Source organism: Bacteroides sp. AF25-38AC (assembly GCF_003602995.1).
Taxonomy (GTDB): Bacteria; Bacteroidota; Bacteroidia; order Bacteroidales; family Bacteroidaceae; genus Bacteroides; species Bacteroides uniformis.
The window spans coordinates 1-57,671 of record NZ_QTMD01000013.1; the positions used below are offsets into that span (position 1 = coordinate 1).

At 46.9% G+C, this 57,671-nt stretch carries 54 protein-coding genes and 1 tRNA gene (1 of these 55 running past the window's edge); 12 read left to right on the forward strand and 43 right to left on the reverse strand.

Going from position 1 to position 57,671, the window contains the following annotated elements; genetic code table 11:
• Positions 1–232: 232 nt before the first annotated feature.
• The 20 genes from DWY55_RS10325 to DWY55_RS10420 form a co-directional block, all read right to left on the reverse strand.
• Entirely contained in the window at positions 233–628 is a 396-nt protein-coding gene (locus tag DWY55_RS10325) for a HEPN domain-containing protein (RefSeq protein ID WP_034529826.1), read from the reverse strand.
• Positions 628–951 carry a nucleotidyltransferase domain-containing protein gene (locus DWY55_RS10330; RefSeq protein ID WP_371413541.1) on the reverse strand — a complete coding sequence of 108 codons (324 nt, stop codon included), beginning with the start codon at positions 949–951 and terminating at the stop codon, positions 628–630. The genes DWY55_RS10325 and DWY55_RS10330 overlap by 1 nt, the downstream gene beginning before the upstream one ends.
• A gap of 79 nt (positions 952–1,030) precedes the next feature.
• A complete protein-coding gene (pseI, locus tag DWY55_RS10335; RefSeq protein WP_117878161.1) occupies positions 1,031–2,044 on the reverse strand; it encodes a pseudaminic acid synthase in 1,014 nt (337 codons plus the stop codon).
• Positions 2,045–2,052: 8 nt separating this feature from the next.
• Positions 2,053–2,277, reverse strand: a complete 225-nt coding sequence (locus DWY55_RS10340; protein ID WP_008663354.1) for an acyl carrier protein — start codon at positions 2,275–2,277, stop codon at positions 2,053–2,055.
• Between the two features lie 4 nt (positions 2,278–2,281).
• Positions 2,282–3,862, reverse strand: coding sequence for an HAD-IIIC family phosphatase (locus DWY55_RS10345; RefSeq protein WP_008663352.1), 1,581 nt, complete (start codon positions 3,860–3,862; stop codon positions 2,282–2,284).
• On the reverse strand, positions 3,859–4,263 hold the full coding sequence (locus tag DWY55_RS10350; protein ID WP_009038594.1) for a VOC family protein: 405 nt from the start codon (positions 4,261–4,263) through the stop codon (positions 3,859–3,861). The genes DWY55_RS10345 and DWY55_RS10350 overlap by 4 nt, the downstream gene beginning before the upstream one ends.
• Before the next feature lie 6 nt (positions 4,264–4,269).
• On the reverse strand, positions 4,270–4,872 hold the full coding sequence (pseH, locus tag DWY55_RS10355; RefSeq protein WP_008663350.1) for a UDP-4-amino-4,6-dideoxy-N-acetyl-beta-L-altrosamine N-acetyltransferase: 603 nt from the start codon (positions 4,870–4,872) through the stop codon (positions 4,270–4,272).
• Between the two features lie 87 nt (positions 4,873–4,959).
• Complete coding sequence (gene pseG, locus DWY55_RS10360; RefSeq protein WP_008663348.1) at positions 4,960–5,952, reverse strand: UDP-2,4-diacetamido-2,4,6-trideoxy-beta-L-altropyranose hydrolase; 993 nt, start codon at positions 5,950–5,952, stop codon at positions 4,960–4,962.
• Positions 5,933–6,616, reverse strand: coding sequence for a pseudaminic acid cytidylyltransferase (gene pseF, locus DWY55_RS10365; RefSeq protein WP_008663346.1), 684 nt, complete (start codon positions 6,614–6,616; stop codon positions 5,933–5,935). Before pseF ends, pseG begins: the two co-directional genes overlap by 20 nt.
• Entirely contained in the window at positions 6,613–7,239 is a 627-nt protein-coding gene (locus DWY55_RS10370) for a transferase (RefSeq protein WP_120178075.1), read from the reverse strand. Before DWY55_RS10370 ends, pseF begins: the two co-directional genes overlap by 4 nt.
• Positions 7,236–8,399 (reverse strand): UDP-4-amino-4,6-dideoxy-N-acetyl-beta-L-altrosamine transaminase, encoded by a 1,164-nt coding sequence (pseC, locus tag DWY55_RS10375; protein ID WP_117878163.1) that lies wholly within the window; start codon positions 8,397–8,399, stop codon positions 7,236–7,238. Before pseC ends, DWY55_RS10370 begins: the two co-directional genes overlap by 4 nt.
• The gene (gene pseB, locus DWY55_RS10380) at positions 8,396–9,418 is read right to left on the reverse strand and encodes a UDP-N-acetylglucosamine 4,6-dehydratase (inverting) (RefSeq protein WP_022400702.1); all 1,023 of its coding nucleotides are present in this window, start codon (positions 9,416–9,418) and stop codon (positions 8,396–8,398) included. The genes pseC and pseB overlap by 4 nt, the downstream gene beginning before the upstream one ends.
• Positions 9,419–9,432: 14 nt before the next feature.
• Positions 9,433–9,921 (reverse strand): UpxZ family transcription anti-terminator antagonist, encoded by a 489-nt coding sequence (locus tag DWY55_RS10385; protein ID WP_009038601.1) that lies wholly within the window; start codon positions 9,919–9,921, stop codon positions 9,433–9,435.
• 35 nt (positions 9,922–9,956) lie between these two features.
• On the reverse strand, positions 9,957–10,493 hold the full coding sequence (locus DWY55_RS10390; protein WP_117878165.1) for a UpxY family transcription antiterminator: 537 nt from the start codon (positions 10,491–10,493) through the stop codon (positions 9,957–9,959).
• Between the two features lie 545 nt (positions 10,494–11,038).
• On the reverse strand, positions 11,039–12,148 hold the full coding sequence (locus DWY55_RS10395) for a PspC domain-containing protein (protein ID WP_117878167.1): 1,110 nt from the start codon (positions 12,146–12,148) through the stop codon (positions 11,039–11,041).
• 82 nt (positions 12,149–12,230) lie between these two features.
• On the reverse strand, positions 12,231–12,557 hold the full coding sequence (locus tag DWY55_RS10400; protein WP_057255984.1) for a PadR family transcriptional regulator: 327 nt from the start codon (positions 12,555–12,557) through the stop codon (positions 12,231–12,233).
• A gap of 222 nt (positions 12,558–12,779) precedes the next feature.
• Positions 12,780–13,970 carry a [FeFe] hydrogenase H-cluster maturation GTPase HydF gene (hydF, locus tag DWY55_RS10405; RefSeq protein WP_117878169.1) on the reverse strand — a complete coding sequence of 397 codons (1,191 nt, stop codon included), beginning with the start codon at positions 13,968–13,970 and terminating at the stop codon, positions 12,780–12,782.
• A gap of 11 nt (positions 13,971–13,981) precedes the next feature.
• Positions 13,982–15,400 (reverse strand): [FeFe] hydrogenase H-cluster radical SAM maturase HydG, encoded by a 1,419-nt coding sequence (gene hydG, locus DWY55_RS10410; protein WP_117878218.1) that lies wholly within the window; start codon positions 15,398–15,400, stop codon positions 13,982–13,984.
• 52 nt (positions 15,401–15,452) lie between these two features.
• Positions 15,453–16,511, reverse strand: a complete 1,059-nt coding sequence (gene hydE / locus DWY55_RS10415; RefSeq protein ID WP_120178076.1) for a [FeFe] hydrogenase H-cluster radical SAM maturase HydE — start codon at positions 16,509–16,511, stop codon at positions 15,453–15,455.
• Positions 16,512–16,527: 16 nt separating this feature from the next.
• Positions 16,528–17,988, reverse strand: coding sequence for a monomeric [FeFe] hydrogenase (locus DWY55_RS10420; RefSeq protein WP_117878173.1), 1,461 nt, complete (start codon positions 17,986–17,988; stop codon positions 16,528–16,530).
• 107 nt (positions 17,989–18,095) lie between these two features.
• On the opposite strand from DWY55_RS10420, the gene DWY55_RS10425 reads away from it, so the two are divergent.
• Positions 18,096–18,593 carry a GNAT family N-acetyltransferase gene (locus DWY55_RS10425; protein WP_117878175.1) on the forward strand — a complete coding sequence of 166 codons (498 nt, stop codon included), beginning with the start codon at positions 18,096–18,098 and terminating at the stop codon, positions 18,591–18,593.
• Between the two features lie 89 nt (positions 18,594–18,682).
• On the opposite strand, the gene DWY55_RS10430 is transcribed toward DWY55_RS10425, so the two are convergent.
• The 3 genes from DWY55_RS10430 to uvrA all read right to left on the reverse strand — a co-directional run bounded on the left by DWY55_RS10430 (position 18,683) and on the right by uvrA (position 23,659).
• On the reverse strand, positions 18,683–20,203 hold the full coding sequence (locus DWY55_RS10430) for a peptide MFS transporter (protein ID WP_057252567.1): 1,521 nt from the start codon (positions 20,201–20,203) through the stop codon (positions 18,683–18,685).
• A 117-nt stretch (positions 20,204–20,320) separates the two neighbouring features.
• A complete protein-coding gene (ybaK, locus tag DWY55_RS10435) occupies positions 20,321–20,800 on the reverse strand; it encodes a Cys-tRNA(Pro) deacylase (RefSeq protein WP_117878220.1) in 480 nt (159 codons plus the stop codon).
• Between the two features lie 24 nt (positions 20,801–20,824).
• On the reverse strand, positions 20,825–23,659 hold the full coding sequence (gene uvrA / locus DWY55_RS10440) for an excinuclease ABC subunit UvrA (protein ID WP_057255991.1): 2,835 nt from the start codon (positions 23,657–23,659) through the stop codon (positions 20,825–20,827).
• A gap of 189 nt (positions 23,660–23,848) precedes the next feature.
• Here uvrA and DWY55_RS10450 point away from each other — a divergent pair, with 189 nt between their 5' ends.
• Together DWY55_RS10450 and DWY55_RS10455 are read left to right on the forward strand one after the other, a co-directional pair.
• Positions 23,849–25,642: a LysM peptidoglycan-binding domain-containing protein gene (locus DWY55_RS10450; protein ID WP_120178077.1), complete on the forward strand. Its 1,794-nt coding sequence runs from the start codon at positions 23,849–23,851 to the stop codon at positions 25,640–25,642.
• Between the two features lie 80 nt (positions 25,643–25,722).
• Complete coding sequence (locus DWY55_RS10455; RefSeq protein WP_008663316.1) at positions 25,723–26,424, forward strand: porin family protein; 702 nt, start codon at positions 25,723–25,725, stop codon at positions 26,422–26,424.
• Between the two features lie 169 nt (positions 26,425–26,593).
• Here DWY55_RS10455 and DWY55_RS10460 read toward each other — a convergent pair whose 3' ends face one another.
• From DWY55_RS10460 to DWY55_RS10480, 5 genes are all read right to left on the reverse strand, one after another.
• The gene (locus DWY55_RS10460; protein WP_005825355.1) at positions 26,594–27,055 is read right to left on the reverse strand and encodes a DUF4293 domain-containing protein; all 462 of its coding nucleotides are present in this window, start codon (positions 27,053–27,055) and stop codon (positions 26,594–26,596) included.
• On the reverse strand, positions 27,055–27,390 hold the full coding sequence (locus DWY55_RS10465) for a DNA-directed RNA polymerase subunit omega (protein WP_005825356.1): 336 nt from the start codon (positions 27,388–27,390) through the stop codon (positions 27,055–27,057). The genes DWY55_RS10460 and DWY55_RS10465 overlap by 1 nt, the downstream gene beginning before the upstream one ends.
• 41 nt (positions 27,391–27,431) lie before the next feature.
• Positions 27,432–28,253 (reverse strand): outer membrane protein assembly factor BamD, encoded by an 822-nt coding sequence (locus DWY55_RS10470; protein WP_005836575.1) that lies wholly within the window; start codon positions 28,251–28,253, stop codon positions 27,432–27,434.
• Positions 28,254–28,450: 197 nt separating this feature from the next.
• Entirely contained in the window at positions 28,451–28,876 is a 426-nt protein-coding gene (locus DWY55_RS10475; RefSeq protein ID WP_005825359.1) for an amino acid-binding protein, read from the reverse strand.
• Between the two features lie 59 nt (positions 28,877–28,935).
• Positions 28,936–30,234: a phenylacetate--CoA ligase family protein gene (locus DWY55_RS10480; RefSeq protein ID WP_117958652.1), complete on the reverse strand. Its 1,299-nt coding sequence runs from the start codon at positions 30,232–30,234 to the stop codon at positions 28,936–28,938.
• Positions 30,235–30,350: 116 nt separating this feature from the next.
• Here DWY55_RS10480 and uvrB point away from each other — a divergent pair, with 116 nt between their 5' ends.
• The 4 genes from uvrB (at position 30,351) to DWY55_RS10505 (ending at position 39,921) form a co-directional block, all read left to right on the forward strand.
• Positions 30,351–32,411 (forward strand): excinuclease ABC subunit UvrB, encoded by a 2,061-nt coding sequence (uvrB, locus tag DWY55_RS10490; protein ID WP_022400712.1) that lies wholly within the window; start codon positions 30,351–30,353, stop codon positions 32,409–32,411.
• 87 nt (positions 32,412–32,498) lie between these two features.
• Complete coding sequence (locus DWY55_RS10495) at positions 32,499–33,554, forward strand: linear amide C-N hydrolase (protein WP_120178078.1); 1,056 nt, start codon at positions 32,499–32,501, stop codon at positions 33,552–33,554.
• Positions 33,555–33,686: 132 nt separating this feature from the next.
• Complete coding sequence (locus DWY55_RS10500) at positions 33,687–36,986, forward strand: UvrD-helicase domain-containing protein (RefSeq protein WP_117958654.1); 3,300 nt, start codon at positions 33,687–33,689, stop codon at positions 36,984–36,986.
• Between the two features lie 43 nt (positions 36,987–37,029).
• The gene (locus DWY55_RS10505) at positions 37,030–39,921 is read left to right on the forward strand and encodes a PD-(D/E)XK nuclease family protein (RefSeq protein ID WP_057087778.1); all 2,892 of its coding nucleotides are present in this window, start codon (positions 37,030–37,032) and stop codon (positions 39,919–39,921) included.
• A 121-nt stretch (positions 39,922–40,042) separates the two neighbouring features.
• On the opposite strand, the gene DWY55_RS10510 is transcribed toward DWY55_RS10505, so the two are convergent.
• The 5 genes from DWY55_RS10510 to DWY55_RS10530 all read right to left on the reverse strand — a co-directional run bounded on the left by DWY55_RS10510 (position 40,043) and on the right by DWY55_RS10530 (position 44,530).
• Positions 40,043–41,170 carry a response regulator gene (locus DWY55_RS10510; protein WP_005836562.1) on the reverse strand — a complete coding sequence of 376 codons (1,128 nt, stop codon included), beginning with the start codon at positions 41,168–41,170 and terminating at the stop codon, positions 40,043–40,045.
• Positions 41,171–41,211: 41 nt separating this feature from the next.
• A complete protein-coding gene (locus tag DWY55_RS10515; protein ID WP_005825375.1) occupies positions 41,212–42,147 on the reverse strand; it encodes a UDP-glucuronic acid decarboxylase family protein in 936 nt (311 codons plus the stop codon).
• Positions 42,148–42,312: 165 nt separating this feature from the next.
• Positions 42,313–42,846 (reverse strand): IbrB-like domain-containing protein, encoded by a 534-nt coding sequence (locus tag DWY55_RS10520; RefSeq protein WP_005825377.1) that lies wholly within the window; start codon positions 42,844–42,846, stop codon positions 42,313–42,315.
• Positions 42,843–44,132 carry a DUF3440 domain-containing protein gene (locus DWY55_RS10525; protein ID WP_005836560.1) on the reverse strand — a complete coding sequence of 430 codons (1,290 nt, stop codon included), beginning with the start codon at positions 44,130–44,132 and terminating at the stop codon, positions 42,843–42,845. The genes DWY55_RS10520 and DWY55_RS10525 overlap by 4 nt, the downstream gene beginning before the upstream one ends.
• Positions 44,133–44,134: 2 nt before the next feature.
• Positions 44,135–44,530: a hypothetical protein gene (locus DWY55_RS10530; RefSeq protein ID WP_005825381.1), complete on the reverse strand. Its 396-nt coding sequence runs from the start codon at positions 44,528–44,530 to the stop codon at positions 44,135–44,137.
• A 196-nt stretch (positions 44,531–44,726) separates the two neighbouring features.
• On the opposite strand from DWY55_RS10530, the gene DWY55_RS10535 reads away from it, so the two are divergent.
• Positions 44,727–45,278, forward strand: coding sequence for a chromate transporter (locus tag DWY55_RS10535; RefSeq protein WP_005825383.1), 552 nt, complete (start codon positions 44,727–44,729; stop codon positions 45,276–45,278).
• Positions 45,275–45,799, forward strand: a complete 525-nt coding sequence (locus DWY55_RS10540) for a chromate transporter (protein ID WP_120178079.1) — start codon at positions 45,275–45,277, stop codon at positions 45,797–45,799. The genes DWY55_RS10535 and DWY55_RS10540 overlap by 4 nt, the downstream gene beginning before the upstream one ends.
• Here the strand turns inward: DWY55_RS10540 and DWY55_RS10545 are convergent.
• On the reverse strand, positions 45,791–47,008 hold the full coding sequence (locus DWY55_RS10545; protein WP_120178080.1) for a sugar MFS transporter: 1,218 nt from the start codon (positions 47,006–47,008) through the stop codon (positions 45,791–45,793). The two genes, DWY55_RS10540 and DWY55_RS10545, sit on opposite strands and share 9 nt — an antisense overlap.
• Before the next feature lie 153 nt (positions 47,009–47,161).
• Here DWY55_RS10545 and DWY55_RS10550 point away from each other — a divergent pair, with 153 nt between their 5' ends.
• Both DWY55_RS10550 and DWY55_RS10555 read left to right on the forward strand, forming a co-directional pair.
• Complete coding sequence (locus tag DWY55_RS10550) at positions 47,162–48,046, forward strand: AraC family transcriptional regulator (RefSeq protein ID WP_117588767.1); 885 nt, start codon at positions 47,162–47,164, stop codon at positions 48,044–48,046.
• A gap of 94 nt (positions 48,047–48,140) precedes the next feature.
• A complete protein-coding gene (locus DWY55_RS10555; RefSeq protein ID WP_008663307.1) occupies positions 48,141–48,560 on the forward strand; it encodes a pyridoxamine 5'-phosphate oxidase family protein in 420 nt (139 codons plus the stop codon).
• On the opposite strand, the gene DWY55_RS10560 is transcribed toward DWY55_RS10555, so the two are convergent.
• The 8 genes from DWY55_RS10560 to DWY55_RS10595 all read right to left on the reverse strand — a co-directional run bounded on the left by DWY55_RS10560 (position 48,537) and on the right by DWY55_RS10595 (position 55,536).
• Positions 48,537–49,706, reverse strand: coding sequence for a MalY/PatB family protein (locus DWY55_RS10560; protein WP_005825397.1), 1,170 nt, complete (start codon positions 49,704–49,706; stop codon positions 48,537–48,539). The genes DWY55_RS10555 and DWY55_RS10560 overlap by 24 nt on opposite strands.
• A 3-nt stretch (positions 49,707–49,709) precedes the next feature.
• Positions 49,710–51,143 (reverse strand): MATE family efflux transporter, encoded by a 1,434-nt coding sequence (locus tag DWY55_RS10565; protein WP_005825399.1) that lies wholly within the window; start codon positions 51,141–51,143, stop codon positions 49,710–49,712.
• Positions 51,144–51,162: 19 nt separating this feature from the next.
• Positions 51,163–52,029, reverse strand: coding sequence for a DUF3737 family protein (locus DWY55_RS10570; protein ID WP_008663303.1), 867 nt, complete (start codon positions 52,027–52,029; stop codon positions 51,163–51,165).
• Positions 52,030–52,051: 22 nt separating this feature from the next.
• Positions 52,052–52,615, reverse strand: a complete 564-nt coding sequence (locus DWY55_RS10575) for a sugar O-acetyltransferase (protein WP_005825403.1) — start codon at positions 52,613–52,615, stop codon at positions 52,052–52,054.
• A 21-nt stretch (positions 52,616–52,636) separates the two neighbouring features.
• On the reverse strand, positions 52,637–53,152 hold the full coding sequence (locus DWY55_RS10580) for a cyclophilin-like fold protein (RefSeq protein WP_172679929.1): 516 nt from the start codon (positions 53,150–53,152) through the stop codon (positions 52,637–52,639).
• A 204-nt stretch (positions 53,153–53,356) separates the two neighbouring features.
• Entirely contained in the window at positions 53,357–54,172 is an 816-nt protein-coding gene (locus DWY55_RS10585; RefSeq protein WP_005825406.1) for a carboxymuconolactone decarboxylase family protein, read from the reverse strand.
• A gap of 11 nt (positions 54,173–54,183) precedes the next feature.
• A complete protein-coding gene (locus tag DWY55_RS10590) occupies positions 54,184–55,179 on the reverse strand; it encodes a flavin reductase (RefSeq protein ID WP_005825407.1) in 996 nt (331 codons plus the stop codon).
• 283 nt (positions 55,180–55,462) lie between these two features.
• A tRNA-Asp gene (locus DWY55_RS10595) sits at positions 55,463–55,536 on the reverse strand.
• A 165-nt stretch (positions 55,537–55,701) separates the two neighbouring features.
• Between DWY55_RS10595 and DWY55_RS10600 the strand changes: the two genes are divergently transcribed.
• Positions 55,702–57,018 carry an aminotransferase class I/II-fold pyridoxal phosphate-dependent enzyme gene (locus tag DWY55_RS10600; RefSeq protein WP_005836540.1) on the forward strand — a complete coding sequence of 439 codons (1,317 nt, stop codon included), beginning with the start codon at positions 55,702–55,704 and terminating at the stop codon, positions 57,016–57,018.
• Between the two features lie 27 nt (positions 57,019–57,045).
• On the opposite strand, the gene DWY55_RS10605 is transcribed toward DWY55_RS10600, so the two are convergent.
• Positions 57,046–57,671 carry the final stretch of a SusD/RagB family nutrient-binding outer membrane lipoprotein gene (locus DWY55_RS10605; RefSeq protein WP_005824658.1) on the reverse strand. It continues 955 nt past the right edge of the window, so only the last 626 of its 1,581 coding nucleotides appear in the window; its start codon lies beyond the right edge, outside the window — the gene reads right to left on this strand; it ends in the stop codon at positions 57,046–57,048.

The following is a 57,671-nucleotide window of genomic DNA, read 5'->3' on the forward strand; positions in this document are numbered from 1 at the left end:
TTTTTGTTCGCAGCGAAGATAGAGATTTCAATTATGAGCCAATTTTTGACTGCTTACATGTGTAAGCGGAGAATAATTCTTTATCGTCACATACCCGCTTTGGTAAAGCAATGGGGTGATATTTGTCATTCGTTCCGTAGGGGCATTGTTTACTTGCAAAGGAACAAAATCTGTTCGTATTTTCCTAACGAAGGGGGATGAAAGATAATAAAAAAGAGGGGAAGAAGGAAATCTATTTTTCTGTAATCAATCTATCAACTTCACTTATCAAGAATGAAATCTGAGGATACAAATTATCAATTTCATCTTTGGTAAACTCTTTGAAATCATCATAATCACTTGACTGCCTTTTATCGTAAATTTTAGAAAAGATGCGCCCGCATTCAGACGACAACAAATTCGTCTTTACAAAATGAAGTCCAAAAGCTTGTCGAACTCCCATGTGACTTTTCACTTCAATTCCATGCAAAATCAACAATGCTGAAACCATATGAAAACAAGCGTAATACATCCTATTTACAGCAGAATTCCATAGTTCATTATCTATCAAGACATCAACATCATGCATCAAGTCACATGCCTTTTGACGCCTATAATTGACAATATCACGCTTTATATCCTCTTCCATCACAGCAACACACCATCTTTCATTACATTATAATAAAATACAGTCTTTCTCTTTGCTGCCTCCCAAGCTTTACGAGTCATCACAATCGGGCTAATAATAGTACCTGTTTCTATTTCCAAATCATATATTGGAGCAGTAATGACATCCTCCTCCATAGGAGAAACTGTATCTTTATCCACTAAAATCAGAATATCAATGTCACTATTCTGTTTTGCCTCTCCACGTGCCTCAGAACCATAAAGAATAGTTTGAGAGTTGGGAGCAACACTCTTTATCATATATTTCAGACGTTTCACCAATTCCTTGCGATTCATATAGACTATGTTTTTAGTGTTTAGACTACCGCAAAGATAGTTTTATTTTTAAGAATTACAGTAACAATATTCTCTTTTTTGATGACCTCTAACTATTCACGAACTCCCATGCAAATCTCGTTCCTTTCTCCAAATCCTGATTTACTTTCTTTCCTAATATATCTTTCAGATACTTGGGGTGCAAACCGAAGCCCGGACGAACGGAGCGAACGTTCTGCTCTGTAATCACTTCCCCGGATTTCATATCCTCGGCTACATAAAGCGAACGGGAAAACTCCCTTCCCGACTTCATTTTATCGGTAAGTTCATACGATACTGAGCCGATAGCCGCTTCGGCCATGCGTATATCTTTCACCATTTGGGCAAACTCCTGCTCGTTCATTGAGAATGAGGCATCGGGGCCGCCAATACTACGGTCGATAATAAAATGCTTTTCAATCATGGTTGCACCTTGTGTCACAGCCACTACGGCAGACACACTGCCAATGGTATGATCGGACAAACCGGACTTCACTCCATAGCGCTCGGCTAAAGCCTTTATCATGCACAGATTGGCTTCCTCAATGGGAGCAGGATAAGAGGAGGTGCATTTCAACAGCGTAATATCATCATTACCCGCCGCACGGCAAGTATCTACAGCCAACTGAATGTCTTCTTCAGTGGCAATGCCGGTAGACATCACCATCGGTTTCATCTTCTTGGCGGCATACTCTATTAAAGGAATATCCGTAATTTCAAAAGAGGCAATTTTGTAAATGGGGTTGCCCAAGGATTCCAGGAAATCTACCGCAGTTTTATCAAACGGTGATGAAAAACAGATAAGTCCTTCCTCCTTGGCCACACGAAACAATTCTTCGTGCCACTCCCAAGGGGTATAGGCTTGCTTATAGAGATCGTACAAACGCATGCCGGCCCAAACACTTGTAGAATCAGCCATAAACTCCATTTTATCATTATCCAACGTTATGGTATCAGCTGTATATGTTTGGAGCTTAATAGCATCTGCACCTGCACGTTTGGCAGCACGAATTGTTTCTATGCCTATCTGCTTGCTGCCATTATGATTCGCCGACATCTCGGCTATGATAAATGTTTTTCCCATAATGGTTCTTATTGTAACTTGTTTGCAATAATATTTTTGATGTCAGAGAAAGATTTCATCAAACTGATTTCATTAGGCTCAAACTCTACTTCGAAAGTATCTTCCAATTCTATAACCAGATTCAAATGGTTCATACTATCCCACTTTTCGCAATTATTCTGAGAGGTACTCTCATCTACATCTGTTTTTAAAACAGCTCTCATCACATCCATTATTTCTTCATTCGTAATCATAACTTTATTGTTTAACTGTTATTGAATAATAATCAGGTATTGACAAATCTAATTTGTCAATATTCGCCATATAGTATTTAACACCCTCTTCTACTCGCATCACAGAAAAGCCAAGCCGGTCATAAAAATCAGCCACTTGTCTGTTTTTGAGAGTAGGAATAAATTTTGCTTCTAAAGCTGACACACCATCCTCAACCAACAATTTAAATACAAATTTAATGAAAGCCGTTTCAATACCTTTACCTAATATACGACAACTAAGCAATATATTCTCAATACTATTATCAGTGATGAAAACTGCTCCCGTGATACCATTATCACCAAATTTATCTGAAACTCTGATGCAATAGATTTTCCATTGATTATCCAGAAGTTGTCTGACATCAGCCTCAGAATAACGTTGGGTCGTTAAATTAAACTGATTTGTTTTTTGCGTCATCTGAGCAATTCGTGATATATTGAATGAGTCAACCTTCTGAAGCTCAATTTTAATTTCTAATGAACGAAGAAAATCTTCAAAGTTTAAGAATTTGGCTTGTTCGCGTGTACGTTCCGCATTTGCCTTATATTGTTCCGTTTTCTTTTTATCTTCACCGGTAATTTCGTAAACTTCAAAATATTCACGAACTAATTGCATGAAAAACTGCGGTAACATATATGCTTGTTTTGGAAAGTCCGGGACAGCCACCATAGGCAAGGTCTGTTTTACTAATTCACGCTCTGCCGGATTGTCATCAATGAACACCATACTATCAAGACCTATGTTCAGCTCTTTAGACAGCTCCACGATATTCGAAGCCTTGTCATTCCAATTTATACGAATAGCAACAAAATCTTTTTTCCTTAAAACCATAAACGGATTTTGCTCCCAAGCTTCGAATACATCTTCTTCGTTGTTCTTACTACAAACAGATAAAATAATACCCTCTTTACTTAGCGCAGACAGCGCTTCCTGAAAATACAAAAATGCCTTACCTGGATAATCCCCGCCAATTTGTATACCATTAATGCCTTCCTCGCCAAGGACTCCACCCCACAAAGTATTATCCAAATCAAGAATGAGACATTTCTTTCTCTTTAAAGCTATATTCTGTATTTTAGAGTCTACCCATGTAGCAAATTCACTAGTAATTTTAGAAGATATATACATTTGAGAAATAAAATAGAATTTCCATCCAATCAATTCCTCTGACCTATAACGGGAAGTAAACTCAGAAAAGTCAATCACCTTAAAATTTACATTCGTTCCAGCCATATTATACAGTTGGGTATTATACCGGACGATAGCCTCCCTTACAATAAAATTGGCATCAGTAAATCTCGTAGGAAAGATGTCTACCAATGTGAATGCTACAAATTCTTTCCCTTGTGGAACCTGCGAGAAAACAAGCTGCATTTTTCTAATATATGCATCAATTTCGTCAGCCAGTTGCTTCTGATTCCATCTTATGGGTATTTGATACATCCACAAATACAAAGATGTATTTTGAGGTATATATGATATATCTTCGTAACCAGAATACTCCACTTCGTCTGTGCCGAAGATATTTTCCAGCGTATTGTTTCTAAAAATAAAGAATTTCATTTTTGTTCTAATAATTCAATTAAACCGATATCTTTATTATAGAGAAAAGCTACCCGATGATTATTGAGAGCTACTGCTTCTGCCGGATAGCTTACCACCATGAACCTCATTTTACGAAGCCGTGCGATGGCATCTTCTATATTTTCTACACTATAACAGCAATGATACGGACAAACTCCATTCTTCTCAAGATTTTTATTGATTGGAGAATTCTCATCAACAGGTTCAAGAAGTTCAATCATAGGCTCTCCTTCTTTTGTAAGGAAACAGATATTTACATTCTGTATTGGATCAAATATCACAGATGAACAAGAATATCCCCCATCAATGTAATAATACATTGTTTTTTCAATACTGGTAACAGCGTATCCTATATGGTGAAAATGAAAATTTGATAACATGATTCTCTATTTGCGTTTATCTCTAATAAAGCGGACCAATTTACGTATATCATTTCTATATACTGTAATACTTCTATAATGAAGTTCTGAAAGCTCCCATTCAATGAATTTCCGGTTATGACAACATCCGTCGGACTCCACCGTATCACCCAAAACAAAGCCTAAAAACTCATCCAATAACAATGCATCGGTATTGTTTATATCAATTGAACCTACCAGTTTTGTACATTTTGCAACCTCAAAAGAAAAACAGATAATAGTATAAACAAAATCAAGTCCCCCTCCACTTTTCATTTGGGAAGGTGCCATATAATAGCCTAATTCAGCGATTCTTCTTTCATGGTCTATATTGGTCAGATTGAAGACACCATAGGGAACATTATCTTTTGTTACTAACCAATAGTAACAATCTTCTCGTTGAGCAAGGGTTTTCGTAAAATTCAAGTGATTTTCAAGAGATATTACATCTGTATTATACATAAACTGCCTTATCTCAAAAGTATTCCTCCAATCCAATATTTGCTTTAGGAGTTCTTCCGACAAAATAGAGAAGTGTTGGAAAACATAACCATGATATTTATAAACCGCTTGTTTGTCTATTTGTATCATTCAATTGCTAAATAATTAAAATTATCTGTTCTATTCCTGCATCAATTGTCCATTATGAGAATTTTTCCAAAAAGAATGCGATTATCGTCAATGCACACTTCTTCCCAATTCTTCAAACAGATTAATATAGCGTTCACGAATACCACCTTGTATCTGCAAGTTATCAACCCCAGCAATCTCTAAAGATGTCAGAGGTATGGGATTATCCTTAATATTTCCTAAAGGAAGAACTCCTCCAGTAGAGGTTAACAGTGAATAATAATCAGCCTGATTATCTACATACCAACCTACAGCCAACTTGGCACCACAAGCAATGGCTTCGAGACTCACAGTACTTGCTGAACAGATTACCCAATCGGAAGCACAAAAAAGTTCGGCCATCTGTTGCGCTGTTAAATTGGAGCAATAAGACACTCGCCTATCCCGTACCCTCGGCTTTTGAGGTTGATAAGCATCACCTACCACTGCAGTTATCTGGCTGACAGTAGGCAATTGCATAGCTTCACGAATGTAATGGCCAGTAAAGTCAAAGGAATCCACACCACCAAAAGTAATGGTTATACTTTCCGTACTACGTTTTGCACAAGAACAGAGTTTGTTTACAGCTTCTATAAACGGGCTACGCAGTAATGCCCAATCAAATCCCAAACAGAGCTTGGTGTAAGGTTCCACGTCGAAAAGTGCAGAATTGGTCTGACCATGGTTAATCACGACATCAGCCACATAGTGCTTGTCGTGCATATCGTCAATGCACACCAGGCGGCAGCCTTTTTGCTTGATGGCACGCTGATAATCGGTAGTGAAGAAATAATTGTCGAGCACCACAATTTCATCACCTTGCAAATGGGAAAGGAAATCAGCAGAATGCGTTTCCTCTTGCAAGGGGATGAAAGGACATACCTTCTCCATCTCACTTACCTGATATGAGGTAGGATGGCAAGTAAAGAAGGTACAATCGAAATCGTCCTTCAGCATATCGGCCAAAGCCAGAGTACGGATAAAGTGACCGTAGCCGATGGTAGCGCTTGCGTCGGCACGGAAATAGATTTTCTGCATTACATCATCTATGAAGTAACTCATACTTCATTTCCGCCAATGTCCAGTCGGTCAGCGTATCGAGGTCCTGCACTTCGAGTTCGGAAAGTACCAGTCCGGCTGTGTTCTTCCCCCAAAAAGTCCGGCTCTCCACAAAAGGAGCAGTACGAGAGAAATAGAATTGGCCGGCATCATGATAAATCGGCTCTAAATCTTGGGAACGTGCATTCATGTATTCGGGATAAACCATACCGATTCTCCCGTCTACAATATGAAGGCTACGCTGTATAGGATAGGAATAAGCCACACAAGTGAAAACGGAGTCAATCTCCGAATTCATTTTTCCGTATGCTTCCCGAAGCCTTTCAGGAGTGACAAAAGGAGCTGTTGAGTAAATGCAACAAACTGTATCAAATTCCCTGCCTCGCTCTTTATACATCTCTAAAACTTCAAGAATTACATCGGCCGTACCGGCATAATCATTCGAGGTCTCAGCACTGCGCATAAAAGGAACTTTGGCCCCGTATCCGCAAGCTATCTCCGCTATCTCTTCATCATCGGTCGAAACCATTACTTCGTCAAAAAGTCCGCTCTGCAAAGCTGCCTCTATGGAATATGCAATGATAGGTTTACCCATAAAGGGCTTGATATTCTTACGCGGAATACGTTTACTGCCGCCACGGGCAGGAATAATACAGATATTTTTCATCGTTTAGCCTTTATAATTAAATGGGGAGAATACCCGAAAACAATTGAATTGTCCGGCACATCCTCATCTTTCACACCAGAATTTGCCCCGATAATCACATTGTCACCTATCCGGCAGTTACCGATAATAGAAGAATTTGCACACATCCGCACATTTTCACCTAAAACCGGATAAATTCCTTTATTGTTTCCCACCGTACAATTTTGCCCAAAACTGAATCCTTCACCATATTCAGCCCGTCCCATAACGCTACCGACCGGATGATCCAACGTAAAATAATGAGGAAGATTTACCTCATGATACAAATCACACCCATTCATTATTTTATTCAAATAATACAACTTATCTGCCAATAAACGGTTATCAGTATCTTGAGAAATGGTGTTAGCAAAAAAATAGAGAAAAATTGTATATTGTGCACTTTGATAAGGGTTGAAGTATGTCTCTCCGTCGCATGAGTAATACTTATTTTTCGTACGGGAAAAACAATATTCACAACGAGAAATTACCCCCCCCATTTTTATATTTATTAACATCTCATCTTCTTCACTCAAGAAGAAAAAAGAGGAAAGTTGCTGCAAAAGCTGCTTTTCAATAGCTTCAATAGGAATGGAAGTAATCATTGTTTTATATATTCTATAACCTTTTTAATCACATACTCCTGTTCCTCGTCCGTCAGCGTGGGATACATCGGAAGACTCAGACAATGTTCGTAATACTCTTCTACTATAGGCAAATCGCCTTTCCTATTTCCCCACTGCTGATAGTAAGGCATCAGATGAAGCGGAGCATAATGAACCTGCGCATAAACATTGTTCTCGTGCAGATAATTATAAAGGCCCAAGCGGTCAGACACTTGAATGATATAAAGGTGATAAGCATGATAGACATCGGCAGCATTGAATGGAGTCTTGATACCATCTATTCTGGAAAATGCTTCATTATAGCGTCTTACGATTTCATGGCGACGTTCAAGACCTGCTTTCGCACGCTCCAGCTGAGAAATACCCAAGGCAGCCTGAAAATCAGTCAGACGGTAATTGTAGCCTAACTCCTGCATCTCGTAATACCAGCCACCATGATGCTCGTGCAATAAAGCAGGGTCTTTCGTAATGCCATGCGTACGGTAAAGACAAAGCTTGTCATAGAGCTCCTTGCTGTTGGTGGTCACCATGCCTCCCTCACCCGTAGCGATATGTTTCACGGGATGGAAAGAGAATACGGCACAGTCGGCAAAACAACCGTTGCCACAATGTTGTTTCTTGCCTTTACTGTCCATGAAATAGCCACCGGGAGCATGACAGGCATCCTCGATAATCCACAAGCCGTACTCGTCGGCAAGCTTTCTGAACTCTTCCAGATCCAAAGGATAGCCTGCAAAATCAACCGGAACAATACCTTTGTAAGTACCGCGGGGAGAAGCTTTAAGCATGGCTTCGAGTTTACGGATATCCATGAGGTAAGTATCCTTGTCAATATCACAGAATACCACCTCGCCGCCACAATAGCGGATGCAGTTGGCACTGGCAGCAAAGGTCATGGGAGTGACAATCACCTTGTCGCCCGGCTTTACATTCAGTGCGGTAGCTGCAAGATGAAGCCCCGAAGTGGCATTGTTCACTGCTACGGCATATTGTGCACCTACATATTCGGCAAATTTCGTTTCAAATTCCCTGATTTTGGGACCTTGTGTCAAGTAATCGCTTTTCAGGGTATCGATGACTGCCCGGATATCCTCATCTGTGATATGCTGACGACCGTATGGAATAGGCTTGCTTATCATTTCACCTCGAAATTAGGGTCAACGTATTTCTTGATATTCTCGCGCATAGTCTCTACAGTCTCCCACTCCGTATTGTTGTCACTGCTGTAGTGGAAACCGTCGGGAACGGGTACTGCATTGTGATGTCTGATGAACTCTTCGCGACTGTGCTTGAAAGATACGGAAGGAAGAATGACATAATATCTGCCCAAATCGATTGTATCAAGAGCATCGGTTACAGTAATCATCTCCTCATGCAGCTTCTCTCCCGGACGGATGCCCACTTCCACCTGCGGCAGATTGGGTGCAATGGCGGTAGCCACGTCCTGGATATGATAGGAAGGAATCTTAGGAATAAAGATTTCGCCACCCAGGTGATGTCCGATGGCATACATAACCAAAGCGACACCGGCTTCCAGTGAAATGTTGAAACGGGTCATACGCATATCGGTTATGGGAAGTTCCTTCGCCCCGTTGTCACGCTTGTTGATAAAGAAAGGGATTACGGAACCGCGGGAACCCATCACATTACCATAACGGACTACGGAGAACCTGATGTTCTTGGAACCGCTGATATTGTTGGCAGCAGTAAACAGCTTGTCGGAAGTGAGCTTGGTGGCTCCATAAAGATTGATGGGGGCACATGCCTTGTCGGTAGAAAGGGCCACCACATGCTGTACACCGGTGGCAAGAGCAGCCTTTATCACATTCTGCGCACCGTGTACATTGGTTTTGATGCACTCTTCGGGATTGTATTCAGCGGTATCCACCTGCTTGATGGCGGCTGCATGGATAATCACGTCCACTCCTTCGCAAGCCCGCGTCAGACGTTCGAGGTCACGGACATCACCGATAAAGAAACGCAGTTGCGGATACTTATGACCGGGATATTTCTGTTTCAGCTCAAATTGCTTCAGCTCATCGCGGGAGTAAATAATGATTTTCTTTACTTGCGGATAATCACGGAGAATGGTTTCCACAAACTTCTTTCCGAAGGAACCCGTTCCTCCGGTAATCAATACGGATTTATTGTTAAGCATTATAATGAAAAGTTTTATTCATCGATATATTCCCACGGATAGGGATTGTCTGTCACATTCTGAAACTCATCAACCGCTTCCTGCTGTTCGGGAGTAAGTGATAAGGAATCCCAGGAGGCGATGATGGAACGGCCCTCGTCGGCCAAAGACTCGTCGAACACTTCACCGTAGCAGGCGGTAAGCAGACGGAGCTTCAGTAAGGAAGCGGGAAGGGCATCGAGCACATCCCAACAACAGTCCAGCACTTTCTGGACATGCCGCTGCTTTTCGCCATGGTCGACAAAAGAGGCGCTGTAACCCATAAGAAGGGCAAGACAGACATTTGCCTGCTCTTCGATGGTAGTGCCTTTTACACCCGACCGGTACAAAGCCATGGTAAGACGGTAGACCTCACCGTTCCGCCGTGACAAGTCATCGCTATAGACGGGACTGCCGTCCATACCCAAATACATCAGTTCGTGCGCAGCACGCTGAAGAGTGATTGCTTCTTCGGAAAGAGACATAAGCAATTATAGAATTAAGAATTAAAAATTAAAGTTCAGCCGATTACTTCTATAAGATCGGGGTGGATAGTGGCCATGGCAACAGCTATGACACCTTGTATTTCGATAACCACGCGACGGTCACGTGCACCTTTCACCTTCAGAAACACACCCTCTTGCCCCTCAAATTCACCGCCGGTAATCCGGACTTTGGTACCTTTGGACAAGTTCAATTCATCCGGTTGAAAATAAAGAAGATGATCATCGTAAGTGCCGGATACGGCAATGAAACGTTGCATCTGACTGTCGGGGACAATAATCTTCTGCCCACTGCGGGTATCGGTAATATATTGCAGATAAGTGACTTGAGATTTTACACGCTGCACATCGGAAGGACGGGCATGGACAAAAAGCAGATTATGAACGACCGGAACCAAAGCACGGACTTTTTTCCTTTTTTTTATACATATCTTGTATTGCATAGGAATGAAACAGCCCAAATTTTCTTTCTTGAGCAGACGCATGGCATCCGGTTCTCTGCGGTAGGTGGCACGCATAGCATACCAGATTTCAGCCTCTTTCTCTATTCCCATTTTTATGCTTTTGTTCAGACAAGGGTGTTCTCCTGGGGCTTTGAATCTCTTGCATACACTTGAAATTCAATTACTTGCGGACACTTTATGTAGAATACGACAAGCTTTATGCCCTTCTTGTCAACAGATTTTTTGCAGTCATTCATTACCTGACAGGTAAAATGCTGTAAACGAATCTATTGCAAGCAAAAAGCGTTCAATAGACGTTCGTTTTTTGAACGTCAATATTTAAGAAAATTAAAGAGGGAAGATTACTTAAAAATTAGTAAAAGGAAGAAGTTAGAGAAATAATATGCAATAGACTTACTGACAACGTATTATGCTCATTAAAGAGAGTTTTATAGAATATTTTTATTAAACATTTTGCGAGATTCAAAAATACACGTTATCTTTGCGTTCATTAAACGAACGTTTAAAAAACATCTGTCCAAAACGCAATATTTCACTGTATAACAACTAATTACATCCAAAGAAAAAAAAATATCGTGTTTATAGAAATCAGATTTCTACAAACACGATATCAATTAAAAAAGAAATTACTATTCTCAGAAATTAAAGATACCCAATTCCGGGAAAGTAGCCCCCTGCACTGCAAAACAGATTCCGAAGCAAGCTGCACTTACAATCCAAAGGATAACCAGCGTCCACTTCAAACCGGAGTTCATCGGCTGCCATTTGAATATCTGACTGAAGATGGCCCATACAAGACTGACCAAAGGAATTCCTACCAGCAAGATTCCTGCAATGTACATCACAATGGCAGATAGCGGAGAAGTAGGCAGTACCACATCAGCCATCGGGAAAAGGGAAATGAGAGCTGCACCACCACCAACAGCCACCGCTATCGCAGCAAACAACAGCGCCACGAATACCACTCCAAACACAAACAGTATCGGACTGCAGATAATGGCAAATATCACCAGACAGATTTTCAAGAACCAGCCGACAATCATCACCAATGCATCTCCCAACTTCTGCAAGAAAGTACGGGGTTTATCCGACCTCATATAATCATTCACCCCATTGGCAACCTTCTCAAAACCGTCCGTCACCGTCTTTCCGATATTCTCCACCGTAACGGCCTCGCCACGCATACTCAACTTCTCGGCTGCTGTGCGGGCTTCCGGTATAACCAGCCAACACACGATATAGACCGGTATCAATGTCCCTACCCCACAAATCAAGATGACAAGCAGTAACAGTCGAAGTAAAGTTACATCCCATCCCAGGTAGGCAGCCATTCCACTGATGACACCACCCAGCATTTTATCATCCGGATTGCGGTATAGACGACGGCGTGTAGTGCCATAAGCGGTATTGCTGTTCCAAGCACCGGCACCATAGCTGCCCCCGGCACTCGTGCTGCCGGAATCGGCACTAGCACTCTCTCCTTCCGCCTCCATATCTTCCGGCTTTCCCATGCGGGCAATCACCTCTTCCACATCGGCTATCGTGATTACTTGCGAACCGGCCGACAATTTCTCGGCAAAGAGTTCGGAAATACGGCGTTCAATATCATCTACAATCTCGTCGGCACCGGCTTCCTTGCGGAAGTGCATCTTGAGATTACTCAGATAATTATCCAAAAGACGGTATGCGTCATCATCAATATTGAAAACGGTTCCACCTAAATTTACAGTTAATGTCTTTTTCATAACACACTATTTATTTACAATTTGACTATTTACGATTTACTATTTACCATTCGGCGAATGCAGCATATTCTCTGTGGTCATTTCAAGAATTGCTGATATGATTCACCGTCTCGTTCAACTCTTTCCAGGATATTTCCAGTTCACCGAGAAAGACTTCTCCTTTTTCCGTCAACCGGTAATACTTACGTGGAGGACCTTGCGTAGACTCAATCCATTCATAACCCAGCAAGTCGTCGTTCTTCAGACGGGTGAGCAACGGATAAAGTGTACCTTCCACTACAATCAGTCTGGCTTCTTTCAACTTCTGAATGATATCCGAAGCGTAAGCCGGCTCCTTGTGAAGCAGCAGCATGATGCAATATTCAAGCATGCCCTTGCGCATTTGCGACTTTACATTGTTTACATCCATAATGGTATTTACTATTTGACAATTTACGATTTACTATTTGGCTGCGCAATAGAGTAATGAGTGTCCTTATTCATTCTATTGTTGTTCCTTGTATGGCACAAATATATGTATTATACTAGTACCTTGCATTACAAAGTACTTTATATTAAACATTATTAACAAGAAAAGTAGTTCACGCTACTCTATAACATCAGTAACGTGAACAGAGAGGAAGAGGGATATTTACCGATGGATAACAATTTTATCCAATATACCGGTCAGACTCGCAATTGCTACTCCGTAGTTGGTTATGGGGATGTGCTGTGCGCAAGCATGGGCTATACGATTGAGAACGTACTTCCGGTTGAACATGCAAGCGCCGCAATGGATAATTAAATCATATCGGGACAAGTCTTTGGGAAAGTCATTTCCAGAGACAAAGTCTATCTGCAATTCCTCGCCGATGCGCTTTCGTAGCAGGCGGGGAATTTTGACGGTGCCGATGTCCTCGGTCAGCGGGGCGTGGGTGCAGGCTTCGGCTATCAGTACACGCGATTGGGGTGTCAGACTATGAATAGCGGCAGCTCCCTCTACAAAGGCATTGATGTCTCCTTTGTAACCGGCAAAAAGAACCGAGAAGGAAGTAAGACTACTTTCGGCAGGCTTTTGTTGATAGACGATGGGGAATACTTGTGAATCGGTGATTATCAGCTTAGGCGGACGGACAAGGGCTTGCAGGGAGGCTTGCAGCTTGTCGGTGGTGCAGCTCATCACTAAGCACTTTTTATCCAACAGTTCGCGGATGGTCTGCACTTGCGGAAGAATGAGACGACCTTTGGGGGCTTGTATATCCTGGGGCATCACCAGCAGGACGACATCTCCTTCACGTACCAAATCGCCCGTGATAGTCTGCTCACCAAAATTCTCGGGAAACTTTTCGAGGATAGCATCGAAAATGCCTTGAATGCCGGTACCCTCTTTGGCACTGACCACAACGGGAGCCTGCCCGCACTCCTTTTCAATCCGAAGCACCACGGAAGCGGTGTCTTGACGGGAATCGGCTTTATTCAGTATCAGTATCACGGGGATTTCGCGCGCTGCCAGCAGCTTTAGCCATTGCTGTTCCAGCGTTCCGTCAGCTTCATAAAGCAAGAGGGCGATGTCCGCTTTCTCCACCGTCTTTAAGGTACGCTCCACGCGCATACCGCCCAGTTCGCCTTCGTCGTCATCAAAACCGGGGGTATCGATAAAGAGGCACGGGCCCAAAGGATATACTTCCATGGCTTTGGTCACGGGATCGGTAGTAGTGCCGGGCGTTGCGGATACCAATGCCGTGTCTTGCCCGGTCAAGGCATTGACAAGGCTGGACTTTCCGCTGTTCCGTCGTCCAAAGACGGCAATGTGCAGGCGGTTGGAACGAGGTGTATTATTCATAAATCCGAAATCTAAAATCTAAAGTCTCTTTTCCCCTCCCCTATCTCCTGAAGATTACGTTCGGCTATCGCCCGTATCTTGGGGTTCGGGATATGCTCCATCTCCTCACGAATCAGCTGTATGCCCTTCTCCTTGGTTTCGGAGGAGGCATAGTCTTCCAGATATTCTTTTAATGTCATCAGTGCATTGGGCTGGCAGCAGTTTGCTATCTGTCCGCGCTTGACGAGCGACATGAAGCGGTCTCCGGTACGTCCCTCGCGGTAGCAGGCGGTGCAGAAACTGGGGATATGCCCCAAGTCGAGCAGCCAGCTCACCACTTCATCCAGCGTGCGCCGGTCGCTCACATCGAATTGGGAGGAATCTTCCTCTTTGGCTTCCGGCACGGCATAACCTCCTACGCTGGTGCGTGAACCGCCGCTTATCTGCGAAACGCCCAGTTCGAGCACCCGACGGCGTACGGCTTCCGACTCACGGGTGGAAATAATCATTCCCGTATAAGGCACCGCAATGCGCGCCACTGCCACAATACGGCAGAACATCTCATCCGAGATGGCATCGGGAAAATCCTCGGTCGAAATATCATCTGCCGGACAGATACGCGGCACGCTGATGGTATGCGGACCCACGCCAAAGGTAGCTTCCAGATGTTCGGCATGCATCAGCAGTCCTACGAAGTCATAACGATAGGTGTTCAGACCGAACAATACACCGATACCTACGTCGTCGATGCCACCCTCCATAGCACGGTCCATCGCTTCGGTGTGGTAGGCATAATTACTTTTCGATCCCGTGGGATGCAAGACTTCGTAATGCTCTTTGCTGTAAGTCTCCTGAAAAAGGATATAAGTGCCGATACCTGCCTCTTTCAGCAACCGATAGTTTTCCACTGTAGTGGCGGCTATGTTGACATTCACCCGGCGGATGGCCCCGTTCTTGTGGTGGATGCTGTAGATGGTGCGGATAGACTCTAAGATATAGTCGATAGGGTTGTTTCGAGGGTCTTCTCCGGCTTCCAGCGCCAGGCGTTTATGCCCCATGTCCTGCAAGGCGATAACCTCGCGGCGTATCTCCTCTTGCGAGAGTTTCTTGCGGGGGATGGTACGGTTCTTGGCATGATACGGGCAATAGACGCAACCGTTCACGCAATAGTTGGAAAGGTAAAGCGGGGCAAACATCACAATGCGGTTGCCATAGAATTTCCGTTTGATTTCACGTGCCAGATGATAGATGCGCTGCACCAGTTCCGGCTCGTCACATTCCAGCAGCAGGGCCGCCTCCCGATGGGAAAGTCCCTGGCACAAAGCAGCCTTGTCAATCAAACTTTCGATGAACGGACGGTTGTTGCGGTTTGCCTGCGCATACTCCAATGTATCCAATATCTCCTGGTGATTGATGAATTCTTCTGCTTGTCTTGACTTTATGTTATACACTTCGTAAATTGACAATTGGTAATTAAAATAAAGAATGAAGATTTGAAAATTATCAATTATCAACGGTCAATTCTCCATTCTCATAATCTCCTCTCTCTTTTGATACCTCGTAGCCTATCCCTTTCAGTTGTTCCTCCAATTTTTGCAAACCTTCTGCCGCTTCGGCACCCGCAGAAGCTTTGTTATCATAAAGGGAGTACTTCGTCCGCTGATGAGAAGGCGAAAGATTAGGCATCACGACATTGGCGCCAGCCAATATTCCCCGTTCCCGTCCGTTCGGAGCAAGTGTGGCCAGGGCAGTGGTAGCAGGTATCAGTGCCGCGGGATACATCAGCCGGAAGATAGAAAGCAACTTCAGCGTCAACTCCATATCTCCCGGCGGAAAAGAGGAAAACGGAGTATCGTGATGCGGAAGAAAAGGTCCCATGCCTATCATCTCCGGCTGAAACCGTTCGATGAAGAGAATATCTTCTACCAGATGGTCCACCGTCTGGTAAGGACTGCCTACCATGATTCCGGTTCCCACTTGATAGCCTATCTCTTTCAGCCAGTCCAAGCATTGCAACCGATGGGAAAGGGACACCTCAGCAGGATGAAGCCGGTGATAATGCCCTTCGTTGCAGGTTTCGTGCCGCAACAGATAGCGGTTGGCACCTGCCAGGAAGAAACGTTCGTAGGCTTCCCGCGATTTTTCGCCCAAAGATAAGGTAATGGCACAATCCGGGAAGGATTGCCGGATGGCGGCAACTGTCTCCACCATCCCCTCATCCTTCACCGCCGGCGCTTCGCCCCCTTGCAGCACAAAGGTACGGAAGCCCAACCGATAGCCTTCATGGCAACACGAAAGAATCTCCTCCTGCGTCAGCTCATAACGGGTTATGTTCCGGTTCTCCTTCCGTATGCCGCAATAGTAGCAGTTATTGCGGCAACGGTTGGTTATCTCAATCAGTCCGCGAATGAAGATTTTATTGCCAAAGCGGGCAAGCGCTTCTTCCCGGGCAAGCTCCTGCAGGTAGGCTGCAAGTTCTGTGTCCCGGCAAAGAAGCAAGGCTTTATACTCTTCGGCATCCAGCCTGCGATTGCTCCACAGTTTGTCAATCAAATGCTTCATATAAACGGACAAAGGGTTAATACGTCTCTTTCCTCTTTGCCAACTCCTGCGTCAGCTGGCGCTTTCCGGCAGTTATTTCATTATGCGAACATGGCCCGGTAATACAACCGCCCTCGCAAGCCATCACTTCAATAAATTGCCCCGGAGCCTTGCCCGACTTGGCGTAAGCACGCAACGCACCGATAGCCTTCTTATCCAGATTAGCCACTTGTACGGCATTGATTTTATCTGCCTCTTCCTTCAGATAGGCTTTCACGGCACCCATCACGCCTCCTGCCTGCGCAAAACCATGCGCCTCGCGCACGGAAGTAAAACTCATGGAATAGGGCTTTGCCTGCTCCATCTGAATATCCAGCCCGGCAAGCACGGAAGCCACCTCCTCGAAAGTCATGATAAAGTCCACCGCCTCGTCGCGCTGCGCCTCTTTGCGCTTGGCAACGCAAGGACCTATGAAGACCACCTTCGCATCCGGATACTTCTTTTTAGCAATGCGGGCAGCATAATACATTGGCGAACCGGTGCCCGACACGTAAGGCTTCATGGCAGAAATATGCTTGTTCACCAACTCTATATAAGACGGACAACAGGAAGTCGTCATAAACTTCTGACCCTCCTCCAGCTTCTCAATCAGCTCGTGCGCCTCGTTGCTGACGGTATCCATCGCTCCCTGAGCCACCTCGATGACATCCGTAAAACCGACTTGTTTCAATGCGCCATATACTTGTTCAATAGTCGTCTTGAACTGCCCCAGGATGGACGGAGCCACGATAGCCACCACCTGCTCACCCTTGCGGATTCTGTGCAACACGTCGAACACCTGCGATATTTCGAAAATTGCTCCGAATGGACATGCATTGAGACACTTTCCGCAATAGATACATTTGCTTTCGTCAATATGCTCTATCCCCTTCTCATCCTTACTGATGGCTTTCACGGGACAAGCCTCCTCACAAGGTACGGGAATATAAACAATGGCATGGTAGGGACAACTCTTATGGCAGATGCCGCAACTGATACACGCATCATGGTCAATCCATGCCTGCCCACTCTCCTTGACGTGCACTGCCTTCTTGGGACAATTCACCTGGCAACTGCGTGCCGTACATCCGCGGCAGAGGTTCGTAATCTCGTAGTTAATCTGCACACATGCCGAACAAGCTTCGTCAATCACACACATGATATTGTCTTTCGGCCTGCCATTTTCCGCTCTGTCCAGTGCACGGGCAGCGTACTCCGACAAGGGGGTCAGCTCATCCGTCTCGTCCTCCATATCGAGTCCCAGAAGCGGCAATGACTTGTACTTCCACACCGCGCGCTCTTTGTGCACACAGCAGCGTCCCGCGTGCTTGGACCTCTTCGGACTCAGCTCGATGGGCAGCCGGTCTATTTTATCCACAAGTTCGTTGTTATTCCACAGCTTTACCAGTTCCTTCAGCAATCTGTGGCGGACAATCATAATGTTGCTCGTAAATGCCATAATTTTTAAAATCAGAATTAGTTAGTTCGGTAACGGTCTGCAAAGATAACGATTGTTTCACAAAAAAGGCTTAACTTTACACCCCAAACAGTATAAATACAACCGATATGTTTACCATAAGAAAAGCAACGACAGCAGACTGCGCACTGATTCAGAAACTTGCGCAGCAAATATTTCCCGTCACGTATAAGGATATCCTTACTCCCGAGCAGACCGACTACATGATGGAATGGATGTATTCATTGGACAATATCCGTAAACAAATGGAAGAGGAAGGCCACGTCTATTTCCTGGCTTACGAAGAATGTGAAGCGGCGGGCTATGTGTCCGTACAGCAGCAAGGAGAAGATTTATTCCACCTGCAAAAGATTTATGTGCTCCCCTATTACCAGGGTGCACATTGCGGCAGTTTCCTCTTTCGCGAAGCCATCAAGTACATCAAGGAAGTACATCCCGGCCCTTGTCTGATGGAATTGAATGTAAACCGTAACAACAAGGCACTGCAGTTTTATGAACATATGGGAATGTGGAAACTCCGTGAAGGGGATTTCCCGATAGGAAACGGATATTACATGAATGACTACATCATGGGACTGGAAATCTGAGTCCCGGCATTAAAAGCCCTCCAAAAACTAAAGGCTGCGCAATGTTCGTAATGAACTGCGCAGCCTTTAGTTTTATCTTTCGTTTCCGATTACTTCGCCACCTTTTCAAGCCATTTCAGCATGAACAGCATGGTGAACATCGAAATGCAGCACGCTACTACAAATACCGTCCACGTCATCCAGATAGGAATACTTTCGTAGAGGATAGCACCGATAACGAGCAACTGATTACCAATGGCAGTAGCGCCGAGCCAACCGCCCTGCATGATACCCTGATATTTGGGAGGAGCCACCTTGGACACGAATGAAATGCCCAACGGAGAAATGTACAATTCGGCAACAGTCAATATCAGATAGGTAACCATCAGCAACAGCGGAGTCACCTTCACCGGAGAGGTACCCAAAGCGATTATATCCTTGTGCATCGGCAAGTTGCTTACATAAGAACCGATAGCCATTATAAGGAAGCCGGTGGCAGCAATACCCATACCGATGGCAATCTTCCGCGGAGTGGAAGGCTCTTTACCCTTGGCACGCTGTGCTGCAAAGACAGCCATGATGACCGGTGTCAGAGATACAACGAAAATCGGGTTCAAAGACTGGAACAGCTCAGCTGAAATAGCCATGCCGAATAAATTCAAATCTGTATATTCCTTGGCAAAATACGTCAGTGTCAACCCATTCTGATGGAACGAGAACCAGAAGAAAATTACCACACCGAATACGGCAAACAATGCATACATGCGCTGTCTTACCTCTTGTGCGCTCATCTCCACTGCAGTGGCATCGCCCGCTTTTGCAGCCACCTTCTTGCTGGGATCGGGGAATTTCTTTCTGTTGATGACGAAAATTACCAAAGAAAGAACCATAGCCAGGATAGCTACACCGAATGCATAATGGAAACCGGTGGTAAACACGTTCAGATATTCATTGGCAAATACCGTCATATCCGTTACGGGTGTTCCGGAAATAGTGGCTTTCGTTGCCAGTGCACTATAAGTGTCCACAGCTTCGGGAGTCAGCGTTCCTGCCAGATGTCCGTGGCAAAGGGCAGGCAGGTCGGCATCATAATTGTAGCCGAATGTGGACAGCCACCAGTTACGTACGCCTACTGCGGCAAACGGAGCAAAGATGGCACCTACATTGATGAACATATAGAATAAGGAGAAACCAGAATCACGCATGCTGGAATATTGGGGATTGTCGTACATCTGCCCTACCAGCGCTTGAAGATTTCCCTTGAAAAGACCATTTCCGAAAGCAATGACAAACAAGGCCGCACAAGTAATCACCAAAAACAAGGTTTTATTGGCAACCGGTGTAGGAGACGGGATGGCAAGCATCAAGTAGCCTACCGCCATCAAGACAATGCCGGTAAAGATGGTACCTTTGTAATTACGGGTTCTGTCGGCAATAATACCACCTATCAATGCAAGAATGTAAATAGAAAAATAAAATGTTGAGTAGATCAAACCTGCCTCTTTTCCATCCAGTCCGAACTTGGCTTGCAGAAAAAGTACAAGAATGGCCATCATGGTATAAAAGCCGAAACGCTCGCCCAAATTAGCAAAGGATGCGGCAATCAGACCTTTAGGGTGTTTGTTGAACATAAAAATTAGTTTTTAGAATTAGTAATTGGATTGATTTCTTGAATAATTCCTGCAAATATATAAATTCTATTGAACATTTCCTTATAAAATTAAAATATCTCGGCAGAAATAGAAGATTTATTCATTAAAAAGAACACAAACTTCTGCACGCACTTCTTTTACCAAATCCTTCGGGTCCAGTTTAAGCTGCAAACCACGTTGTCCGGCACTGATATAAATATACGGAAACCGCAGGCACGTTTCATGGATATAGGTAGGGAAAGGCTTCTTCATGCCGATGGGCGAACAGCCTCCGCGGACGTAGCCAGTCAGAGGTAAAAGTTCCTTAACCGGAATGAGGTCACACTTCTTGTTGCCCGATGCCTTTGCCGCCAGTTTCAAATCCACTTCGTGCTCACCCGGGATGACGCAGACAAAGTAGCCGGATTTATCACCGTGAAGAATAAGTGTCTTGAACACGCAGTTGATGTCCTCGCCCAAACTGGCGGCTACATGTACGGCGCTCAAATCGTTCTCATCCACCTCGTAGGGAATGAGTTCATAGGCTATCTTGGCTTTGTCGAGCAGCCGCGCTGCATTCGTCTTATTAATTTTCACCATAACAAGTTACAAAATTAGTAATTAGTAATTATCCCCCAGCTCTTCACGCAGGAATTTCGGAGTATAGCCTTTCTCGCTCTTCGCCACCTCTTCGGGTGTTCCGCAGGAGAGGAGTTCCCCTCCCCCCTTGCCACCTTCGGGACCCATATCAATGATGTAGTCCGCCATCTTAATGACATCGAGATTATGCTCTATGACGATGACGGTGTTTCCTTTGTCAACAAGTTTGTTCAGTACATTCATCAGTACACGGATATCTTCAAAATGAAGTCCGGTGGTAGGTTCGTCGAGGATATAGAGTGTCTTGCCCGTATCACGCTTGGAGAGTTCCGTAGCCAACTTTACGCGCTGGCTCTCACCTCCGGAGAGCGTGGTGGAGGACTGTCCCAGCTTGATATAGCCCAATCCCACTTCCTGGATAACCTTAATCTTATTCAATATCTGGGGCACATTCTCGAAGAACTCCACCGCACGGTTGATGGTCATATCCAGCACATCGGCAATGGACTTGCCTTTAAAGCGCACTTCCAGCGTCTCGCGGTTATAGCGTTTGCCGTGGCACACCTCGCAAGGCACATACACATCCGGCAGGAAATTCATCTCAATACATTTGTAGCCGTTGCCCTGGCAAGCCTCGCAGCGTCCGCCACTGACGTTGAAGGAGAAGCGTCCCGGCTTGTACCCGCGTATCTTCGCTTCGGGCAGGCCGACAAACAGATTGCGGATATCCGAGAACACACCCGTATAGGTGGCAGGATTGGAGCGCGGCGTACGTCCCAAGGGAGACTGGTCTACATTTACCACCTTGTCTATATGCTCCAACCCTTCAATGCTGTCATACTCCAAAGGGTCTTGAAGGGAGCGGTAGAACTTCTGCGAAAGAATAGGCTGCAACGTCTCGTTGATAAGTGTGGATTTGCCACTGCCAGACACACCGGTAACACAAATCAGCTTGCCCAACGGAAACTCCACATCCACATTCTTCAGATTATTGCCTTTGGCGCCTCGTAGCCACAGACTGTGCCCATTGCCCTCGCGACGCTTGGCAGGCACCTCGATGGCACGTTCTCCATTCAGATATTGGGAGGTCAGCGTATGCGTCCGGAGCATTTCGCGGGGAGTGCCAGCAAAGACGACATCCCCTCCCAGCCTACCGGCTTTCGGCCCCATATCAATGACATAATCGGCGGCGAGCATCATATCCTTGTCATGCTCCACCACAATGACGGAGTTGCCAATGTCACGCAGTTCCTTCAAAGAGTGTATCAAGCGCTGGTTGTCACGCTGGTGCAGGCCGATACTCGGCTCGTCCAATATATAGAGCACATTCACCAGCTGAGAGCCTATCTGCGTAGCCAGGCGGATACGCTGGCTCTCTCCACCGGAAAGGCTGACGGAACTGCGGTTCAGCGACAGATAATCCAGACCGACATCGAGCAGAAACTTGAGCCGCGTACGGATTTCCTTCAGGATTTCACCGGCAATCTGCTGCTGCTTGCTGCTGAGATGCGGGTCTACGGCAGATAGCCAGTCATACAGCTCGCTAATGTCCATTGTGGACAGTTCGTAGATGTTCTTGTCGTGGATGCGGAACGAAAGCGCTTCCTTGTTCAGCTTGGCGCCATGGCACTCCGGACAAACGGCAGTCTTGGCAAACTGGTCCGCCCACTTCTGCGCCGTGGCGGAAGCATCCTTCTCTTGCAACATCTGAATGTATTTGATGACACCCTCAAACGTCACGAAGTAGTCGGAAGAGGTGCCTATCAGCGAACTCTTTATCTTGATGCGCTCGTCCGAGCCGTAGAGCACCTCGTCCAGTGCATCCTCCGGCAGCTCCTTCACCGGAGTTTTCAGCGTTGCCTCATACTTCTCCAGCAAGGCGGTAATCTGCCAGAAAATCATGCTGTTCTTGGCTTTCCCCAAGGGTGCGATGGCACCTCCGGCGATGGAGAGCTCGCGGTCGGGAATCACCTTGTCGATGTCAATCTGGCTCACCACCCCCAGCCCTTTGCACTTGGGGCATGCGCCCTGCGGGGAGTTGAAGGAGAAGTTGTGCGGTGCCGGTTCCCGATAGGACAAGCCCGTCACGGGACACATCAGCCGCTTGCTGTAATGGCGCACGCTGTCGGTCTGCGCATCGAGTATCATCAGCAGCCCGTCGCCCTGGCGCATGGCGGTGGCTACGCTGTTCTTCAGGCGCGTGTCGTCCTTATCTGCCACCACAAGCTTGTCTATCACTACCTCCACATCGTGGTTCTTGTAGCGGTCCAGCTTCATACCGGGCAGGGCTTCGCGCACCTCGCCGTCCACACGCACGTAGAGGTAGCCTTTCTTGCGCACCTGCTCGAAAAGCTCCTTGTAGTGTCCCTTACGACCCCGCACCAGCGGGGCAAGGATGTAGATGCGCTTTCCTTTATAGTCTTTCAGGATGAGGTCCAGTATCTGCTCTTCGGTGTACTTCACCATCTTCTCGCCCGAGAGGTAGGAGTAGGCGTCGCCGGCGCGGGCATAGAGCAGACGCAGGTAATCGTACACCTCGGTGGTAGTGCCCACGGTGGAGCGCGGATTCTTGTTGGTGGTTTTCTGCTCGATGGAGATAACCGGGCTCAGTCCCGTTATCTTGTCCACATCCGGACGCTCCAGGTTTCCCAGGAAGTTACGGGCGTATGCCGAAAAAGTCTCGATATAGCGGCGCTGCCCTTCGGCAAAGATAGTATCGAATGCCAGCGAGGACTTGCCGCTTCCGCTCAGTCCGGTAATCACCGTAAGGCTGTTACGGGGAATCTCGGCATCGATATTCTTAAGGTTGTGCACGCGCGCACCATATACATTGATATATTCTGTTTCTTCTTGCATGTTAATTTATCCTATCGTTTTAACTGCAAAAATAACTGTTTCCCCCCGAATATCAGCCGAAAAGCGCTATTTTTCAGTTTTGAAATGCACAATATTATTTCTTAACGCAATCCTTTGGCAGAAATGCCACAATATTCGTACCTTTGCAGCTACTTTGGGAAATTGTAAACATAAACCAACGATTACTGAATGAAAACGATTAACCGCATTATCTGCTCCCTGCTGCTTGCCGGCGCATGCACGCTGGGTGCAGTGGCACAAGAGAACCAATCTTATTTCCTGCATACCATCGAAAAAGGACAAAGTCTCTACTCCATCGCCAGCATGTACGGCGTCAGCCAGGCAGACATCATCAAACTGAATCCCGGCAGTGACGAGAGAATATTCATCGGACGCACGCTGCGTATCCCCCGCAGTGCCGCCAACGCACAAAAAGAAACATACCACACCATCGCATCCGGCGAGACCCTCTACCGGCTGACTGTGAAATACAACGTATCTGCCAAAGCCATCTGTGACGCCAACCCTGGACTGAGCGCCGAGAATTTCCGTATCGGACAAGTCATCCTCATTCCTTCCACAACCGAGGCCGAAACCATGGCCCCGACCGAGACACTGAGCAACAACACAGTGGTTGCCAACAACAATATTCCCGGTCCCATAGAGTCGCGCTGCCGCGACATGCACAAGGTGAAACGAAAAGAAACCGTATTCAGCATCAGCCGCGAATACGGCATCAGCGAAGCCGAGCTGATTGCCGCCAATCCGGAGCTGAAAGGCGAGAACAAAATAAAGAAGGGAACCTTCCTCTGCATCCCCTACCCCAAGGCACAGACGGAGCAGAGCGCGCAGTTGCAGGCCACGCCTACCAACAGCGAGCTGTTCCGCGAAAACAGAAAAGAGACAGAGCGTTTCAGCACCATCAAGGCTGCCGTCATCCTCCCCTTTTTGGACGGGGTATCGAAGAGTGAGTCCTCCCGTATGGTGGAATACTACGAAGGCCTGCTGATGGCCGTAGACAGCCTGAAACGTACCGGCACTTCCATTGACTTGTACACTTACAATTCGGGCCCCGAAAGTGCCTCGCTGAACTCCATTCTGGGCAAAAGCGAGATGAAGGACATGGACATCATCTTCGGGCCTCTGTACCAACAGCACATCAAACCGCTGGCCGAGTTTGCCAAGAAACAAGACACACGCCTGGTGATACCATTCACATCGAAAGACAACACGGTATTCCAGAATCCGGCGGTCTATCAGATAAATACCCCCCAATCCTATCTGTACTCCGAGGTGTACGACCACTTTGTGCGCCAGTTCCCCAATGCCAACGTCATCTTCATTGAAGCCAGCCAGGGCACCAAGGACAAGGCAGAATTCATCAAGGGACTGAAAGATGAACTGCGCAACCGTTCCATCCCGATGAAGAGCCTGAAAGAGGATGTCACCGTAGAATCCCTGAAAACAGTATTACGCACGGACCGTGAGAATATCTTTATCCCCACATCCGGCAGTAACCTGACATTGATTAAGATACTTCCCCAATTGACGCTGTTGGTACGCGAGCAACCCGAAAGCCGTGTCCATCTGTTCGGCTATCCGGAGTGGCAGACCTACACCAAAGACCACCTGGAAGCCTTCTTCGAACTGGACACCTATTTCTATTCCTCTTTCTATACCAACAACCTGCTTCCTGCCGCCATCAACTTCACCAAGAGCTACCGCAGATGGTATGGCAAGGAGATGGACGAACGCTATCCCAAATTCGGCATGTTGGGCTTCGATACCGGTTATTTCTTCCTGAAAGGACTTGCGCGCTATGGCTCTTCTTTCGAGAAGAACATGCAGGGACTGGATTTGATTCCCATCCAGACCGGCTTCAAGTTCCAACGGGTAAACAACTGGGGAGGCTTCATCAACAAGAAGGTGTTCTTCGTGCACTTCACCAAGAACTTTGAGCTGGTGAAATTGGACTTTGATTAGGGATTAAGGATTAATCATCTGATAATCCACTATATAACTATCAACTTGTAGCCTGTAACTCGTAACTTATAACTTATAACATGAACCTGAGAACAATCATCATATTCGCCCTGCTGGTGTGTGCATGTATATTGCCCCTGCATGCGCAGGTGGGCGAGCAACGCCACAACTTCGCTGTGGGCGTCAATGGAGGCATCAATCTGAATAGCGTAAGCTTCTCTCCCTCTGTCAAGCAGAAGAATCTGATGGGTATCAACGGCGGTGTAACAGCCCGATACATTTCCGAAAAATACTTCAGTATGATTTGCGGTGCACAAATCGAGCTGAACTTCTCACAACACGGTTGGGACGAGTATTACGAGGACTATCCCACACTGAGCTACACCCGCACCATGAACTATGTGGAAATACCGTTCCTGGCGCATCTGGCATTCGGCAAGGACCGCGGTTTGCAATTCTTCATCCATGCCGGTCCGCAGATAGGTTTCCTGCTTGGCGACAGCGAAAAGATAGACGGCGACTGGGACGGCACTGTAGCAGAATCCTACACCAACATCACCGTGGAACAGCACGGCAAGGCCATAGACAACAAATTCGACTACGGCATTGCAGGTGGAGCAGGCATAGAGCTGCGCACCAAGGCAGGCAATTTCATCGTAGAAGGAAGATACTACTATGCTTTATCCGATTTCTATGGTAGCACCAAGAAGGACTTTTTCTCACGCTCCGCACACGGAGTCATTACGGCCAAGATAACTTATCTCTTCGACTTGAAGAAGTAATGCTTATAGGAAACACCCGTTTCCACACGTAGGAACGACAATTTCCTCTAATGGGAACAGTATAATGGAACGACTGTAACCTCAAGAGGAAACGATAAAAAAGGCAGACCACGTATTCCGAATGAAATACGTGGTCTGCCTTTTGTTATTATCAAGTAGATAAACCTTCTTATCTTCTTAAACGGTCTGCCGCCTTCACCATCACCTCATCTTTGTAGATGGCACGGAAGGCCAGATAGTTGAGGATGATGGCTACCACCGGAAGGCAAAGCGCCCATCCCAACTGGAAAGTCATTGCATCCAAATCACCCTTCAAAATAAACATAAATACACAGAAGGCTATGTAGTAGCCTATCAGCAGAATGCTGCTGAAAATCGTCATGCGTATTTGCAACATACGGTTACGGAAAAGGAATATCGTACAGAAGGCAACAAGTGCACTGAGCAACAATATCCCGAACAAGCCCCAAGTAGACTGAAATCCTCCGTCGGCCAAAGCCACTCCCAGAGGTTTGAAAACATGTGCTGTCACTCCGTCCGCTCCGATGAACTGTCCTACAGGCATGCAAATTGCCACAACCAACAGGATAGTTACCAACAACAAATAAACAGATTGAATACGTTGTATCATTACTGTAATTTTTCTTTTTCCTTAGCCGGGTTACGATAGTAAATCTTACCCTCCACATACTCTTGCGTTGCAATCAATGTCGGCTTCGGCAGTTTTTCGTAATAGCGGGAAATCTCAATCTGTTCCCGGTTTTCGAACACTTCTTCCAAATTATCATTGTAAGAGGCAAACTCAGCAAGCTTTTTGGAAAGGTCGTTCTTGATTTCCACACTAATCTGGTTGGCACGTTTTCCGATAATCGCTACGCTTTCGTATACATTACCGGTATCCTCACACAACTCCATCATATCACGGGTCACCGTAGTAGTAGGAGCATTTGTCTTTCTGTAATCCATAAATTTATCTATAGTATTAATTACAAATTATTAATTACTAATTACTCTTGTTCTTCGCCTCCCTCGCCCAGCATTTTCTGTGACTCCTTGAAGATTCGGTCGGCTTCCTTCGTATACTTGCTTTCAGGGAATTCGTTTTTAAAGGCATAACATTCATCCACCGCTTCACGGTAACGTTCGGCTCTTCTATCTTCCACACTATACACAGCCAACTCATACTTGGCACGCAAGATAAGAATGGATAAATCTTCACGTAGGTTGGTATAGGGATAATCCTTCAAAGCATTCTGCGCAGTGATAACGCAAGCCTGATAGTTGTTGCCCAGATAATTACCCATATTATAATAAAGTTTTGCAGACAGATACTCCTTCATCACCAGCTTGTCCTGCAAGGCAAATATCATGTTCTGCGCTTCTTCTTTCTTGGAACTTTGCGGGAAGTATTCCATAAACATCTGCAACTGCTGGATGGCACTATACGTACCGGATTGGTCCAAACGCGGCTCCGGAGTATCCAAATATAGAGCTTTACCGGCATGGAAACGTGCCAGTTCAGTGAATGTGCCGCGGGGATAAACGTTGTAGTATTGAATGAAAGTCTGCGCAGCAGTCTGATAATCCTTTTGGTTATAGTAACTCATGCCCAACATATAGAGGGATTCCTCTGCCTTATCAGTACCTTTGAGAATGGCAATCAATTCGTTGAGCAAAGTGGCAGCACGGTTGTACTGGCCTTTTGCGAAGTAATTTTTTGCCGCTTCGTACTTGTATTCGTAATCTGTGCTTTTCAGCAATTTGTTGTATTCTCCACACGAGGAGAGCAGCAATGCTGCAAGCAGAGTTATTAGGATGTTCTTCTTCATTACTTTTGTTCAAATAATGCGCAAAGATAGGGGTTCGCATCGAATAAAGCAACGATACGAGCCTTAATTTTTCAAAAACCAGACGAACGGGCAGGAATTAGGGATGAATGGTGAAAGATTAAGGATGAGGACTATGCAGGTTGATAGCACAGTCACTAATCACTAATCCCTAATCCTTCCTCCCTAATCCTTCGTTTTCACAGTTTATAGAGTTCGCTTGCCGCCAGCAAATCGACCTTTTTTTCTGTCAATACACGGATACAGTTATCCATGTCGTTGGGACGAATGATGACATTGGCCGTTTCACCATTGGCAAAGGAATACATGTACTCGATGAACACGCCTTCATCGGAGAGGAAACGGAGTACTTTCGCCAATGAACCGGGGATATTGGGACAACTGATGCCTACTACATCCGTTACGTTCACTGCGAAGTGATTATCTTTCAAAGCCTTATATGCTTTATCCGGTTCGGAAACAATGCCACGAAGGATACCGAAATCGGCATTCTCTGCAATACATAGAGCAGAAAGGTTGACACCTTCTTTTGCAAGAACTTCAGTCACCTCTGTGAGGCGACCGGACTTGTTCTCCAGAAAAATGGAAAGTTGTTTTGCTACCATAGGTTTATTTACGATTTGACAATTTACGATTTACCATGTACAATGTACAATTTGGCGATTTACAATTTGCGGTTGTCGATAACGCGCTTGGCTTTACCTACGCTGCGCTCAATACTGCGTGGTTCTACCAAACGGACATCTACGCCGAGACCGAGTACGCTCTGCAGGCGGGCCACAAGCTTCTTCTTCAGAGCCAGCATCTTGTTGATTTCATCGGAATAGTATTCGGGACGAACCTCAACCTGCAACTCCATGGTGTCGGTATTGTTCTTGCGGTCTACCAGCAAAAGGTAGTGAGGCTCGAACTCCGGCATTTCGAGGATAACGGACTCTATCTGCGTGGGGAACACGTTGACACCACGGATAATCAGCATGTCATCACTACGTCCCAAGATGCGGTCCATACGAACCAGTGTACGTCCGCAGGAGCACTTATCGTAGTGCAGGGCGGTGAGGTCCTTGGTACGGTAGCGCAACAGCGGCATCCCCTCTTTGGTAAGGTGAGTGAACACCAATTCGCCGGTTTCTCCAGGGGCAACCGGTTCGAGGGTCTTCGGGTCTACAATCTCGGGGAAGTAATGGTCTTCATTGAGGTGGGTACCGTGCTGGCACTCGCATTCGTAACCTACACCGGGACCGGCAATCTCACTAAGCCCATAAATATCAAATGCCTTGATACCCAGCTTGATTTCAATATCCCGACGCATACTTTCGGTCCATGGCTCGGCGCCGAAGGCTCCCACTTTCAACTTAAACTCTTCACGGGGAAGACCGGAGTCTTTGATGGCATCTGCCAGATAGAGGGCGTATGAGGGCGTGCAGCAAAGTACGGTAGAACCGAAATCATGCATCAGTGTAATCTGCTTCTCCGTATTGCCGCTGGACATCGGGATGACGGAAGCGCCGATATTCTCGGCACCGGCATGCGCACCCAGTCCGCCGGTAAAAAGTCCGTAACCGTAGGACACCTGGAAAATATCCGAGCTACCGGCACCATAGGCGGTAAAGGCCCGTGAAAGGCATTCGGACCATGCTGAAAGGTCTTTTCGGGTATAGCCTACCACAGTGGGTTTTCCGGTTGTGCCGGAAGAGGCATGAATACGCACAATCTGGCTCATAGGTACGGCACAGAGGCCGAAGGGATAATTGTCCCGCAAGTCGTATTTGGTAGTAAAAGGCAGTTTTACAATATCATCTATACTGTTTATGTCATCGGGAGTAACTCCCAGTTCCTGCATTTTCTTACGATAAAAAGGAGTGTCATGATACACACGCTCCACAGTCTTTTTGAGACGAATGCTCTGGATTTTACGAAGGCTTTCGCGATCCATGCATTCGATGCTTTCATTCCAAATCATGTTCTTCGTTGTATTACAATTATTAATGGTTGTTATCAATATAGCTGCAAAGTAAACAAAAAAATTTTGTTTATCTCAAAGATTTTACCGAATATTGCCGCTTCTAAGAAGAGAAAATGAACAAATTCGAACTGACATCCGCCTACCAACCTACCGGTGACCAGCCGGAAGCCATCGCACAGCTGACCGAGGGCGTGCATGAGGGACTTCCTGCACAAACATTACTCGGTGTCACCGGGTCCGGAAAGACATTCACCATAGCCAACGTCATTGCCAACATCAACAAGCCAACGCTGATATTGAGCCACAACAAGACGCTGGCTGCCCAGTTATACAGCGAGTTCAAGGGATTCTTCCCGAACAATGCCGTGGAATACTATGTGTCCTACTACGACTACTATCAGCCCGAAGCCTACCTGCCATCATCGGACACCTATATAGAAAAAGACCTCGCCATCAACGACGAGATAGACAAGTTGCGCCTTGCCGCCACCTCCGCCCTGCTTTCGGGCAGGAAAGATGTAGTGGTGGTATCCTCCGTTTCGTGCATATACGGCATGGGGAATCCGGCAGACTTCTACAACAACGTCATCGAAGTACAGCAAGGCAAGAATTTCAGTCGCAATGTCTTCCTGCGACGCCTGGTGGACAGTCTTTACGTACGCAACGACATTGACCTGAACCGCGGCAATTTCCGCGTGAAAGGCGATACGGTGGACATTTATCTGGCTTACGCCGACAACTTGCTGCGCGTCACCTTTTGGGGAGACGAGGTAGACAGTATTGAGGAAGTGGACCCTATGAGCGGCGTTACCGTCGCCAAGTTCGATGCCTACAAGATTTATCCCGCCAACCTCTTCATGACCACCAAGGAAGCCACGTTGCGTGCCATCCACGAAATAGAGGACGACCTTCACAAGCAGGTGCAATGGTTTGAAAACGAAGGCCGCCCATTCGAGGCCAAACGCTTGCAGGAACGGGTGACCTATGATATGGAAATGATACGCGAATTGGGACATTGCTCCGGCATTGAGAATTATTCTCGCTACTTTGACGGGCGTGCTGCCGGTACCCGCCCCTACTGCCTGCTGGACTTCTTCCCCGAAGATTTCCTGATAGTCATTGACGAAAGCCACGTCAGCGTCCCGCAGATACGTGCCATGTACGGAGGTGACCGCGCCCGCAAGATAAACCTGGTGGAGTACGGGTTCCGCTTGCCGGCAGCCATGGACAACCGCCCGCTGAAATTCGATGAATTCGAAGAGATGGCCAAACAAGTGATTTACGTCAGCGCCACACCGGCAGACTATGAGCTGATGAAATCCGAAGGCATCGTAGTAGAACAAGTCATCCGCCCGACGGGACTGTTAGACCCCATTATTGAGGTGCGTCCCAGCCACAACCAAATAGACGACCTGATGGAAGAAATCCAAGTACGCATCGAGAAGAACGAGCGTACCCTCGTCACCACCCTCACCAAACGAATGGCTGAAGAACTGACGGAATATCTGCTGAACAACAACGTGAAGTGTAATTATATCCACAGCGACGTAGACACTTTGGAACGTGTGAAGATTATGGGTGACTTGCGCGAGGGCATTTACGATGTACTTGTCGGTGTCAATCTGCTGCGTGAAGGACTCGACCTGCCCGAAGTCTCTCTCGTTGCCATCCTCGATGCAGACAAGGAAGGTTTCCTTCGTTCCCACCGCTCACTGACACAGACAGCCGGACGTGCCGCCCGTAACGTGAACGGCATGGTCATCATGTATGCCGACAAGATAACGGACAGCATGCAACTGACCATCGACGAGACCAACCGCCGTCGCGAGAAGCAGTTGAAGTACAACGAAGAGCACGGCATCACACCACAGCAAATCAAGAAAGCCAAGAACCTCAATGTGTTTGCCACCAACGAGGCTTCCGGCGAAGCCGTCCTCAGCAGCGAGAAGTTCACTTCCAGCACTCCCCGCCCCTATGTGGAACAAGAAAGTACATCTACGATGGCTGCCGACCCTATAGTACAGTACATGAGCCGCAAGCAACTGGAAAAGAGTATCGAACGTACCAAGAAGCTTATGCAGGAGGCTGCCAAGAAACTCGATTTTATCGAAGCCGCACAGTATCGGGACGAGGTGTTGAAGATGGAGGAATTGCTGAAAGAAAAAGACGAGTAAGGGATTTCACCTCTTTTTCTCAAACTATACTCCCCTCCTTTTGTTATTCTATGAAACAGAGTATTAATTCATAAAGACAAAAGCGAGATGAATAAACCAATAAAGACAATAGCTGTTGCACTGGCTGCCATAGCCGCCATAAGTGTGCAACAAACAGAAGCGTGTACCCGAGCCACCTACATCGGTCCTGACAATACAGTCATTACAGGACGTACGATGGACTGGAAAGAAGACCTTATGAGTAACATCTATGTATTCCCAAGAGGCATGCAAAGGGCAGGCTACAACAAAGGGAATACAGTGAACTGGACTTCCAAGTACGGTAGCGTCATTGCCGCCGGTTATGACATAGGTACCTGCGACGGTATGAACGAGAAAGGTCTGGTTGCCAGCCTGCTCTTCCTTCCGGAGTCCGTTTACCACCGCCCGGGAGACAACCGCCCGATTATGGGCATCAGTATCTGGACGCAATACGTACTCGACAATTTTGCAACCGTACGCGAAGCTGTGGATGAACTGAAAAAAGAATCCTTCCGCATTGATGCACCAGACCTGCCCAACGGAGCCGCTTCCACCCTGCATCTGGCCATCACAGATGAAACCGGAAACACGGCTATCCTGGAATACATAGACGGAAACCTTGAGATACATGAAGGCAAGCAGTATCAAGTAATGACCAACTCTCCCAAATATGAACTCCAGCTGGCTATCAACGACTATTGGAAAGAGGTAGGCGGACTGAATATGTTGCCGGGAACCAACCGCTCCAGTGACCGCTTTGTACGCGCATCGTTCTACATCAATGCCATTCCGCAAACAGCGGATGCAAAGATTGCTGTACCCAGTGTATTGAGCGTAATGCGCAATGTTTCTGTACCGTTCGGTATCACCACACCGGACAAGCCCCATATCTCCTCCACCCGTTGGCGTTCTGTATCCGACCAGAAGAACAAAGTATATTATTTTGAGTCCACACTGACCCCTAACTTGTTCTGGCTCGACCTGAAGAAAATCGATTTTAGCCCGAATGCAGGAATCAAGAAACTCTCACTGACAAACGGAGAAATCTATGCCGGAGATGCCATAAAGGATTTGAAAGACAGCAAAGGATTTGTATTTCTTTTCCAGACGCCGGTAATGTAGCACAGCCCCTACACATAGCCCCTCAATAATGGATGCTTCCCACTTCTTTCTATAAGAGAAAGCAGGGAAGCATTTATTTTTCTCATTATTTTTGTGTACGTTTGCAGATACATACTCAATGCAGCAATTTACATGGAATTATTAGTATACAAAGCCTCTGCCGGCTCAGGCAAGACCTTTACGCTGGCTGTGGAATACATCAAGCATTTGATAATCAATCCACGCGCCTACCGGCAGATACTTGCCGTAACCTTCACCAACAAGGCTACGGCAGAGATGAAGGAGCGCATACTGACACAGCTTTACGGTATCTGGAAGGGAGCACCTTCTTCCGAAGCATACTTGGAGAGAATTAAAAATTATAAATTAAAAATTAAAGGAGAAGGCGGGGACAGATTGACGGACGGGGAGATTCGTCAACGGGCCGGCATGGCACTGCAATACATGCTGCATGACTACAGCCGTTTCCGCGTGGAAACCATCGACTCCTTTTTTCAATCTGTGATGCGCAACCTTGCCCGCGAACTGGAACTGAGTCCTAACCTGAACATAGAGCTGAACAACAGTGAAGTGCTGAGTGATGCCGTAGACAGCCTCATCGAGAAGCTTACCCCCACTTCTCCCGTGCTGGCATGGCTCCTGGACTACATCGACGAGCGCATCCGCGACGACAAACGCTGGAACGTATCGAATGAGGTGAAAAGTTTCGGACGAAACATCTTCGATGAAAGCTACATAGAACGCGGCGAAAAACTACGGCAATGCCTTCGTACTCCGAACACGTTGAAACTCTACCGGGATGTGCTGCGCGATATGGAAACCGAGGCTCTGGAACAGATGAAAAGTTTCTACGACCAGTTTGAAGGCGAACTGGAAGGGCATGCCCTCACTCCCGAAGACTTGAAAGGAGGTGCCCGAGGCATCGGCAGTTACTTCCGCAAACTGCGCGACGGCAGACTGTCTGACAAAGATGTGCTGAACGCCACCCTGCAAAACAGCCTGGCAGATGCAAAAAACTGGGCAACGAAAACATCCTCACGGAAGGACGACATCATCTGTCTGGCAAAAACCAGCCTGATACCTCTACTGCAGGAAGCCGAAAGAATGCGTCCGCAACGCAACCGCACCCTGAACAGTTGCCGTCTCTCGCTCCAGCATCTCAACAAACTACAACTCCTCAACCATATTGACGAAGAGGTACGTACACTGAACCGAGAACATAACCGCTTTCTACTTTCGGACACCAACGCCCTGCTGCACAAATTGGTGCGCGAGGGTGACTCTTCGTTCGTCTTCGAGAAAATCGGCGCCAACATACGCAACGTCATGATTGACGAATTCCAGGACACCAGCCGCATGCAATGGGACAACTTCCGTCTGCTGTTGCTCGAAGGACTTTCGCAAGGAGCCGACAGTCTGATTGTGGGAGATGTGAAGCAGTCCATCTACCGCTGGCGGAACGGGGACTGGGGAATACTGAACAGCTTGGGAAATAAAGAATTAAACTTAAACTCCTTCCCCGTCCGTGTGGAAACCCTAAAAACAAACCGGCGTAGCGAAACCAACATTATCCGTTTCAACAACCAGGTATTTACCGCTGCCATAGACTACCTCAATGCATTACACCTGAACGAACTGAAAGAGGATTGCCTACCCCTGAAACGCGCTTATGCCGACGTAGTGCAGGAATCGCCCAAGAGCACGGAGTACGGCTACGTAAAAGCCACCTTCCTGGAACCGGACGATGAACACAACTATACAGAGCAGACCCTTCTCGCTTTAGGAGAAGAGGTGCAACGGCTGCTGGAAGAGGGCGTAACACTGAATGATATCACCATCCTTGTCCGCAAGAACAAGAATATCCCGCCGATAGCCGACTATTTCGACAAAGAACTGCATCTCTCTGTCGTGTCCGACGAAGCTTTCCGTCTGGATGCCTCCCTTGCCATCTGCATGCTGATGGATGCCCTGCGCTGCCTATCGAATCCGGAGAACAAGATTGCGGAGGCTGCACTGATGGAGAATTACAAATTACAAATGACAAATGACGAGCAGTCGGGATTCATCATAGCCACTCCCCTGCCCGAAACCTTTACCTCCCGACGGGAAACGCTGCGCTTGATGCCTTTGTATGAGTTACTGGAAGAACTGTTCAGCATCTTCGGCATGAGCCGCATTGAAAAGCAGGATGCCTACCTCTTCTCCTTCTTCGATGCTGTGACTGAGTATCTGCAAAGCAATTCTTCCGAACTGGCCAGCTTCATCCGCTACTGGGACGAAACCCTTTGCAGCAAAACCATCCCCAGCGGTGAGATGAACGGCATACGCATCCTCTCCATCCACAAGTCCAAAGGACTGGAATTCCATACCGTACTGATTCCCTTCTGCGACTGGAAGCTGGAGAACGAAACCAACAACCAGCTGGTGTGGTGCGCCCCACCGGAAGAGCCTTATAATGCCATCAGCTTAGTACCGGTGAACTATTCCACCACCATGGCGGAATCCATATACCGGCAGGACTATCTGCACGAACGTCTTCAGCTGTGGGTAGACAATTTGAATCTGCTGTACGTAGCCTTTACCCGTGCCGGCAAGAACCTCATCCTCTGGAGCCGAAAGGAACAGAAGGGAACCATGTCCGAACTCCTTGCCAACACCCTGCCCCACATAGCCAAAGACGGAGCAGGCAGTTGGGACGAAGAGGCTTCCATATATGAGAACGGCAAGATTTGCCCTTCCCCCGTCCCCGTCTCACAGCATGACGCAGACAACCCTGCTAACGACGAAGCTAAACCTCTATACTACGAACAGAAACCTCTATACTGCGAACGTAAACCTGAGGTTTACGAACAGCAACCAGTCAACAGACTTTCGCAAAAGCCGGTCAAACTGCCCGTCCACATGGAGAGCATGCTCCACGACATCGAGTTCCGGCAATCCAACCGTTCGGCAGACTTCATAGCAGGAGTGGACGAAGCAGAGTCCAGCCAGCGCTTCATCAACCGGGGACGTTTGCTGCATACCCTATTCTCTGCCATCGAAACGGAAAAAGACATTGACAATGCCATCAGCCAGCTCGTCTTTGAAGGTGTGATTGGACGGAGTGAGACGGAAGAAGAAATACGCAATCTCACCCAACGCGCTTTCTCCCTGCCTCAAGTCAAGGACTGGTATTCAGGAACGTGGCAGCTATTCAATGAATGCGACATCATCTGGCAGGAAAACGGTGAACTGCGGACACGCCGCCCGGACCGCGTGATGATGCGTGGCGAAGAAATCGTAGTGGTGGACTTCAAGTTCGGAAAGCCAAACAAGAAGTACAACAAGCAGGTGCAGGGATACATGCAACTGCTGGTCCGCATGGGGTATGTCGCAGAAAATATACGAGGTTACTTGTGGTATGTAGAGGAGAACAACATAGAACCGGTATAACTCACTCCCCATCCACTATTAATTATCAATTATCAACTAAATCATGGAAACATTCCTCCAACTGGTCGCCCGCGACCTTTACGCCAAAATAGGAAACGACCTCTCGCGCACCGCCATCGTTTTCCCCAACAAACGTGCCAGTCTGTTCTTCAACGAATATCTGGCAACTGAAACGGACCGCCCTTTGTGGTCGCCTGCCTACGTCAGCATCAGCGAACTGTTCCGGCAACTCTCTCCATTGAAGTCCGGTGACCCTATCCGTCTGGTATGCGAATTGTATAAGGTATTCCGCGAAGAGACCCGCAGCGAAGAAACTCTGGATGACTTCTACTTCTGGGGAGAACTGCTCATCAGCGATTTCGATGACGTAGACAAAAACCTTGTAGATGCCGACAAACTCTTCAGCAACCTGCAAGAACTGAAGAACATTATGGACAATTACGACTTCCTCGACCAAGAACAAGAAGAAGCCATCCGCCAGTTCTTCCAGAACTTTTCCATAGAAAAGCGCACGGAGCTGAAAGCCAAATTCATCTCCCTCTGGGATAAACTGGGCGACATCTACCGCCACTACCGCCGCAATCTTACAGAACTGGGCATCGCCTACGAAGGCATGATGTACCGCAATGTCATGGAGCAACTCGACACCGACCGACTGCGCTACGACCGCTATGTATTTGTCGGCTTCAACGTGCTGAATAGAGTAGAAACCCGTTTCTTCCAGCTCTTGCAGGATGCCGGGAAAACAATGTTCTATTGGGATTACGACGTGTTCTACACCCGTCTTCCCCTTGAGCAAAAGCCGCCCTATACCCACGAAGCAGGCGAATTCATCCTCCGCAACCTAAAGCTGTTTCCCAACCAACTGCCCGAAACTTCTTTTGATGTACTGCGGAAACCCAAGAACGTACGCTTTATCTCCGCTTCTACCGAAAATGCACAAGCCCGCTACTTGCCGCAATGGATTAGGGGGAATGAAGAATTAAGAGCCCCTTCTTCATTCAAAGACACTGCCGTTGTCCTTTGCAACGAATCCCTACTGCTTCCCGTCCTCCACTCCATTCCGGCAGAGGTAAAGAACGTCAACATCACAATGGGATTTCCCCTTGCCCAAACTCCGGTGTACAGTTTTATCAACGCCCTTGTAGAGCTACAGACTACCGGCTACCATGCAGGTACCGGACGATACATCTACGAAACCGTAATCACGCTGCTGAAACACCCTTACACCCGGCAACTTTCCCCCAATGCCGAAACACTGGAAAAACAGCTTACCCGGGACAACCGCTTCTATCCCCTTCCCTCGGAGCTGAAGCAGGACGCATTCCTTGAACAAGTCTTTACACCACAGAACGGCATCGCCGCCCTATGCAGCTACCTCACCGAACTGCTTCGCGAAGTGGCCGTCCTCTACCGCCAGGAAAAAGACGTGGAAGACATCTTCAACCAGCTGTACCGCGAGTCTCTGTTCAAAAGCTACACCCTCGTCAACCGCCTGCTCAGCCTGATAGAGACCGGCGAATTGAGTGGTGTGCGCACAGACACGCTGAAGCGACTGCTGAACCGCTTGCTTACCTCTGCCAACATTCCCTTCCACGGAGAACCCGCCATCGGCATGCAAGTAATGGGGGTGCTGGAAACGCGTAACCTCGATTTCCGTAACCTCATCATGCTCTCCCTCAACGAAGGGCAATTGCCCAAAGCCGGAGGCGACTCCTCCTTCATTCCCTACAACCTGAGGAAGGCCTTCGGCATGACCACCATAGAACACAAGAATGCCGTCTATGCCTACTACTTCTACCGCCTCATCCAACGGGCAGAAAACGTCACCTTATTATATAACATCTCTTCGGACGGACTGAACCGCGGGGAGATGTCCCGCTTCATGCTGCAATTCCTGGTAGAGTCGCCGCACAACATCTCCCTTGAGTACCTTGAAGCCGGACAATCTCCACAACAAGCCCTGGAAATTGAGATTCACAAGACACCGGAGATGTTGCAACAGATGTTCGACGCCTACGACATCCACCGACGTCCCAAAGCGTTCTTCTCCCCCTCTGCCCTCAATGCCTATCTGGACTGCCGGCTGAAATTCTACTACCGATACGTAGCCGGCCTGAAGGCTCTCGATGAAGTAAGCGCCGAAATAGACTCCGCCCTCTTCGGCACCATCTTCCACCGTTCTGCCGAACTGGTGTACAACGAACTGACAACCAACGGACGGGAAATACGTAAAGAAGACCTGGAACAGTTACTGAAAGACGATGTCCGCCTGCAAGCCTATGTGGACAATGCTTTTAAAGAAAAGTTCTTCCATGTGCCCCTTACGGAGCAACCGGAATATAACGGTACGCAGCTTATCCATTCCAAAGTCATTGCCTCTTACCTGCGCCAGCTTCTGCGCAATGACCTGCAATATGCCCCGTTCCGTATGGAGGGTATGGAACAGGACGTCAGAGAAATGATGGAAATAGATACTCCGCAAGGAAAGCTTGCCTTACAGATAGGCGGTACCATCGACCGCCTGGACAGCAAAGGAGACACGCTACGTATCGTGGACTACAAGACAGGCGGTACTCCCAAGACTCCTGAAAATATAGAACAACTGTTTACTCCCGCCGACAACCGTCCCAACTATATTTTCCAGACGTTTCTGTACGCCGCCATCCTCTGCCGCAAGCAATCGCTGAAGGTAGCCCCTTCCCTACTTTACATCCACCGGGCAGCTTCCGAAAGCTACTCCCCGGTCATCGAAATGGGAGCGCCGCGACAACCCAAGGTACCGGTCAACAACTTCGCTTTCTTCGAAGACGAGTTTCGCGAACGGCTGCACGGACTCCTGCAGGAGATATTCAGCCAAGAAGAAACATTCAGCCAAACAGAGGATACCCGGAAATGTGAATATTGCGATTTCCGCAGTCTGTGTAAGAGATAAAAAAACAGACCATCCGTTCATAAGAAACAGATGGTCTGCACGACCGTAACAGACGGTCTATTTGAGTCTGACGGATGGTCTGTTTTACTTCAACGGACCATCCGTTCTATTTTCTTCGTTATCACTTCTTCACCGGAATAGAGAAGCTGAATATGGAGCCTTCGCCTTCCTTGGAAGTAAACCACAGTTTACCGCCATTCTTCACGACAAAATCCTTGCATAGCAACAAGCCCAGTCCCGAGCCTTCTTCGTTGTTCGTGCCGAACGTGCTGAAATGCGTATCAGTATGCAACAACTTCTTCTGCCCCTCCTCGCTGATGCCACAGCCATAATCCTGGACACTGACAACTGCCATACCATCTACTTCCTCCATCTTCACCAGTACCTCTGAATTCTCCTTACTGAACTTAATGGCATTACTCAACAAGTTACGGACCACTGTCTTCAGCATGTCAATATCAGCGTTGACCATCATTTTTTCCGGTTTCATCTCGCGGATTCTTATCTTCTTCAGGCTTGCCACCATACTGAAAATCTCAATGACACCGTCTGTCACTTCGACGAGGTCCACATCCTGATAAACCACGTTCAACTTACCGATTTGACTCTTTGTCCATTTCAGCAGGTTATCCAGCAATGAAAACACATCCTCCGTAGTCTGATTAGCCATCGTCAGAAGCTCGTACATTTCGGCGCCAATTTTCTCAGATGGCAAGTTCAATATCAGCATATTCAGCACCATTTTGATGGATCCCATCGGAGAACGTAAGTCATGGGCAATCACCGAATAAAGCTTGTCACGCCCGGCAATAGTACGTTGCAGTTCTTCCGTCTTACTCAAAATCAACCGTTTGGCAGCTACCAAAGATATTTGGTGGGTAACACGGATAATCAATTCCTCCTTATTGAAAGGCTTAGAGATGAAGTCATTCGCGCCAACCTGAAACCCCTTCACAATATCTGCCGTACTATTCAGTGCGGTCAGAAAGATGATTGGAATATCAGCTGTATTCGGATTTGACTTTAAATGTTGAGCTACTTCAAAACCACTCATGTCCGGCATCATTACGTCAAGCAAAACCAAATCAGGATTTTCCTTTTCCACCTGTTCCAACGCTTGCCGCCCGTTACTTGCAGTAGCAATCGCGAATTTCTCATTTGTCAAAAGCACTTTCAACAATAAAACGTTTGACATCACATCGTCAACGATGAGAATCTTGTATTCGGAAGGATTTATTTCCATGTTCATCTTTCTATATTGTTTTTCCCGTTATCAAAATTACTATTTAGTTAGGAACGATATTCCTTAAAATACTCTATTATATACTGTAAACCCTCTTCCAGCTCTATAGTCGGTTCCCAGCCCAACTTTTCCTTTGCCAGAGTGATGTCCGGCTGACGCTGTTTGGGATCATCATGAGGCAGTGGCTTGAAAATCAGTTTCGACTTGGAATTCGTCAGCCTAATGACCTTTTCCGCCAGTTCCAATATGGAGAATTCATTCGGATTTCCCAAGTTTACCGGACCGATAAAATCGTCCTCCGTGTTCATCATCCGCACCATACCTTCTATACAGTCATCTACATATTGGAAACTTCGCGTCTGATTACCCGAACCGTATATTGTAATATCCTGGTTCTGCAATGCTTGAACCACGAAATTGGAAACCACCCGTCCGTCATTCGGCAGCATCCGAGGACCGTACGTATTGAATATACGGATAATCTTGATCCGCACTCCATTCTGGCGGTGATAGTCCATAAACAATGTCTCGGCACAACGCTTCCCTTCATCATAACAAGAACGGAGGCCAATTGGATTTACATTTCCCCAATAACTTTCCACTTGGGGATGAATAACGGGGTCACCGTACACTTCGCTGGTAGAAGCCTGCAATATCTTGGCATTCGTCTTTTTGGCCAGTCCCAGCATATTGATGGCGCCCAATACAGAAGTCTTGATGGTTTTAATGGCATCATATTGGTAGTGGATGGGAGAAGCAGGACAAGCCAGATTATAGATTTCGTCCACATCTGCCTCATAAGGGGTTTCCACATCATGCAGTACAAATTCAAAGCGGGGATTGCTCTTCAGATGAGTGATATTTCCTTCCGAACCGGTGAAAAGATTATCCAGACAAATCACCTGATGCCCGTCGTTTATCAATCGGGTACAAAGATGAGAACCTATAAAACCAGCACCGCCACTAACCAAAATTTTCTTCATGTAATGTTTTTTATAGTGCCTTAAAGCACATAGGACCTATTCTGTTTGTTTTGATGCTGACAAATGTAGGCGATTTGACTAAATTATGCAAGTTTGCAACGAAATATTTCACTTGTTAATGAATATAAAGAGGCAGATTAAAAAATCCACCCCTGAAATATTCATTTATTTATCCGCCACATACTCTTCTTTCTTATCCGGAATGCTGAAGTTCTTGTTCGCAAACAAGTCTGCCAGACCCGAAATTTGCTTTAAACGCAACACTTCGTCGCGATCCATTCCGATATTCTTCATTATCCATTCATCAGACATACCGGCTCTGTCCAATTCCGCAACAATATGGCACATCAACTCGATATTATGCGTACCACGGGCACGATTATGACGGATAGTGGACGCCATACGGTTGGAAAGTTCCTTGTCAATCACGACCACGGGAAGCAACCCGTTTTCGCGCTGATAAATTCTTTTGGATGTCTTCAACACCTGATAACGGTGGTAACCGTCCACCAGGATGTAGTTATCCTCTTCCTCATCATAGTAACAGACACAAGGCATGGTGAAACCATCTTCCCAGATGGAAAGCTCCAGAAGCTTCATTTCGGGCGGTGCCACTACATTCGGATTGTAATCGTTTGCTTGTATTTTCTCTATTGGAATTGCCCTTACGTTATATACCGGACTTTTATCTACGCTCATAACATCATATTTTTGAATTGTTCCATTATCTTGTCTCTTTTGTATGCCTCTTCCTTGTTCAAGGCAAAACCCATGTACTTGCAGGCATGGTCATTCTTCAGGATGCATATGCACATCCGCTTATAAGTGGGAATTTCCCGGAATTCCGCGATGTCAATATCATCCAGATAATCCATGCGCACCGGCTTCTTGTTTGTCTTGTAATTCGTGATATTTATCACTTCAATGGACACTCCTGCATCCCTCAGCTTCTGGATGGTCTCGTCAGCCAGACACCCCCCTTTTGTACGCCAGAATTCAATGCTGACGGTAAGCTTTTTCAAGTAGTTCCTCCGGGTCTCTTCCGGCAAGGTGGAAAGCAGGAACTGCATAAAGCCTTTCCACGTATACCCTTCGGGCAGTCGGACCGTCTGCCACCCCATAGCACGCGTCCCTCCGTAAATACCGGTAAAGTTCACCCCGTTGACCCGCCCTATCATTCTTCCCCAAGTATTCGGGTCGATGACACGATACAGCTTCAGGCTCTCTTGTGCCTCACAAAGAAAAGGGCTTGCCACACGCTGGCGTTCGATATTGACTCCGGCTTTATAATATAGGTCATACAAATGGTTATAGTCAAAGCCGAATTTGCCATTGGCCGTCCAGATATCCGTCGTCTTCCAATCATAAATGGGATAAGCATTGAAAATGTCATTGCCTATCTTCGAGGTCCAGCGGTAATTGTGGTACATCTGATACTTCCGGTTCAGATGGATGCTGCGCCAGCGGTTAAAACTCTCTTGCGTACGGATGCCTATGAGAAAGCAGGCACGCACTCCATCCTTCTTCTCATGCAGCCATTTGGCAAAGTGCATCTGGAACTCATAATCCCACATTTCGGGAGTGTAGAAAGGAAACGTCTCTTTAGTGAGGCAGCCTTTCGGCATCTTCCTTACCCAAATGTCCTCCAAATCCTCCTGCCACGGACGCCAGTAACTCTGGTACATCGACGTACAAGTCGTTACACGGAAAGGCACACAAACACGATACACCTCCAATATATCCTTATTCGCCTCCAATACCCGGTCCACATAATCAATGGTCATGCTGTACTGTATCTCATAGTCCATATGGAATACACACAGTTTACGGTTCAGCCGGTTCCGGCGGATATAGTCTATGCACAAATTCAGCAACACTCCACTATCTTTTCCTCCCGAAAAAGAGACGCATATCGTGTCAAATTCCCTAAAAATCACATCAAGACGTTCTTGCGCCAGTTCATACACATTTTTGGGTGTAGCCATAATTATCTGTTTTTCTTCATTTTCACATAACGGGTCCATACCTTGTCTTCCAAAAAGCCCAGCTCGCTGAAGACATCCCTATCTTCAACAAAGCTAACAGCCGTCAGACTACTCTCCTCGCCCTGCTTCTCAAGTACCTTTTCCAGAAGCAATTTTAGCGTGTCAACATTCCTTTCCTTAATATAATAGTTGTTGATGACACATTCATACTTCTTGTGCTCCACCGGCACAAAACCTACAACATGTTTATTATCCAGAGCAACAAACCACTCGTACTCTTCCGATGTCCGGAAAGGGTAATTGTAGTTCTGTTTCAGCACTTCCGGGCTCATAACCAAAGGGGCTACAAGCTCGTACAGCTTTTTATCCGTACCATGTAATTGCACTATCTGTATCATATCTACATTTATATTATTTGTAATTACGTGTTAAAGATAAAGCTTATTTACGACGGAATATTCTCCTTTTAAATAGATTTAAGAATATAGCCCTGTAATATAAAATATTAATAAATAAATAAATATTATCCCCCTAATTTGTATATGTTGATTAATTTGGGTTTCTTTGCAAAAGAAAGTCACCCGAAGAGAAATAATGAAATATTTACTGCTTTTTATGACCTTTGCCAAGATAGGAATGTTCACTATCGGTGGCGGATACGCTATGATACCTCTCATTGAACGGGAAATCGTAAAAAAGAGATGGATGAGTAAAGAAGATTTCATGGAAATGTTTGCGTTGACCCAGTCACTTCCCGGTGTTTTTGCTGTCAATATATCCATATTCGTCGGCTACAAGCTGCATAAAGTAAAAGGTAGCCTGGTGTGTGCACTTGCCACAATCCTCCCCTCTTTTGTCATCATGATGCTGATAGCCATGTTCTTCGCTCATTTTCAGGACAACCAGGTGATGATACGCATCTTTAACGGTATCCGTCCGGCAGTAGTCGCACTGATTGTGATACCCTGCATTTCGGCTGCACGGGCACTGAAGCTGAAGTATTGGCAACTGGTGCTTCCAGCCATCGCCACCATACTCATCTGGCAATTCGGGCTATCCCCCGTATACATTGTCCTTGCAGGAATTGCAGGAGGAATGCTCTATACATTATGGTTAAAAGATAAACTGAGAAAATTACAGATATGATTTATTGGCAGCTGATATTGGTATATCTGAAAATCGGAATGTTCGGTTTTGGAGGCGGTTACGCCATGTTGTCCCTCATCCAATACGAGGTGGTGGACCACCATCACTGGCTCACCCTGCAACAATTCACGGACGTGGTGGCCATCTCGCAGATGACGCCCGGTCCGATAGGCATCAACAGTGCCACCTATGTGGGCTATGCAGTTACTCAAAGCGTGTGGGGAGCTGTCGTGGCCACCGTTGCAGTATGCCTTCCCTCGTTCATCCTGGTATTGCTCATCTCTTACTTCTTCGTGAAATGCAAGGACAACAAATACATCAAGGCGGCAATGTCGGGACTGCTGCCCATGTCCGTATCATTGATAGCTGCTGCTGCCCTATTGCTGATGAACAAGGAAAATTTCATAGATTACAAAAGCATACTTATCTTTGCAGCCGCTTTCGGCGTGACGTGGAAGTGGAACCTCCACCCTATCTTACTGATAATCCTTGCCGGAGTCGCAGGCTTCCTTCTATATTGAAGAAGCGGTAGAGACGGACACCATCTTGCGGGCATATGCCCACACCACGCAATAGGCAACCAGCGGTACGATGAACGCCCACACCATCGTCGTATGGTCTGCCACCAGTCCCATCAACAGCGGACCTACCACGCCTCCCACGGGAGACATCATCAGGAAAGAGGAAGCCCTCTTGGTATGGTTGCCCAGCCCGCGCAAGGAAAGTGCAAAAATCGTGGGAAACATAATAGCCTCAAATGCATATCCGCACAACAGAGCTGCAAGCGACACCATTCCTACATCCAGCAACACCAACAAGGTAGTCATCACAGTGCCCGTAGCACAAACCAGCAACATCTTCTCGGCACGCACACGTCCCATAATCCAGCTACCGGCAAAACGTCCTAACATAAATAATCCCAGTCCACCGAAAGAAAGCACTACGGAAGCTTCGCGGGCATTCATCCAATTCTGCTCCACCACGTAGTTGATGAAGAAGCTGTTGATGGAAATCTCGCCGACCTCATAGGCAAACAAGGCTATCAGCCCGAAAATGAAAAGCCGGTGTGACCACAATCCGACCTTATTACCAGCTTCGTCCACCTCCACACTATGTTCAATCTCGGGCAACTTGATTCTTGAAAAGACCAGTGCTACCAGCAACACAATTACCCCCATGCAGATATAGGGCAATGCGACATTACCCGAGCCCATCTGCCCATCCTTCGAGAAGAGCAGCAGTCCAGCCAGTACCGGTGCACAGATACATCCCAGACCGTTGAAGGATTGCGCGAAATTCAGCCGGCTGGCAGCAGTTTCCTTTGCGCCCAATTCTGTGGCATAAGGATTGGCGGCAGTTTCAAGAAACGTCAGTCCACAGCCTATCACGAACAATGCAAACAAGAAAAGATTAAAAGACAGATAATGCTGCCCGGGGATAAAGAGCAGCGAACCGACGCCGTAAAGCAACAGACCGAATACCACACCCCGGCGGTATCCGAAGCGACTGATGAAAAATCCTGCAGGAATGGCCATAATGAAGTATCCCATATACATCGTCATCTGTATAAAGGCCGAATGTGTCTTCGTGATATCCAGTATCTCTTGAAAGTGCTTGTTCAGTACATTCAGAATGGCATGGGCAAATCCCCACAAAAAGAAAAGAGAGGTAATCAAAATGAAGGGCACAAGGTATTGTCTGCCCACCAATGGTATTCGTTTCTGTTTCATAATATGATAATTCCAGACAATCGTTGCAAGGCGATTGATAATTGCGGGTGCAAAGATAAACAAAACTCCCGGTCTTTACCCAACATTTTCCTATTCGCTATTGTACGGAGCAGCTTTTTCTCTAACTTTACTGCCATCATACAATGTTAAGCCATGAAAAATGCCATCCCACGATACAATTTCTACAAAACTAAGTACGGAAGCGAACTTCTGATAGATGTCGTTGATTTGCAGTATACCCGGAAATTCTTGACCCAGGGAAAAGTACATATTCTGACCTACTATGACATCACCTTCATCACAGAAGGAGAAGGAGAATTCACTATCGGTAACCGGACACACTTGGCAGCTCCCGGTGATGTATTCTTCTCCAAACCAGGTGAGGTGCGCAGTTGGGACACAGACCGTATCGGCAACGGTCATGCTCTAATTTTTGAGGATACCTTTTTGACCTCTTTCTTCAAAGACCCACTATTCGTGCAGCACCTCCCGTTCTTCCGAATGGGAAAAATGGTAGACAAACTCCAACTGCCGAACGGGCTCTATGTACGAATACTCCAACTTCTGCACGACATAAAGGTCGAAATCGACTCTTTCCACCCACACGATACGGGCATATTACGCGCCTTACTTTACGAAGTCCTCATGCTACTCAACCGTGCCTACCGCACCTCTATCCCTCCGGAGACGGGTAAGGAGCCACATAAAGATATCAGCAGCTTCCACCTCAGCCGATTCTTCGAATTGGTTGGGGAGCACTTCCGGGAGCAGCATTCTGTACAATTCTATGCCGATAAACTATGCATCACTCCCAACTATCTGAACGAAATCCTCTCTTCGGCCATAAACATCAACGCCAAGCAGTACATACTCAACAAGGTTACAGACGAAGCCCAGCGTCTGCTCACCTACACCGACCTCCCCATTTCAGAAATAGCCTCCGAACTCCATTTCTCAACCGTCTCCTACTTTGTACGTAGTTTCCGACAATGTATAGGGTATACTCCCCTCGCCTACCGGAAAATGGAGAAACCGTGAAAAGTGACATATCCTCCTTCTTTTTTATTGTACAAAAGTTCCACTTACCGGCTATCTTTGCCCTTGAAACAATAACCCATAAAAAAAACAAACAATGAGAGATGCAGAAAAAACAGTAGGAAACATGATTGACAAGGAAAAAACCATCTTTGTCGGTTCGGTGGATGCCGAAGGCTTTCCCAACATCAAGGCCATGTTGCAAACCCGCAAAAGGGAAGGGCTCAAACACATTTACCTATCAACGAACACCTCGTCGATGCGCGTTTCGCAATTTCTCAAAAATAACCGGGCATGCCTTTACGTCTGCAACACACGCTTCTTCAAGGGCGTAATGCTGCGCGGCACGATGGAGATACTGACGGACAGCACCAGTAAGGAAATGATATGGCAGGAAGGCGACACTATGTACTATCCCGAAGGAGTGACTGATCCCGATTATTGTGTCCTGAAGTTCACCGCCTTCTCCGGTAGGTATTACAGCGGATTTAAATCAGAAGACTTCACGATAGAATAAACGGGCCATCCGTTCCAGTCCATCAGCAAGCAGAGCCCGGGGACAAGCGATATTCAGCCGGATAAAGCCCTCTCCACCGGGACCGTACATCGTACCGGAATTGACCATCAGATGCTGTTGTTCTTGCAAACGCAAGGCGACAACATCTGAGCTGATACCGGAAGCACGGCAGTCTATCCAAACCAAATAAGTTCCTTCGAGTGGCAGCACGGGATATTGTGGTAACCGTTCCTTGAAAAAGCAGCAGAGGTATTCGTAATTCCCCCGCAGATATTTCCGCAAGGCATCGAGCCATTCCCCACCTTCGTTGTAAGCTGCCATTGTGGCGATTACGCCGAACGGATTGACGTCGCATACCTCGTTGATGTTAATGGCTCTGTCAATACGGCGGCGCACCTCTTCATCGGCTGCGATGATATTGGCGATTTGCAACCCGGCAAGGTTGAACGCCTTACTCGGCGAAACGCAAGTGACGGAATTTTGCAAAAAGCGTTCGGACAAGGAGGCAAAGGGTGTGTAGTCATATCCTTCGTAAGTCAGTTCACAATGAATCTCATCCGCCACGACAAACACCTCATTCCGTAAACAAATATCACCTATATGCTGCAGTTCTTCCGGAGTCCAGACCCGTCCGACCGGATTGTGAGGATTGCACAGCAGCAGGATTTTTGCTTTCGGATCGGAAGCTTTCCTTTCAAGATCGGCAAAGTCGATTACGTAGCGGCCATCCTGATAAACGAGATTATTGGCAAACAACTCGCATCCGTCATTACGGATAGATGAGTAGAAACAATTATAGGCAGGAGTCTGAACGATGACTTTATCACCCGGCATGGCCAAGGCTTTGATAATGGCTGACAGAGCCGGCACGACACCACTCGTATAGATAATCCACCGGGAATCAACCTGCCAGCGATGCCGGTCATCGAACCACCGGACGACCGCATCATAATAGGCTTCGGGTACTTTTGTATAACCGAAAATACCGTGCGCCACCCGCTTTTGTAAGGCATCGATAATAGCGGGTGCTGTACGGAAATCCATATCTGCCACCCACATGGGCAGTACATTCTCCTCTTCGGGAGTATCCCATTTATAAGAATTCGTCCCGCGACGCGGGATGATTGTATCGAAATCGTATTTCATAATTTATCTTTTTATTCGCAACTTATAAATCCAGTTACCACTCCAAAGCCTGACAAGAAAAATCGCTCCCCGGAAACAAAGCTCAATACACATGGCAAGCCATACGCCCCGTAGCCCCATCGTAGGGGCAAGCCATGCTGCCAGTGTCAGCCGGACACCCCAGATACTGCCAAAATTCATCAGACTGGGAACAAATGTATTGCCCGCACCCACAAATACACCGTAGGCGACGATAGATGCCGCAAACATCGGCTCCGCAAAAGCTTCTATCCGCAGAATCCCGATTCCCAACATGCGGATTTCCTCCACAGGCGTCATCACTCCGATGATCTGAGGGGCCGCCACATACATCAGCACTCCCATGACTCCCATAATCAGCATCCCTGACCAAACGGTAATGTTGGCAAAACGCTTGAGTAACCGGATACGGTTTGCTCCAAGACTCTGGCCTACCAACGTCGTGGCAGCCTCCGATATACCGTAGCCGGGCATATAACAAAGGCTTTCAGCGATGATGGCAAATGAGTTGGCGGCAATGGCGACGATGCCGAGCGGTGCGACGATAACCGTCGTCATAATCTGCGCTCCGCAAATGGCAATATGCTCGAATCCCATTGGCAGGGAGATGCGGACAGCCTGGCGCAGCGTCTCTTTCCGGGGAAGAAAACTGCCCTGCCCCCCGGATAGTCTCAACATGGACGAGCGACGGCAAAGATACCACATCATCCCACCGGCAGTGATAAGTTCGGCCAACACGGTTCCCAATACCGCACCTTCCACACCTAAACCTACGCCGGGAACGATGAACTCCCATCCCCACCAGTCTACCTGCCGTGTCGGGAAAATAAGGAAGAAGTTGAACACGACATCCCAAAAACACATCAGTACATTTAGCATACTGGGTACACGCATATTCCCACTACACCGCAACATGCCGCCCGCAAGGAAATTCAACTGCAAGGCGGGTAAGAAAAGTGAAAATATCCGGAAATAGAAGGATGAATCGCTCCGTATCATTTCATCACCACCCAGCCAGCCGGGAAGCACACCACTGATAGAAATGCCGACAACCGCCAACAAAGAACTGAAAACAAGTGTAGCCGTAACCGATTGGCGGAGTATTTTTTTCGCTCCTGCAAAATCTCCGGCCCCAATCCGGTGTGCCACTTGGACAGAAAATCCCGTTGCAGCGGCGGCACACAATCCCCAGAACAGCCATGTCGTGGTTGAAACCAATCCGATGGAAGCCGCTGCATTCGCACCCAGGCTACCAACCATCGAAGCATCGATATACTGCATGGCGATGGAGGACACCTGCGCCATAATAGCAGGGACACTGAGGTATGCAGTCAGGCGTAACTGCTGCCCCAGCGTCATACTCTTCCCTTCGCGGATAAGCGACAACAAGTAATCGGTCTTTCCCTTTTTTATTCCCATCAGGCTATTTGCAAAGGCATCAGTCGGTGAAACAAGTTTTCTCGTCCCAAAGCTTCAACTCACAGTCGGCAGGTGCCTTTATATTTTCATCGAGAATGATTTCCCCATAGCTTTCGGCAGTGATACTGCCTGTCCGTGGATTCTTCACCCCACCTATCGCCCCCTTGATGGTTGCCTGCACCGAACTGTATTCGAAAGCCCGGTCGCAGTCGGGACCAAAGGTACAATTCTCCAATACGAGGTCGTGGGCATAGCAGAGCGGTTGCTCACCGGTTATATGGCAGTTCACCAACCGGAGATTGTGCGAATGCCAGCCGAGATATTCGCCATTGAGTTCGGAATCGTAGATTGTCACATTCTCCACCTCCCAGAAAGCATCCTTTGTAGTGACTTTGGCATTGCGCAACTCTACATTCTTCACATACTGGAAAACGTATTTGCTGTCGCTCTCCAATCCGTCTATGCGGATGTCGCTACTGAACATGAACGGATAAGTTCCTCCATGCAACTTCAGATTTCTGATGTTCAGATTCTGGCAACGCCAGAATACTTCATCGGCATCGTTCATCTCTACATTCTCAATTTCGATGTCGTGCATCTCGCGGAACATTTTGGGTGCGTCGATACGCGTATCGGTCATTTTCAGATGGTCGGAATACCACAGTGCCGAACGCCCGCCGACATCGAAAAAACAACGGTCGATTACAAACCCGTGAACATGCCAGAAGGGGTAATTCCCTTCGAATCGACAATTGACAGCTTCGATGTTGCTGCATTCCTTGATGGCTGATTCTCCGGCATGGATAATTACATTCTCCAAACGTAAGTCATGTGATTCAAACAAAGGTCTTTCTCCACCGAATGCTGTATTTGATATTATTCTCATCTTGTTTTCAATGTTATAATTATTACTCTATTCTCTTTATCAATTTCGCGGGGACACCGCCTACTATTGTATTCGCTTCCACATCTTTCGTCACAACCGCTCCAGCTCCCACCACAGCATTGTCACCGATTGTCATTCCTGGAAGAATCGTCGCATTAGAACCTACCCAGACATTCCTACCCAATACAATCGGTGCCGGATAGGTAGTTTGGCGTTCTTCCGGAGGCAAACCATGATTGAGCGTTGCAAAGACTACATTATGCCCGATTTGGCATCCGTCACCGATTATCACACCACCATGGTCCTGAAAATGACAGCAGGCATTAATAAATACGCCTTCGCCCACTGTAATATTCTTCCCGAAATCGGTATAGAACGGTGGGAATACCCGGAACGATGACGGGACTTGATAACCGAACAATTCGGAGAGTAACCCACGTACCTCGTCCGGTGTATGATATGCCGTGTTCAGCCGGAAAGTGATGCGTCTGGCTTCATTGCTCATTTTGTCCATAAAGCGATGTATCTCCTCCGTATCAAGCGCTTGACGCGTCTTTACATATTCCTTGAATTCGTTCGTAGTCATAGTGCCCTTATTAATCCATTCTTATCTTCTTTCAAATCTCACAAGTATATCTCCGGGCACACTCAACATTTCAATGCCATTGCCATCAACACGACCGATTTTAATCAAAGTATCACTATAAGACCCATTCTTACAAAAAATTGCCACATTTCCCCATGGGGCATAGATGGTTATATCACCGGCAATAGGAGCACAGCCACGCGTAACACCTTCAATTGCCAGAGCCGGAGAGGGATAGAAGATTTTTTCTGTAGTATTATTGTAATCATTCAACGTAACCTCCAATGGCAGACGAGCAAGAAAATCCTGTGTGGCGGCATTGTCCTCCATAGTGGCAGTAATGGTACGATTGCTAACCATGATATTTACCTGCAATGAAGATACATCCGGAACTTCGGATTCATTCTCATCTTCCCCACCCGATGGTCCGGAAAGTTCAGGATGTTCGGGTGTAAACGGTTCATCACCTGAATCTTCGCAGGCTGCCATTGCCAGAACGGTCATCAGCATCATAGAAATTAATAGTAATTTTTTCATATTCATCTTTCTGTTGATTTTATAATTATCTTTAGGATTATTAATGATGATGCAAAAATAGGCAGTATCCGTCATATGCCGTGTAGACAAATCCCCGGTATCTATACCCAAATTACGGATTATGCTTTTCCTCCGGCTACTAAATCATGGTCCTATAAAGCAAAAACTCCCGCAATCGTTTAAATTACAGGAGTTTGGATGGTATTACTTAAGTTTATCGTATTCTTCATCCGTCACCGGTTCCAGCCACTCATTAGAAGTATCCTCACCGGGAACTTCGAAAGCAAGATGGGCAAACCAACCATCAGAAGCGGCACCGTGCCAATGCTTCACATTTGCAGGGATATGGATAACCGTACCGGGTAGAATCTCTACTGCCTGCTTGCCTTCTTCTTGATACCATCCACGACCGGCAACACCGATAAGCATCTGCCCACCGCCTTTAGTAGCGCGGTGTATGTGCCAGTTATTGCGACAACGAGGCTCGAAAGTGACGTTAGAGATGGAAACCTGCTCGCGTGAAACGGGAACAAGATAACTGTTGCCTATGAAGTACTGTGCATATGCAGCGTTCGGTTCCCCAATGGGGAAAATCATTTCACGCTGGAATGCGGCTTTGGCATCTTCACCGGCAGTGTCCTCTGCCCATACACCTTTGGCCAGATTAAACGCTGCCCACGCTTTGGGCCAACCGGCATAAAAACCGATATGGGTGATGATTTCGGCAATCTCCGTACGGGTAATACCGTTCTTCTTTGCCGACTGAAGGTGGAACACGAGCGAATTATCCGTGATACCCTGACTGATAAGAGAGGTAATGGTTACTAAACTACGGTCACGCAGACCGAGTTTGTCGGTGCGGCTCCAGACCTCGCCAAAGAGGACATCGTCGTTTAGTTCCGCAAATTTAGGAGCAAACTCACCCAACTGGGTGCGTCCTGCTGTCTGTACTATCTTTTCTTGTGCCATAACATTGAGTGTTAAAATGCTGAATACTGAAATTAAAAAAATCTTGTTCATAGTCGTTCTATTTATTGCATGAAGTTATTGAGCTTGTTAGCCGGATTTAGTGGCGTCTGGTCAGACAAGACCAATGATTTGACCATGCGCAACGTTCCTTGCTTGTATTTCTGAAAGTGTTCTGATGCAATATGTTTTACATAAGCCGCATGGCTCGCATAGGTTTCGAGAATAGTCACCTTGCAGGGATTCTCCTTCTCGCCGACCGCATACATAGTCAGCACGCCCGATTCGGTACGCAGAGAGATTTCGCCTACTTCGGTTGCGTATTTCATATACTCGTCGAGATACTGCGGATAAACCTCGATTTTCGACAACCGCACGATACCGTCAGCACTCATCGGCTCTTTGGCGCACATACCCGGCCGCTTATCCAGATTCAGGCATTTGCCGATAATCTCTCCCGTGGCAAGGTAGGAATAGGTCGGAAATTCAAACAATACGGGTTTCAGCTTCGTATAGTCAAGTTTCCCGTTATTATCAAGCACTTCAGGAGCAGCGTATGTATTGACTATCGCACAAATGAAATTGTCGAAACCTTCAGTTTCATAGATGTCTACCACCTCACACTCCATGGTGAGGGGTGATGCGTCTATAACGGGGGTACCGTTTTCGCCAATATGGTAGGCAAACACCTCCGACTTATCGACCGTCGCACCGCTTACACTTCCCACATAGTCAGCTTTCGGCAATATTTCACGACTCACTAGATTGACGGAAAGTCGTTTTGAGTCCTTTATCCCTTGATTAGTGTAATGGCTTTTACTCATGCTGATGAGTATCCGGTCATGTCCAATAACACCCGTATGCCCTACCACTAGCCAGTTTACTTTCCCTTCAACCTCTGCCCCGACAACCGTCATCGGCTTGGGATAGAGCGCCAACAGATTTCCGAGATTTTTCTTGTTCGTTTCCATTATATTGGGTTGAACGGTGTTCTCCTTTACGGGAATACTGCACGACATTATGACAAGCAGTGACAGAACTCCTAAAATTGTTTTTGTCATACGTTATATTACTCTATTTTTCTTGCTAAACTTCTGATGACAAAGGTACCGCGATAGCACAAGCGAAGGTGTATATGATTTACGGATATTTGTACCCGAATTCCCGATTATACCGCAAGAAAGTTCAAGTTCATCAGATGAGTATAGTAAGACTGGCAGAAATCCCACGAATAATCCCACGCATGATTTGTTTTTAATCGTTATTCTTGCCGATACAGAAAACAAAAAAAGCTCTGAAATCCTTGAATTTCAGAGCTTTGCTTTAATTTGCTATTTGCTTTCGCGGTGCGTACGGGACTCGAACCCGTGACCCCATGCGTGACAGGCATGTATTCTAACCAACTGAACTAACGCACCATTATTTCATTCTTTCGTTGCTATCTCTCTCGATTGCGGTTGCAAAGGTAGACAAAATTCTTATATCTGCAATAGCTTGAAAGAAAAAAAATCATCTTTTTTTTAACATAGCTTGATTATAAGAGATTTATGTTACCTTTGCAAAACTAAATTAATATTGAAATCATGAGAAATACTCCTATTGAACGTAAGTTGATAGATGAAACTATCGCAGATTTTCATATCACAGACTTTGCCAAAGCAACCATCCGTGAAGTAAAAGCCATTGCAGCCAATGCCGAAGCGGCATCGGGTGTGGAATTCATAAAAATGGAAATGGGTGTACCCGGACTCCCCCCCTCAGCCGTCGGCGTAAAGGCCGAGGTGGAGGCATTGCAGAATGGTATTGCCAGCCTCTACCCGGACATTAACGGACTTCCCGCCTTGAAAGAGGAAGCATCACGTTTTATCAAAGCCTTTATCAATGTAGATGTAGCCCCCGAAGGTTGTGTACCAGTTACCGGCTCCATGCAAGGAACTTTCGCTTCATTCCTCACATGTAGCCAGTGCGATGAGAAAAAGGATACCATTCTCTTCATCGATCCCGGTTTCCCGGTACAGAAGCAGCAGCTGGTCGTGATGGGACAGAAATATGAAACCTTTGACGTATATGACTACCGTGGCGACAAGTTGAAAGCGAAGCTGGAAAGTTACCTCAGCAAAGGCAATATCTCTGCCATCGTCTATTCCAATCCCAACAACCCCAGCTGGATTTGCCTGAAAGAAGAAGAGTTGCGCATCATCGGCGAACTGGCAACCCAATATGACGTCATTGTGTTGGAAGACCTCGCCTACTTTGCCATGGACTTCCGCCAAGACTTGAGCAAACCGTTCCAAGCGCCTTACCAACCTTCTGTGGCACACTATACGGACTATTACGTGCTGCTCATTTCCGGTTCCAAAGCTTTCAGCTATGCCGGTCAACGTATCGGTGTCAGCTGCATTTCGGACAAACTGTATCACCGGGCCTATCCCGGGCTGACACAACGCTACGGCGGCGGCACCTTCGGCACAGTATTCATCCACCGCGTACTCTATGCACTCTCCTCCGGCACCAGCCACTCTGCTCAGTATGCTCTTGCCGCCATGCTTAAAGCAGCTAATGAAGATCAATACAACTTTCTTGATGAAGTGAAAGTATACGGTGAACGTGCCCGCCGCCTGAAAGAAATCTTCTTGCGCCACGGTTTCCACTTGGTATACGACAATGATTTGGGTGATCCCGTTGCCGACGGTTTCTATTTCACCATCGGTTACCCGGGCATGAGTAGCGGAGAACTTGCGCGGGAACTAATGTACTACGGTGTAAGCGCCATTTCACTGGTGACCACCGGAAGCCATCAGGAAGGATTACGTGCCTGCACTTCCTTTATCCAAGACCATCAGTACGACCAGTTGGACGAACGTATGGCAATTTTTGCCGAGAATCACCCCATCCAATAAAAAATATCCCTATATAATAAGGTATCTCTACCAGTTGATGCCGGTATCCCACCACAATCGGGTACCGGCATTGTCATCTCCACCCAGTGCCTCTACCAAAGCGGCATACTGCTCGGCATTCTCCGTCTTCAGTCCGCCGGGAAAGTTCAGACGGCGAATCATTGTCTCAGTATCTATACACCCGTCTTTACTGTGATTAAAGCGCACGGGGAATAGCCGGGGATACCCCGTCCGGCGCTGTTCCGCCCAAGCTTCACACCCTTCGGGAAACATGGCAATCCATTTTTGGGTAATAATCTTCTCCAGTTTCGTATCCCTATCCGCTGACTCCAGCCAGCGTGGCGAAACCTGACAACGGGCGGTAATATCATTCTCCATATCGTAGGTATCCACAAAATCGGCAGGCAACAAGTCGCTCTCCAGATAAGCATCGGACTGCAAGATGCCATACTGACGGAAAGAAGCCATTACCCCTTCTTCATAGCAGGTTTTCACCGACTCATCGGTCCATCCCCGTAGGGCAGCCTCGGCACGCAGGAACCAGACTTCTGCTGCCGGCATCAACACTGCATCAGTCTGCTGGGTAACTTTCAATTTTGAGAGTGTATTATAATAGTTATGTGCAAAGCATGTACCCTGACGAATGCCGCGAT

Excerpts from the sequence above, each read along its gene's own strand:
- DWY55_RS10325 (WP_034529826.1), bottom strand. The coding sequence starts at position 628 with ATGGAAGAGGATATAAAGCGTGATATTGTCAATTATAGGCGTCAAAAG.
- pseI (WP_117878161.1), bottom strand. The coding sequence starts at position 2,044 with ATGGGAAAAACATTTATCATAGCCGAGATGTCGGCGAATCATAATGGC.
- DWY55_RS10340 (WP_008663354.1), bottom strand. The coding sequence starts at position 2,277 with ATGATTACGAATGAAGAAATAATGGATGTGATGAGAGCTGTTTTAAAA.
- DWY55_RS10345 (WP_008663352.1), bottom strand. The coding sequence starts at position 3,862 with ATGAAATTCTTTATTTTTAGAAACAATACGCTGGAAAATATCTTCGGC.
- DWY55_RS10350 (WP_009038594.1), bottom strand. The coding sequence starts at position 4,263 with ATGTTATCAAATTTTCATTTTCACCATATAGGATACGCTGTTACCAGT.
- pseH (WP_008663350.1), bottom strand. The coding sequence starts at position 4,872 with ATGATACAAATAGACAAACAAGCGGTTTATAAATATCATGGTTATGTT.
- pseG (WP_008663348.1), bottom strand. The coding sequence starts at position 5,952 with ATGAGTTACTTCATAGATGATGTAATGCAGAAAATCTATTTCCGTGCC.
- pseF (WP_008663346.1), bottom strand. The coding sequence starts at position 6,616 with ATGAAAAATATCTGTATTATTCCTGCCCGTGGCGGCAGTAAACGTATT.
- DWY55_RS10370 (WP_120178075.1), bottom strand. The coding sequence starts at position 7,239 with ATGATTACTTCCATTCCTATTGAAGCTATTGAAAAGCAGCTTTTGCAG.
- pseC (WP_117878163.1), bottom strand. The coding sequence starts at position 8,399 with ATGATAAGCAAGCCTATTCCATACGGTCGTCAGCATATCACAGATGAG.
- pseB (WP_022400702.1), bottom strand. The coding sequence starts at position 9,418 with ATGCTTAACAATAAATCCGTATTGATTACCGGAGGAACGGGTTCCTTC.
- DWY55_RS10385 (WP_009038601.1), bottom strand. The coding sequence starts at position 9,921 with ATGTCTCTTTCCGAAGAAGCAATCACTCTTCAGCGTGCTGCGCACGAA.
- DWY55_RS10390 (WP_117878165.1), bottom strand. The coding sequence starts at position 10,493 with ATGGGAATAGAGAAAGAGGCTGAAATCTGGTATGCTATGCGTGCCACC.
- DWY55_RS10395 (WP_117878167.1), bottom strand. The coding sequence starts at position 12,148 with ATGAAAAAGACATTAACTGTAAATTTAGGTGGAACCGTTTTCAATATT.
- DWY55_RS10400 (WP_057255984.1), bottom strand. The coding sequence starts at position 12,557 with ATGGATGTAAACAATGTAAAGTCGCAAATGCGCAAGGGCATGCTTGAA.
- hydF (WP_117878169.1), bottom strand. The coding sequence starts at position 13,970 with ATGAATAATACACCTCGTTCCAACCGCCTGCACATTGCCGTCTTTGGA.
- hydE (WP_120178076.1), bottom strand. The coding sequence starts at position 16,511 with ATGAAGCATTTGATTGACAAACTGTGGAGCAATCGCAGGCTGGATGCC.
- DWY55_RS10420 (WP_117878173.1), bottom strand. The coding sequence starts at position 17,988 with ATGGCATTTACGAGCAACATTATGATTGTCCGCCACAGATTGCTGAAG.
- DWY55_RS10425 (WP_117878175.1), top strand. The coding sequence starts at position 18,096 with ATGTTTACCATAAGAAAAGCAACGACAGCAGACTGCGCACTGATTCAG.
- DWY55_RS10430 (WP_057252567.1), bottom strand. The coding sequence starts at position 20,203 with ATGTTCAACAAACACCCTAAAGGTCTGATTGCCGCATCCTTTGCTAAT.
- uvrA (WP_057255991.1), bottom strand. The coding sequence starts at position 23,659 with ATGCAAGAAGAAACAGAATATATCAATGTATATGGTGCGCGCGTGCAC.
- DWY55_RS10450 (WP_120178077.1), top strand. The coding sequence starts at position 23,849 with ATGAAAACGATTAACCGCATTATCTGCTCCCTGCTGCTTGCCGGCGCA.
- DWY55_RS10455 (WP_008663316.1), top strand. The coding sequence starts at position 25,723 with ATGAACCTGAGAACAATCATCATATTCGCCCTGCTGGTGTGTGCATGT.
- DWY55_RS10460 (WP_005825355.1), bottom strand. The coding sequence starts at position 27,055 with ATGATACAACGTATTCAATCTGTTTATTTGTTGTTGGTAACTATCCTG.
- DWY55_RS10465 (WP_005825356.1), bottom strand. The coding sequence starts at position 27,390 with ATGGATTACAGAAAGACAAATGCTCCTACTACTACGGTGACCCGTGAT.
- DWY55_RS10470 (WP_005836575.1), bottom strand. The coding sequence starts at position 28,253 with ATGAAGAAGAACATCCTAATAACTCTGCTTGCAGCATTGCTGCTCTCC.
- DWY55_RS10475 (WP_005825359.1), bottom strand. The coding sequence starts at position 28,876 with ATGGTAGCAAAACAACTTTCCATTTTTCTGGAGAACAAGTCCGGTCGC.
- DWY55_RS10480 (WP_117958652.1), bottom strand. The coding sequence starts at position 30,234 with ATGATTTGGAATGAAAGCATCGAATGCATGGATCGCGAAAGCCTTCGT.
- uvrB (WP_022400712.1), top strand. The coding sequence starts at position 30,351 with ATGAACAAATTCGAACTGACATCCGCCTACCAACCTACCGGTGACCAG.
- DWY55_RS10495 (WP_120178078.1), top strand. The coding sequence starts at position 32,499 with ATGAATAAACCAATAAAGACAATAGCTGTTGCACTGGCTGCCATAGCC.
- DWY55_RS10500 (WP_117958654.1), top strand. The coding sequence starts at position 33,687 with ATGGAATTATTAGTATACAAAGCCTCTGCCGGCTCAGGCAAGACCTTT.
- DWY55_RS10505 (WP_057087778.1), top strand. The coding sequence starts at position 37,030 with ATGGAAACATTCCTCCAACTGGTCGCCCGCGACCTTTACGCCAAAATA.
- DWY55_RS10510 (WP_005836562.1), bottom strand. The coding sequence starts at position 41,170 with ATGAACATGGAAATAAATCCTTCCGAATACAAGATTCTCATCGTTGAC.
- DWY55_RS10515 (WP_005825375.1), bottom strand. The coding sequence starts at position 42,147 with ATGAAGAAAATTTTGGTTAGTGGCGGTGCTGGTTTTATAGGTTCTCAT.
- DWY55_RS10520 (WP_005825377.1), bottom strand. The coding sequence starts at position 42,846 with ATGAGCGTAGATAAAAGTCCGGTATATAACGTAAGGGCAATTCCAATA.
- DWY55_RS10525 (WP_005836560.1), bottom strand. The coding sequence starts at position 44,132 with ATGGCTACACCCAAAAATGTGTATGAACTGGCGCAAGAACGTCTTGAT.
- DWY55_RS10530 (WP_005825381.1), bottom strand. The coding sequence starts at position 44,530 with ATGATACAGATAGTGCAATTACATGGTACGGATAAAAAGCTGTACGAG.
- DWY55_RS10535 (WP_005825383.1), top strand. The coding sequence starts at position 44,727 with ATGAAATATTTACTGCTTTTTATGACCTTTGCCAAGATAGGAATGTTC.
- DWY55_RS10540 (WP_120178079.1), top strand. The coding sequence starts at position 45,275 with ATGATTTATTGGCAGCTGATATTGGTATATCTGAAAATCGGAATGTTC.
- DWY55_RS10545 (WP_120178080.1), bottom strand. The coding sequence starts at position 47,008 with ATGAAACAGAAACGAATACCATTGGTGGGCAGACAATACCTTGTGCCC.
- DWY55_RS10550 (WP_117588767.1), top strand. The coding sequence starts at position 47,162 with ATGAAAAATGCCATCCCACGATACAATTTCTACAAAACTAAGTACGGA.
- DWY55_RS10555 (WP_008663307.1), top strand. The coding sequence starts at position 48,141 with ATGAGAGATGCAGAAAAAACAGTAGGAAACATGATTGACAAGGAAAAA.
- DWY55_RS10560 (WP_005825397.1), bottom strand. The coding sequence starts at position 49,706 with ATGAAATACGATTTCGATACAATCATCCCGCGTCGCGGGACGAATTCT.
- DWY55_RS10565 (WP_005825399.1), bottom strand. The coding sequence starts at position 51,143 with ATGGGAATAAAAAAGGGAAAGACCGATTACTTGTTGTCGCTTATCCGC.
- DWY55_RS10570 (WP_008663303.1), bottom strand. The coding sequence starts at position 52,029 with ATGAGAATAATATCAAATACAGCATTCGGTGGAGAAAGACCTTTGTTT.
- DWY55_RS10575 (WP_005825403.1), bottom strand. The coding sequence starts at position 52,615 with ATGACTACGAACGAATTCAAGGAATATGTAAAGACGCGTCAAGCGCTT.
- DWY55_RS10580 (WP_172679929.1), bottom strand. The coding sequence starts at position 53,152 with ATGAAAAAATTACTATTAATTTCTATGATGCTGATGACCGTTCTGGCA.
- DWY55_RS10585 (WP_005825406.1), bottom strand. The coding sequence starts at position 54,172 with ATGAACAAGATTTTTTTAATTTCAGTATTCAGCATTTTAACACTCAAT.
- DWY55_RS10590 (WP_005825407.1), bottom strand. The coding sequence starts at position 55,179 with ATGACAAAAACAATTTTAGGAGTTCTGTCACTGCTTGTCATAATGTCG.
- DWY55_RS10600 (WP_005836540.1), top strand. The coding sequence starts at position 55,702 with ATGAGAAATACTCCTATTGAACGTAAGTTGATAGATGAAACTATCGCA.